Source organism: Blastopirellula marina, from assembly GCF_002967765.1.
Classification (GTDB): Bacteria; Planctomycetota; Planctomycetia; order Pirellulales; family Pirellulaceae; genus Bremerella; species Bremerella marina_A.
This window is the reverse complement of sequence record NZ_PUHY01000016.1, coordinates 230,686-288,356: the sequence shown is the minus strand read 5'-3', so window position 1 is coordinate 288,356 and position 57,671 is coordinate 230,686. Positions and strand designations below refer to the sequence as shown.

At 54.0% G+C, this 57,671-nt stretch carries 49 protein-coding genes and 1 tRNA gene (2 of these 50 only partly in view); 24 read left to right on the top strand and 26 right to left on the bottom strand.

Annotated features, from left to right (window positions below; all coding sequences use genetic code 11):
* The 6 genes from C5Y83_RS28885 to C5Y83_RS28860 form a co-directional block, all read left to right on the top strand.
* On the top strand, nucleotides 1–373 hold the 3' portion of the coding sequence (locus C5Y83_RS28885) for a class I SAM-dependent methyltransferase (RefSeq protein WP_105333285.1). 359 nt of this gene lie to the left of the window's left edge; the window shows 373 of its 732 coding nt (coding positions 360–732); the start codon falls outside the window, past its left edge; its stop codon occupies nucleotides 371–373.
* A 46-nt stretch (nucleotides 374–419) separates the two neighbouring features.
* On the top strand, nucleotides 420–1,100 hold the full coding sequence (locus tag C5Y83_RS28880) for a hypothetical protein (RefSeq protein ID WP_105333284.1): 681 nt from the start codon (nucleotides 420–422) through the stop codon (nucleotides 1,098–1,100).
* Nucleotides 1,101–1,194: 94 nt separating this feature from the next.
* The gene (locus tag C5Y83_RS28875; RefSeq protein ID WP_105333283.1) at nucleotides 1,195–1,527 is read left to right on the top strand and encodes an ArsR/SmtB family transcription factor; all 333 of its coding nucleotides are present in this window, start codon (nucleotides 1,195–1,197) and stop codon (nucleotides 1,525–1,527) included.
* 9 nt (nucleotides 1,528–1,536) lie between these two features.
* A complete protein-coding gene (locus C5Y83_RS28870; RefSeq protein WP_105333282.1) occupies nucleotides 1,537–2,064 on the top strand; it encodes an SRPBCC family protein in 528 nt (175 codons plus the stop codon).
* Nucleotides 2,065–2,092: 28 nt separating this feature from the next.
* Nucleotides 2,093–2,560 carry an SRPBCC family protein gene (locus C5Y83_RS28865; protein ID WP_199195177.1) on the top strand — a complete coding sequence of 156 codons (468 nt, stop codon included), beginning with the start codon at nucleotides 2,093–2,095 and terminating at the stop codon, nucleotides 2,558–2,560.
* Nucleotides 2,561–2,603: 43 nt separating this feature from the next.
* A complete protein-coding gene (locus tag C5Y83_RS28860) occupies nucleotides 2,604–3,047 on the top strand; it encodes a hypothetical protein (RefSeq protein ID WP_105333281.1) in 444 nt (147 codons plus the stop codon).
* 326 nt (nucleotides 3,048–3,373) lie between these two features.
* Here C5Y83_RS28860 and C5Y83_RS28850 read toward each other — a convergent pair whose 3' ends face one another.
* The 4 genes from C5Y83_RS28850 to leuS all read right to left on the bottom strand — a co-directional run bounded on the left by C5Y83_RS28850 (nucleotide 3,374) and on the right by leuS (nucleotide 10,087).
* Complete coding sequence (locus C5Y83_RS28850) at nucleotides 3,374–4,204, bottom strand: hypothetical protein (RefSeq protein ID WP_105333279.1); 831 nt, start codon at nucleotides 4,202–4,204, stop codon at nucleotides 3,374–3,376.
* 870 nt (nucleotides 4,205–5,074) lie between these two features.
* On the bottom strand, nucleotides 5,075–6,367 hold the full coding sequence (locus tag C5Y83_RS28840) for a glucose-1-phosphate adenylyltransferase (protein ID WP_105333277.1): 1,293 nt from the start codon (nucleotides 6,365–6,367) through the stop codon (nucleotides 5,075–5,077).
* 168 nt (nucleotides 6,368–6,535) lie between these two features.
* Nucleotides 6,536–7,084, bottom strand: coding sequence for an inorganic diphosphatase (locus C5Y83_RS28835; RefSeq protein ID WP_105333276.1), 549 nt, complete (start codon nucleotides 7,082–7,084; stop codon nucleotides 6,536–6,538).
* Nucleotides 7,085–7,255: 171 nt separating this feature from the next.
* Nucleotides 7,256–10,087, bottom strand: coding sequence for a leucine--tRNA ligase (leuS, locus tag C5Y83_RS28830; RefSeq protein ID WP_105333275.1), 2,832 nt, complete (start codon nucleotides 10,085–10,087; stop codon nucleotides 7,256–7,258).
* Between the two features lie 381 nt (nucleotides 10,088–10,468).
* Here leuS and map point away from each other — a divergent pair, with 381 nt between their 5' ends.
* Complete coding sequence (gene map / locus C5Y83_RS28825; RefSeq protein ID WP_105333274.1) at nucleotides 10,469–11,266, top strand: type I methionyl aminopeptidase; 798 nt, start codon at nucleotides 10,469–10,471, stop codon at nucleotides 11,264–11,266.
* Here the strand turns inward: map and C5Y83_RS28820 are convergent.
* Entirely contained in the window at nucleotides 11,263–11,697 is a 435-nt protein-coding gene (locus tag C5Y83_RS28820) for a hypothetical protein (RefSeq protein ID WP_105333273.1), read from the bottom strand. The two genes, map and C5Y83_RS28820, sit on opposite strands and share 4 nt — an antisense overlap.
* 163 nt (nucleotides 11,698–11,860) lie before the next feature.
* On the opposite strand from C5Y83_RS28820, the gene C5Y83_RS28815 reads away from it, so the two are divergent.
* The 7 genes from C5Y83_RS28815 (at nucleotide 11,861) to C5Y83_RS28785 (ending at nucleotide 20,390) form a co-directional block, all read left to right on the top strand.
* Nucleotides 11,861–13,159 carry a hypothetical protein gene (locus tag C5Y83_RS28815; protein WP_105333272.1) on the top strand — a complete coding sequence of 433 codons (1,299 nt, stop codon included), beginning with the start codon at nucleotides 11,861–11,863 and terminating at the stop codon, nucleotides 13,157–13,159.
* Between the two features lie 121 nt (nucleotides 13,160–13,280).
* Nucleotides 13,281–13,964 carry a 16S rRNA (guanine(527)-N(7))-methyltransferase RsmG gene (rsmG, locus tag C5Y83_RS28810; RefSeq protein WP_105333271.1) on the top strand — a complete coding sequence of 228 codons (684 nt, stop codon included), beginning with the start codon at nucleotides 13,281–13,283 and terminating at the stop codon, nucleotides 13,962–13,964.
* Between the two features lie 178 nt (nucleotides 13,965–14,142).
* Complete coding sequence (cysD, locus tag C5Y83_RS28805; protein WP_105331865.1) at nucleotides 14,143–15,051, top strand: sulfate adenylyltransferase subunit CysD; 909 nt, start codon at nucleotides 14,143–14,145, stop codon at nucleotides 15,049–15,051.
* Between the two features lie 124 nt (nucleotides 15,052–15,175).
* Entirely contained in the window at nucleotides 15,176–17,107 is a 1,932-nt protein-coding gene (gene cysN, locus C5Y83_RS28800) for a sulfate adenylyltransferase subunit CysN (RefSeq protein WP_105331866.1), read from the top strand.
* Between the two features lie 86 nt (nucleotides 17,108–17,193).
* Entirely contained in the window at nucleotides 17,194–18,423 is a 1,230-nt protein-coding gene (locus C5Y83_RS28795; protein WP_105333270.1) for a glycosyltransferase family 61 protein, read from the top strand.
* A 20-nt stretch (nucleotides 18,424–18,443) separates the two neighbouring features.
* Nucleotides 18,444–19,658 (top strand): glycosyltransferase family 61 protein, encoded by a 1,215-nt coding sequence (locus C5Y83_RS28790; RefSeq protein ID WP_105333269.1) that lies wholly within the window; start codon nucleotides 18,444–18,446, stop codon nucleotides 19,656–19,658.
* A gap of 69 nt (nucleotides 19,659–19,727) precedes the next feature.
* Complete coding sequence (locus tag C5Y83_RS28785) at nucleotides 19,728–20,390, top strand: metal-dependent transcriptional regulator (RefSeq protein ID WP_105333268.1); 663 nt, start codon at nucleotides 19,728–19,730, stop codon at nucleotides 20,388–20,390.
* 21 nt (nucleotides 20,391–20,411) lie between these two features.
* On the opposite strand, the gene C5Y83_RS28780 is transcribed toward C5Y83_RS28785, so the two are convergent.
* The 5 genes from C5Y83_RS28780 to C5Y83_RS28760 form a co-directional block, all read right to left on the bottom strand.
* Entirely contained in the window at nucleotides 20,412–20,936 is a 525-nt protein-coding gene (locus C5Y83_RS28780; RefSeq protein WP_105333267.1) for a DinB family protein, read from the bottom strand.
* 23 nt (nucleotides 20,937–20,959) lie between these two features.
* Entirely contained in the window at nucleotides 20,960–21,406 is a 447-nt protein-coding gene (locus C5Y83_RS28775) for a MarR family winged helix-turn-helix transcriptional regulator (protein WP_105333266.1), read from the bottom strand.
* 105 nt (nucleotides 21,407–21,511) lie between these two features.
* Complete coding sequence (locus C5Y83_RS28770) at nucleotides 21,512–23,695, bottom strand: FdhF/YdeP family oxidoreductase (RefSeq protein WP_105333265.1); 2,184 nt, start codon at nucleotides 23,693–23,695, stop codon at nucleotides 21,512–21,514.
* A gap of 266 nt (nucleotides 23,696–23,961) precedes the next feature.
* Nucleotides 23,962–25,065 carry a glucose 1-dehydrogenase gene (locus C5Y83_RS28765; protein WP_105333264.1) on the bottom strand — a complete coding sequence of 368 codons (1,104 nt, stop codon included), beginning with the start codon at nucleotides 25,063–25,065 and terminating at the stop codon, nucleotides 23,962–23,964.
* A 223-nt stretch (nucleotides 25,066–25,288) separates the two neighbouring features.
* On the bottom strand, nucleotides 25,289–25,873 hold the full coding sequence (locus C5Y83_RS28760) for a hypothetical protein (RefSeq protein ID WP_105333263.1): 585 nt from the start codon (nucleotides 25,871–25,873) through the stop codon (nucleotides 25,289–25,291).
* A 227-nt stretch (nucleotides 25,874–26,100) separates the two neighbouring features.
* Here C5Y83_RS28760 and C5Y83_RS28755 point away from each other — a divergent pair, with 227 nt between their 5' ends.
* Nucleotides 26,101–26,598: a DinB family protein gene (locus C5Y83_RS28755; protein ID WP_105333262.1), complete on the top strand. Its 498-nt coding sequence runs from the start codon at nucleotides 26,101–26,103 to the stop codon at nucleotides 26,596–26,598.
* 19 nt (nucleotides 26,599–26,617) lie between these two features.
* Here C5Y83_RS28755 and C5Y83_RS28750 read toward each other — a convergent pair whose 3' ends face one another.
* The 3 genes from C5Y83_RS28750 to C5Y83_RS28740 form a co-directional block, all read right to left on the bottom strand.
* Nucleotides 26,618–27,571, bottom strand: a complete 954-nt coding sequence (locus C5Y83_RS28750) for a hypothetical protein (protein ID WP_105333261.1) — start codon at nucleotides 27,569–27,571, stop codon at nucleotides 26,618–26,620.
* Nucleotides 27,572–27,758: 187 nt separating this feature from the next.
* The gene (locus tag C5Y83_RS28745; RefSeq protein WP_105333260.1) at nucleotides 27,759–28,124 is read right to left on the bottom strand and encodes a hypothetical protein; all 366 of its coding nucleotides are present in this window, start codon (nucleotides 28,122–28,124) and stop codon (nucleotides 27,759–27,761) included.
* Nucleotides 28,125–28,130: 6 nt separating this feature from the next.
* Nucleotides 28,131–30,725, bottom strand: a complete 2,595-nt coding sequence (locus tag C5Y83_RS28740) for an ammonia-forming cytochrome c nitrite reductase subunit c552 (protein WP_105333259.1) — start codon at nucleotides 30,723–30,725, stop codon at nucleotides 28,131–28,133.
* Nucleotides 30,726–30,981: 256 nt separating this feature from the next.
* On the opposite strand from C5Y83_RS28740, the gene C5Y83_RS28735 reads away from it, so the two are divergent.
* Nucleotides 30,982–31,055, top strand: a tRNA-Met gene (locus tag C5Y83_RS28735).
* A gap of 382 nt (nucleotides 31,056–31,437) precedes the next feature.
* Nucleotides 31,438–32,700 (top strand): MFS transporter, encoded by a 1,263-nt coding sequence (locus C5Y83_RS28730; protein WP_146117965.1) that lies wholly within the window; start codon nucleotides 31,438–31,440, stop codon nucleotides 32,698–32,700.
* 29 nt (nucleotides 32,701–32,729) lie between these two features.
* On the opposite strand, the gene C5Y83_RS28725 is transcribed toward C5Y83_RS28730, so the two are convergent.
* Together C5Y83_RS28725 and C5Y83_RS28720 are read right to left on the bottom strand one after the other, a co-directional pair.
* A complete protein-coding gene (locus C5Y83_RS28725; RefSeq protein ID WP_105333257.1) occupies nucleotides 32,730–35,417 on the bottom strand; it encodes a bifunctional acetate--CoA ligase family protein/GNAT family N-acetyltransferase in 2,688 nt (895 codons plus the stop codon).
* A gap of 241 nt (nucleotides 35,418–35,658) precedes the next feature.
* Nucleotides 35,659–35,961: a hypothetical protein gene (locus C5Y83_RS28720; RefSeq protein WP_105333256.1), complete on the bottom strand. Its 303-nt coding sequence runs from the start codon at nucleotides 35,959–35,961 to the stop codon at nucleotides 35,659–35,661.
* Between the two features lie 13 nt (nucleotides 35,962–35,974).
* On the opposite strand from C5Y83_RS28720, the gene C5Y83_RS30045 reads away from it, so the two are divergent.
* The gene (locus C5Y83_RS30045; RefSeq protein WP_261341485.1) at nucleotides 35,975–36,103 is read left to right on the top strand and encodes a hypothetical protein; all 129 of its coding nucleotides are present in this window, start codon (nucleotides 35,975–35,977) and stop codon (nucleotides 36,101–36,103) included.
* Nucleotides 36,104–36,160: 57 nt separating this feature from the next.
* Here the strand turns inward: C5Y83_RS30045 and C5Y83_RS28715 are convergent, their stop codons facing one another.
* Together C5Y83_RS28715 and C5Y83_RS28710 are read right to left on the bottom strand one after the other, a co-directional pair.
* The gene (locus C5Y83_RS28715; RefSeq protein ID WP_233207396.1) at nucleotides 36,161–36,838 is read right to left on the bottom strand and encodes a response regulator; all 678 of its coding nucleotides are present in this window, start codon (nucleotides 36,836–36,838) and stop codon (nucleotides 36,161–36,163) included.
* Complete coding sequence (locus tag C5Y83_RS28710) at nucleotides 36,825–38,705, bottom strand: PAS domain S-box protein (protein ID WP_158262582.1); 1,881 nt, start codon at nucleotides 38,703–38,705, stop codon at nucleotides 36,825–36,827. Before C5Y83_RS28710 ends, C5Y83_RS28715 begins: the two co-directional genes overlap by 14 nt.
* Nucleotides 38,706–39,121: 416 nt before the next feature.
* Between C5Y83_RS28710 and C5Y83_RS28705 the strand changes: the two genes are divergently transcribed.
* The 3 genes from C5Y83_RS28705 to C5Y83_RS28695 all read left to right on the top strand — a co-directional run bounded on the left by C5Y83_RS28705 (nucleotide 39,122) and on the right by C5Y83_RS28695 (nucleotide 40,391).
* Nucleotides 39,122–39,346, top strand: a complete 225-nt coding sequence (locus C5Y83_RS28705) for a carbon storage regulator (protein ID WP_105333254.1) — start codon at nucleotides 39,122–39,124, stop codon at nucleotides 39,344–39,346.
* A 105-nt stretch (nucleotides 39,347–39,451) separates the two neighbouring features.
* Nucleotides 39,452–39,748: a BON domain-containing protein gene (locus C5Y83_RS28700; protein ID WP_105333253.1), complete on the top strand. Its 297-nt coding sequence runs from the start codon at nucleotides 39,452–39,454 to the stop codon at nucleotides 39,746–39,748.
* Between the two features lie 172 nt (nucleotides 39,749–39,920).
* Nucleotides 39,921–40,391, top strand: a complete 471-nt coding sequence (locus C5Y83_RS28695) for an Hsp20/alpha crystallin family protein (protein ID WP_105333252.1) — start codon at nucleotides 39,921–39,923, stop codon at nucleotides 40,389–40,391.
* Between the two features lie 102 nt (nucleotides 40,392–40,493).
* On the opposite strand, the gene C5Y83_RS28690 is transcribed toward C5Y83_RS28695, so the two are convergent.
* The 5 genes from C5Y83_RS28690 to C5Y83_RS28670 all read right to left on the bottom strand — a co-directional run bounded on the left by C5Y83_RS28690 (nucleotide 40,494) and on the right by C5Y83_RS28670 (nucleotide 45,579).
* Nucleotides 40,494–41,072: a DUF2179 domain-containing protein gene (locus tag C5Y83_RS28690; RefSeq protein WP_105333251.1), complete on the bottom strand. Its 579-nt coding sequence runs from the start codon at nucleotides 41,070–41,072 to the stop codon at nucleotides 40,494–40,496.
* 216 nt (nucleotides 41,073–41,288) lie between these two features.
* Nucleotides 41,289–42,917 (bottom strand): DUF1559 domain-containing protein, encoded by a 1,629-nt coding sequence (locus tag C5Y83_RS28685; RefSeq protein ID WP_105333250.1) that lies wholly within the window; start codon nucleotides 42,915–42,917, stop codon nucleotides 41,289–41,291.
* A 14-nt stretch (nucleotides 42,918–42,931) separates the two neighbouring features.
* On the bottom strand, nucleotides 42,932–44,428 hold the full coding sequence (locus tag C5Y83_RS28680; RefSeq protein WP_146117964.1) for a hypothetical protein: 1,497 nt from the start codon (nucleotides 44,426–44,428) through the stop codon (nucleotides 42,932–42,934).
* 45 nt (nucleotides 44,429–44,473) lie between these two features.
* The gene (locus tag C5Y83_RS28675; protein ID WP_105333248.1) at nucleotides 44,474–45,073 is read right to left on the bottom strand and encodes a hypothetical protein; all 600 of its coding nucleotides are present in this window, start codon (nucleotides 45,071–45,073) and stop codon (nucleotides 44,474–44,476) included.
* Complete coding sequence (locus tag C5Y83_RS28670) at nucleotides 45,043–45,579, bottom strand: RNA polymerase sigma factor (protein WP_158262581.1); 537 nt, start codon at nucleotides 45,577–45,579, stop codon at nucleotides 45,043–45,045. Before C5Y83_RS28670 ends, C5Y83_RS28675 begins: the two co-directional genes overlap by 31 nt.
* A gap of 263 nt (nucleotides 45,580–45,842) precedes the next feature.
* Between C5Y83_RS28670 and C5Y83_RS28665 the strand changes: the two genes are divergently transcribed.
* The 3 genes from C5Y83_RS28665 to C5Y83_RS28655 all read left to right on the top strand — a co-directional run bounded on the left by C5Y83_RS28665 (nucleotide 45,843) and on the right by C5Y83_RS28655 (nucleotide 51,589).
* The gene (locus C5Y83_RS28665) at nucleotides 45,843–48,863 is read left to right on the top strand and encodes a PSD1 and planctomycete cytochrome C domain-containing protein (RefSeq protein WP_158262580.1); all 3,021 of its coding nucleotides are present in this window, start codon (nucleotides 45,843–45,845) and stop codon (nucleotides 48,861–48,863) included.
* 36 nt (nucleotides 48,864–48,899) lie between these two features.
* On the top strand, nucleotides 48,900–50,342 hold the full coding sequence (locus C5Y83_RS28660) for a DUF1501 domain-containing protein (RefSeq protein WP_105333245.1): 1,443 nt from the start codon (nucleotides 48,900–48,902) through the stop codon (nucleotides 50,340–50,342).
* Between the two features lie 209 nt (nucleotides 50,343–50,551).
* The gene (locus C5Y83_RS28655) at nucleotides 50,552–51,589 is read left to right on the top strand and encodes a galactitol-1-phosphate 5-dehydrogenase (protein WP_105333244.1); all 1,038 of its coding nucleotides are present in this window, start codon (nucleotides 50,552–50,554) and stop codon (nucleotides 51,587–51,589) included.
* Between the two features lie 70 nt (nucleotides 51,590–51,659).
* Here the strand turns inward: C5Y83_RS28655 and C5Y83_RS28650 are convergent, their stop codons facing one another.
* The 4 genes from C5Y83_RS28650 to C5Y83_RS28635 form a co-directional block, all read right to left on the bottom strand.
* Nucleotides 51,660–52,826 (bottom strand): hypothetical protein, encoded by a 1,167-nt coding sequence (locus tag C5Y83_RS28650; RefSeq protein ID WP_105333243.1) that lies wholly within the window; start codon nucleotides 52,824–52,826, stop codon nucleotides 51,660–51,662.
* A gap of 15 nt (nucleotides 52,827–52,841) precedes the next feature.
* Nucleotides 52,842–54,218: a hypothetical protein gene (locus C5Y83_RS28645; protein WP_105333242.1), complete on the bottom strand. Its 1,377-nt coding sequence runs from the start codon at nucleotides 54,216–54,218 to the stop codon at nucleotides 52,842–52,844.
* A 41-nt stretch (nucleotides 54,219–54,259) separates the two neighbouring features.
* Nucleotides 54,260–57,232, bottom strand: coding sequence for a PVC-type heme-binding CxxCH protein (locus tag C5Y83_RS28640; protein WP_105333241.1), 2,973 nt, complete (start codon nucleotides 57,230–57,232; stop codon nucleotides 54,260–54,262).
* Nucleotides 57,233–57,295: 63 nt separating this feature from the next.
* Nucleotides 57,296–57,671, bottom strand: partial view of a sialate O-acetylesterase gene (locus C5Y83_RS28635; protein ID WP_233207395.1) — the 3' portion only. The gene runs 458 nt beyond the window's last position; the window shows 376 of its 834 coding nt (coding positions 459–834); its start codon lies beyond the right edge, outside the window — the gene reads right to left on this strand; the stop codon is at nucleotides 57,296–57,298.

Below are 57,671 nucleotides of genomic sequence, written 5' to 3'. Positions count from 1 at the left end.
GCGAAAGGCCCGAGCCACGCTTGCCCCTGGTGGCCGAGTAATCGTTGTCTGTCATGCACACAACTTCGCTGATTGGGCACAGCGAAGTAAGCAGCACGCGTCCCGAATCTGGGACGATCAATTGGGACAATGGGATCTGACGATTGATTGCGTCCGCGACCTGCCACGTCAATCTTCGGTCTGTTCGATTACCTATGTCGGGGAAACCGAAACCGTACACGACGTTTACGAAGTCGCACTGCTAACCCGCAACGAACTGCTGGCTTATTACGAAGCGGCTGGGTTAACGTTGACGCAGGAGTACGGCGACTACCATTTTGGGCCGTTAACCGAAGAGAGCACGGTTTGGCTTCATGTCCTAGCGGCTCGCTAATCCGGTGGCGGAAAGCTCGCTGAGGCACTCGCCATGATCCTTCCCTATGACCCAAATTGAACTCGTTCAGCAGGCCCTGCGGAAAGAAGCCTCGGTTGAGGAAATCGGGGCTCTCCTACGCCAGCTGCCACCCAACAAAGATGCGGCTGATCTGCTTATCGCGACCTATCAGTCGAGCCTCGCTGAACCTTGGAAGGTTGCCTTTCTGCTAGGCTGTGTGCGGCACGAGGTTGGCTACGAAACCGTGAAGGCGATCTTGGTTGGCAACTACCGTGGGTCGTCCGAGTTATCTGCCGCCGAAGCGATGTATCGGATCCATGATGTAAGAGCCATCGAGGATCTACAGAACATTTTGCTCACGCATCCGCACATCCTTGTCCGTAATGCGGCAGCCAATGCACTGTCTCTTGCTCGTTCGCCAACTGTCGTTCTGGTTCTGATCGAGGCGTTCCGTCAAGGCAAACTATGGCCTCACGATGTCGCCCAGCAAATTGCCGACAGCCAGCCTACCGACAAGCAGCTTCTGGAGTTGCTCGATTCCAACGACGAACGACAGCAGAGTCTTGGGCTACACGTGATTGCCTTGCTCATTCAGGCAGGCGGGCAGGCTAGCTGGCGTACAGACGCCGTTCGAGGACAAGTGATTCGCCTGCTTCACACACCGCTGTTTCGACCCAAGTGGAAACAAATGCCAGTACTTACAAATTGGGCATTCTCACGGGGGTGAACGATCGGCGTTAAAACGTGGCGGGCCATGCTTTTCTTTCTGATTGCTTGACACGGACGCCGTTACGATAGATATTAACCCGAAAGGGTGAATAATGTCTGCGGCTTTGGAAGAACGACTCGATCGCACGTTGACGGCGCTGGCCGATCCAACACGGCGTGCCATTTTGCAGCACTTGTCGCGGGGGGAAACCCGCGTCACTGATCTCGCGAAGCCGTTTGACATCTCTCTCAATTCCGTATCGAAGCATATTCGTGTTTTGGAACGTGCCGAGTTGGTTATGCGGCGTAAAGATGGCCGAGAGCATTGGCTTTCGTTCAATCGAAAACCGCTAGACGAAGCAGCCGCGTGGATCGAGAAGCAGCGGGCGTTCTGGACCACCGCACTTGATAACTTGGAACGTGAACTCAATAAGCCTGAATCGTAGGACCTTACGATGAATGATTTCGGCAAAGCGACCAATGATGACACCGTTCGAATGGAACGGCTGTTGCCGGGACCGATCGAACGCGTATGGAACTACCTAACCGATAGCGAGAAGCGGGGGACGTGGCTGGCGAAAGGGGAAATGGAACTTCAGGTTGGGGGCAAGGTCGAACTGAACTTTCTCCACGCCAGCCTCACACCTCATGTCGAACAAACGCCGGAGCGCTTCGAGCAAATGGAATGTGGTTTCGGCTTCAGCGGTACCGTCACCGAATGTGATCCGCCGCGCCTCTTGGCATTTACCTGGGGCGGCGACACATCCGAGGTGAAGTTTGAATTGACCTCGCAAGGAGAAAAGGTCTTGCTGGTTATCACACATACGCGGCTTCGCGGGCCGAGTGAGATGACAATGGTTGCCGCCGGATGGCATACCCACTTGGGGATTCTGCAGGACAACCTAGCCGAGCAAACGCCCCGACCGTTTTGGTCCACATTCGAAGCGGTCGAGAAGGAATACAAGCAGCGTTTTGCCGAGTGAGTCTTCACATCTGGAAAGGTTGTGGCTCGTGAATGAGAAGATCGATCCGGTCGTTAAGACAAAGATGCTTTTTCGTGTGCCAGTTGACCGACTATTCGAAGCGATTGTGAACCCGGAGATCACGACCCGATTCTGGTTCACACACAGCAGCGGTCCGCTCGTTGCTGGCGAAATGGTGACCTGGGAATGGCGAATGTTTGGTGTCGCAACGCGTGTCGAAGTGCTACAAATCGAACCGAGTCAAAAAGTGGTGATGACCTGGGGAGAGTCGGGGAAGCGATCGACGGTCGAGTGGGACTTCACCAAGCATGGCGAGTCTGCTTCCGTGTTGGAAGTCACCACCTACGGCTTCTCGGGAACAGACGAAGCAATCATTAACGAGGCAATCGACGTATCGGGAGGATTTGCCCTCGTGTTGGCCAATGCCAAAGCCTGGCTAGAGCATGGTATCGAGCTTCAATTGATTGCGGATCGTTTTCCTGCCGAGCCCGCTTAACCCCGAACCCTAGCTTAACTGTTTACTTCGAGTTGAACGTGACATGATCAAGGTCCTACGTACAATCGGCGCTTTGTTCGCCAGTTTGGTGACGGTATTTGTCCTCTTAATCGCTGTCGAGGGGTTCAGTGCCGTCGTGCATCCATTTCCCGAGGGAATGGACATGCACAGCCAGGAAGAGATGTGCGCTCATGTTGCCAACTACCCGCAATGGGTGTTAGCGGTCGTGGTCCCCATGTGGGGCGCGATCGCTCTCGTTGGTACGTGGCTGGCGCAGTGGATTGGTAATTGGATTTCGTCGACGATTGTGGGCGTCCTGCTGCTGCTGGCGGTTGCCTTTAATGTTTCAATGTTGCCTTATCCAATCTGGTTCAAAGTGATTATCTTACTGGTCGTTCCTGCGGCCAGTGTGCTGGGGGGGTGGTTAGGGCGAGGGAAGGCTCGCGTGAAAAGTGAAGCCGATGTCATACCAACGGAGTCACGTTAGCGAATTCGTTGAACATACCTTAGTTCAGCCATTCCACGAGAAACTCATCGGCTAGTTCGGCAAATAGTTCTTGAGTGGTTGAGGCCTTAGTCTTAGCTAAATTCTCGATTGCCGAGCCCCACCCCCTTGCGCACGACTGCGCTGTCATCTCCTCAATCCAATTGCGAAAACAGGTGTTGAAACCGTCGGCCGTGTCAATGATCCCAAGACTTTGGAAGGCGTATTGGTGACCGGCAAGCATTGTCTCGAACTCGGTAAGTTCACGATAATACATTGAAGGGCGTTTGATGGCGTAACGAATCCATTCATCGCAGTGCCTTCGATAATCAGAAACCGAAATCGATATCATTGGCGTGTTCCCAAAGACTTTTATAGTCATTTGCAATTCGCCCCATGGGGGCTGTCACATCGTCAAAGATTTTCCCTGCAGCTAAGACGACATCGTGGTAGTAAAGATGCCGATCGCAACCATCGATTCTTCCGAGTAGTTGGCACTTAGGGTTCGGCATAATACGATAGATTTTCCCGCCAATTAGCTTCTGAATCCTCCTGGCAATAGACCTGTCGTAGTTTGCGAGGTGGCAGCCCGAGTCGACTCGCATTCTGAATCGCAGTGTTTCTGTAATCCACTTATGTGAGGCTCGCTCGATTGTTTCCTTCGCTTCAGTCCGTTTTTCGCCGTCGAGCACGCCGTGAGACCCACAGAGCTTGCCAGCCACTATGGTAAGCGTCCCGTGTGCAAAGTACCCGTTAGCTGACTGCAATATGTTCTCTTGCGGACCTGAGTAACGAATGCCGTCGACTAAGAACTCACGCGCTGAAACTTTCCAGCTACCGACGAACTCATGGAAGCAATCTCGGAAAAACGAAACAGGGGAGACGCCTAGACAGCCGGCGATTCGTTCCATGGCCCGGCTCCAACCACGACAACAAGACTCGCCGTAGACATCCATTGTCCATTGGCGGAAGGATGGATTAAGGGCTTGGTTGCCGTTGACACTATCGAGGACGCCAATCTGACAATAGGCACTATCGTGACCGGATAAAAAGTTCTCAATCTCCGATAGCGGGCGGTCGTGAGTGGCTGTTTCAGCAAGCACCCTTTGAACCATTTCGTTGCACGCCGTTTGGTAGTCGGCGTAAGAAATAAGCGGCATCTATTATCTTTCTGACAGACGCGATAGCTGGTTCTAAAAGGGTACGACACTTGAGCTTCCATTCTAACAAATCGCATGCTTGCAATCTTACAGTTTATCAATCCAGACGACGAAAAATGCCTTGAATTAAGCGCCATGACAGCCCTCGGTAATTGATGTTATTGAGGGGGCGTTTAATGCGGCGATCAGTCGTACGGTGGTCGTCCTAAATCAAGCTGATGCAGCCGACATTCACAAATCGAATTCACGGACTCATTACACGAATGCGGGATGAAATCCGCGGTTTCGTGCAGACTGAGTGATTCGAGATAGGAGTATTCGTAAGGAAAAACGTCTCCACGGACTCCTGCCAATTCTTCACAAGTTATCGGTGAAGAATGATTTCAATCGGAGCCTTAGGAGTATCCGCGACAACTACTTGAGCAAACTCATGATAGAAAGGATGGAAACTATCAGGAACTCCTACCTCAAACCCGAGAGCTTCGTGAAACCATTTAAATTCAGGCAGCGTAATTTCCGGACCGATGTAGCTTCCAGCGGAAGAACCTACCGATTGAAACCTTAGAAGCAACAAAGACGAGTCACGCGGAAGAACTCGTAGAGCCTACAAAGGTCTTCCTCGTCAGCTGCCTCCCAGTGCGAATGGGTTCGGAGCGTGAAGTTGCTTAGCCATTCACGTTTGGATGTACTGGTATCAAGCCAAGGACGAAGTAGATTCTCGTCGATGTTAGAAGTTCTATATCCGAGTATCGCTTGATGCAACTCAAAGAGAGGTAGTTGAGAGTCGTACATGCATCGCCGACTTCATCGCAGCCTTTCCCTCAGGAGTGAGGGAAAGGGAAAAGACGATCGCTTAGGTGATCACTTGACTTAATACAGCGACCAGCCATCCGGCAAACAGGCACCTTTTTCAACGACGGGGATGCCGTCGACGATGGTGACGCCTTCGGGATACTCTTTGTCCGGCAAATTGTCGCTGTTGACAACGCGGACGTTGTTGCCAATGTGGCAATTCTTGTCGACGATCGCACCCTTGATGACGCTGCCGGCGCCGATCTTCATGGTGGGGCGACCAGACGATGCGTCCTGTTCACATTCGCGCTTAGTCGAATAGTAATCGCAGCCCATCAAGACCGAGTCTTCGATCGTGACGTTCTCACCAATGACACTTCGCAGACCGATGACGCTGTTCTTGATGGTACAGCCGGCGCCGATCTGGCAACCGTCGGCAATCATGCTCGTGCTGACTTGGCTGTCCATCAGCATGCTTGGCGGCAGAAAGCGTGCGCGAGTGAAGATTGGAGCTTCTTCCTCGACGAACTCGAATGGCGGCTTGGGCGACAGTGTGGCCAGGTTCGATTCGTAGAACGCTTTGATCGTTCCGATGTCTTCCCAGTAGCTATCGAACATGTGCATCTGCACGTGCTTACTGCGGATCGCAGCTGGGAAGATTTCTTTACCAAAGTCTTGATAGTCAGTCTTCTCGAGCACTTCGACCAGGGTATCGCGATTGAACAAGTAATTGCCCATGCTGGCCAGGCAGTCGCGGCCCTTGCTCTCGATGCCGCGTGAATCGATCCAAGCTGGATCGGTGCGGACGTGAGCAAGTTCTTCCGGCGTCGTTGGCTTTTCGACGAAGCCCTTCACGCGGCCGGTCTCGTCGATCTTCATGATGCCCAGACCGCCTGCTTCCTTGGAATGAACGGGCAAGCCGGCGATGGAGACATCCGCACCGGAAGCGATATGCGATTCGAGCATCTCGCGGTAGTCCATCCGATACAGTTGGTCCCCAGAGAGAATCAGGACGTACTCGATACCATGCTGTTGGATGTAACGCAGGTTCTTACGGACCGCGTCGGCGGTTCCTTGATACCAGTCCGAACCTTCGCTGGCGGTCTGCTGAGCGGCCAGGAGTTCGACGAATCCGCCGTTGAAGTGATCGAAACGATACGTCTGGCGAATGTGTCGATGCAAACTAACCGACATGAACTGCGTGAGCACGTAGATACGGTTCATCTGGCTGTTCAAGCAGTTCGACAGAGGAATGTCGATCAGCCGATATTTGCCAGCGAGCGGAACGGCCGGCTTCGAGCGGTATTTGGTCAGGGGGTAGAGCCGGGTTCCTCGGCCTCCGCCCAGCACCAGGCAGATGACATTACGCATGGGGTCACCTTCTTTCCGTGACGTGAGTTGCGAATAGCATTGGGTATGTCGGTCGATGGCGAATCAAAACATAACGACCGATCCGCGTCGATTGCAAGCCAGCGCGCCAGGCTAAAATTGCAATTCGCCTAAATAACTGCAAGTTGTGCGCCGCAAAGGGCGTGATTGTTACTTCCGATAAAACCCGCGTCGACGCTGATTGCTGTAGCGTTCGAGAGCTTCATTGACAATCGGCAGAGCCAATTCGGCCGGCAAGATCTCATCGACTTCGACCGTCTTGCCTTCCAACATCTTGTAGTCTTGGAAGAAACGTCGCAACATGTTTCGCCGATGGATGGGCAGATCGCTGGCTTCGGTGTACGAGGAATACTCTGGGTCGGTCACCGCGACGGCAATAATCTTATGGTCGAGCTTACCGCTATCGACCATCGTCATCAAACCCACCGCACGAGCGGTGATCAGCGTCAGCGGAGCGACCGGTTCCTGGCACAGAACCAGCACGTCCAACGGGTCGTCGTCTTCGGCCAGCGTTTGCGGGACGAAGCCGTAATTGGCCGGATAATGGACGGCCGAATAGAGCATGCGATCCATTCGCAACAGTCCCGTATCCTTGTCCAACTCGTACTTGATACTGGAGCCGGTAGGAATTTCGATGACCGCACAAAATTCCCTTGGAATGTCCTCACCGGGGGTCACGTCGTGCCAAGCGTGCGTCATGGATGCGAATCTTCCGTGCTAGTCAGGCAGTGGGGGCCTAACATTTCTCTCGAATTGTCAAAACTTCAACCGAAAACTCGGCAAAGTAGGATGGTTTTGCCAGGAACATCCTGACTTCTGTAGCATCCGTCTTAAATGCCGCGGCGTCAACCGCTGCACGGCGTGCTAAGTTCATTTCACTACGAAATTTACGAGCCGTCCCGGTACGACAATCGTTTTTACGATTTGTTTCCCTTCGAGAAGTTCTTGGACGCGTGAGTCCGCCTTGGCAAGAGCTTCAAGATCGTCCTTCTTAATGTCGGCAGGAACGGTAATACGGCCGCGAACTTTTCCCATAATCTGAACCGGCACCTCGACCTCGTTGTCTTTGGTGTACGATTCAACAAACTTCGGCCAAGCCTCGTAGGCCAACGTTTCTTCGTGTCCCAAAATTTGCCAAAATTCTTCGGCCAGGTGAGGAGCCAAGGGGGACAGCATCAACGCAAACGTCTCCATCGCTTTCTTCGGGCGGGTCGACTCCTTGGTGAAGAAGTTGGTGAACTCCATCAACCGAGCGATCACCGTGTTGAAGCTGAGGTTTGCCAAGTCCTGAGTTACGCTCTTAAGGGTGCGGTGAATCGTCTTGTTCTGCTCTTCAGTTGGCTCGACATCTTGAACGGCCGCGTTGAGCGTGATCTCTTCGGTGTTGTGATCAACGATCATCCGCCAGGCTCGGTCCAGAAAGCCGCGCACACCCTTCACGCCATCCATTGCCCATGGCTTGGTCGCTTCCAACGGCCCCATGAACATCTCGTACAAGCGAAGGCTGTCCGCACCGTAGTCTCTTACGACAACATCGGGATTGACGACGTTGCCGCGACTTTTTGACATCTTGAAGGCGCGGGCATCGATTCGGATGCTTTCATCGGCTTTCAGTACGAAACCGTCACCCTTCTTCAAGATGTCAGCTTCGGTAAGCTTCGCAGCGTTTACGACATTTCCGCTGACGTCGCTGTAGGCGTCGTCTTGTCGCTTCACTTCGTTGCTGCCGATCCAACTTCCGTCGTCGCGCTGGTAGCCGGTGAACTCGATCTCGCCCAGGATCATGCCTTGGTTGATCAATTTCTGGAAAGGCTCTTTTGTCGAAACATAGCCACGATCGAAAAGCACCTTGTGCCAGAAGCGGGCATACAACAGGTGCAACACCGCATGTTCAGCCCCACCGATGTAGAGATCGACCGGCATCCAGGCTTTTTCTTTATCGGCGTCGACGAAGACGGTATCGTTTTGCGGATCGATGAATCGCAAGTAATACCAGCACGAACCAGCCCATTGCGGCATCGTGTTAGTTTCCCGCTTGTAGCGCACACCGTCGATCACGGGGTACAACCACTCTTCGTCCGCTTTCTCGAGTGGCGGTTCAGGTCGGCCAAGCGGCTTATAGTCTTCGATATGTGGCAAGTCTACCGGCAGTTGATCGACCGGCACCGCACGGATCTTCCCGTTGGGTTCGCCGTTCTCGTCCAACTCTTTGAGGATTGGGAACGGTTCGCCCCAGAATCGCTGACGACTGAACAACCAGTCACGAAGTTTGAAGTTAGTGGCTTCGCGTCCGACACCTGCTTGTTCCAAGTCGAGGGCGATCTGCGCCTTGACGTCCGACGTTTTCATTCCGTCGTACTTACCAGAATTGATCGCTATGCCATCGAACGTTGCACAAGCAGTACCGGCAAGGACCGCGTCGCGATCGACGTCGCTCTTTTCGCCTGGGTCGACCACGGCGATGATGGGAATGTCGAACTTTTGAGCGAACTCAAAGTCACGATCATCATGGGCCGGCACGGCCATGATTGCCCCGGTGCCGTAACTGGCAAGCACGTAGTCCGCAATCCAAATCGGCACTGGCTTGCCGCTAACTGGATTCACAGCGTACGAGCCGGAGAAAACGCCTGTTTTCTCCTTTGCCAATTCGGTGCGTTCCAAATCTGATTTGAAAGCGGCCGCTTCGCAGTACGTCTTGACCGTGGCGGCTTGGTCGCTGGTCATCAATTGATCGACTAACGGGTGTTCTGGAGCAATCACCATGTAGGTCGCCCCGAACAACGTATCTGGCCGCGTGGTGTAAACACGCAATACATCGTTGCCTGGCTTACGCGGATAGCCTGCCTTCTTGCGTTCGATCTCCCACGGGGTGAATTCGTCTTCGGAACCCAAGAAGAAGTCGACTTCCGCTCCGGTGCTGCGACCAATCCAATTCCGCTGAAGTTGCTTGATGCTATCGGACCAGTCGAGCGTGTCGAGGTCACTCTCCAAACGTTCCGCATACGAGGTGATTCGCAACATCCACTGACGAAGGGGCAACCGCTGGACTGGGTGACCGCCACGCTCGCTCTTACCGTCGATCACTTCTTCATTGGCCAGCACGGTGCCAAGTTCCGGGCACCAGTTGACTGGGGCTTCGCTGACGTAGGCCAAGCGATGCTCGTCCTGATAAGCACGGACGGCATCAGCACCTTCCGCTTTCACGTCTTCCGGAATCGGAAGTTCGGCGATGGGGCGCCCTTTGCCAGCATCTTGGTCGTACCAGGTATCGAAGAGGACCAAGAAGATCCATTGAGTCCAGCGGAAGTAGTCGACGTCGGTGGTGGCGATCTGACGCTCCCAATCGTAGCTGAACCCAATCATTTTCAGCTGACGGACGAATTCGCCGATGTTCTTCTCGGTGGTAATCCTTGGGTGGGTATTGGTGCGGATCGCATACTCTTCTGCGGGCAAGCCGAACGAATCGAAGCCCATCGGATGGAGGACGCTCTTGCCCTGCATTCGTGCCAAGCGACAGACGATATCGGTTGCCGTGTAACCTTCCGGGTGCCCCACGTGAAGCCCAGCACCACTAGGGTAGGGGAACATATCCAGTACGTACAGCTTTTCCCCTTGCGGAAACTCTGGACTACGGAATGTTTGGTTCTCCTCCCAATATTTTTGCCATTTCGGTTCGATCTGGGCCGGGTTGTAACGGGGCATGAGCGCTATCCAGTGAGCTGAAATACAACGGGGGCGACTGATGGTCGTTCCCGTTTGGTTCGAAGAATCGTGGGGATCGCCGCAAAATCTTATTTCATAGGGCTTTCCCTTCGTCTTAGGAAGGTAACGATTCTAATGGGCGGCGATAAAACTGACAATTCAAGGAGAGCCCCCTCTGGCGGCTAACGTTCGCGCCGTTTGTAGTGATCGGCCTAAAATCTCATGGACGAAAACACGATAAATGCATGTTGTCTGGGCATTTCCCCTGGTAAACTGCTAGGCTAACTTGCAAAGATCGATCGGGCTGGTTTTGTCTTTCGATCGAACTCGTTGAGTTGAATCTGAATCCACTTCGCAATCCTTCACCCCCAAGATTCCCCTATGCTTCACGGACGTCGTCATCTTCAACTGGTTGATTCCGAACGAGACGCCATGCGGGTTGCTTGTCAGTTCAATGCCGAACTGATGGACTACATCCGTCCGCATGTGAAGGCAGGCGTCAAAACGATCGAGCTTGATCGCCTCATTCACGCCTACACGTTGGATCACGGTCACACCCCGGCTTGTTTGAACTATCAGGGCTACCCCAAAAGCTGTTGCATCAGCGTCAATGAAGTGATTTGTCACGGGATTCCGGACAATTACGAATTGAAAGATGGCGACATCGTCAACGTCGACCTGACTTCGATCGTTGAAGGTTGGCACGGCGACCAGTCTGAAACTTTCCTGATTGGCGAAGTCAGCCCGGAAGCGAAGAAGGTCACGCAATGTGCGTTCGATTGCTTGTATCTCGCGATTGATGCGATTTACCCCGAGTGCCGTGTGTCGGAAATCGGCCGTGTTATCGTGGAAGAAGCGAAGAAGTACAACTTTGGCGTGGTCGAGGAATTTGTCGGTCACGGTCTGGGGCGTCGTTTCCACCAAGATCCTTCCATTCCACACGTTCCCACGCGAGCCGCTCACTCGGTCCGCTTGCTGCCTGGCGTTTGCTTCACGATCGAACCGATGATTAACGTCGGCGGCGCCGCCACCCAACTCGATCCAAACGACGGCTGGACCGTCCGAACTCGTGACCGCAGCTTGAGCGCCCAGTTCGAGCACACGATTCTGATGACCGAGAATGGTCCTGAAATCTTGTCGCTCACGAAGAATGGTCCGCAGAAGGGACACCAGTTCTAAGCGTCTGGAGCGTCCCCGTTCTCTTGGTCGATTATTTCGCGAAGCGATCTCAGTGTCGTTGCGTGCTCGTTCGTGTTTTCGAAACGCTCGAACGTGGATTCGATCAGTTCGTCGCAGGGCAAGTTGCTCGCTTCGAGCCAGATGCGAACGTAATTGAGAAGTTCTTCGCGGCTAAAGTCTGTGGCGCGTACGACCATGTCCGTGCCGTCAATGTGCCATTGGTCGGTGGTCAGCTTTGCTAGCAGTTCTCGCTGGAATTCAGCGCGATCTGAGCCGCTGAGCGGATTATTCACATCTCCCAAGGCGTCGATCGTAAACCAAATCGATTCCATGCCCTCCGGTGCATTTTTAGGCAACAAGTAGACGTCTTCCCAAACGTGGCGATCCTCGCTCGATTCCCAAACATGTGGAATGTAATAGAACCATTTCATCAAACGCGTCCTGCTTGGGGCTTTTCCACGAATTTATGAATCAGACACGTAAGGTCGAATGAAGTTCGTTTTCTGCCAGCACTGAAATCACTCTTGCAGGCACCAGCGATTTTCAGTATTTCCTCCGGCATTGAGCTCAAGATTTTGCCTGAGGTTATCCGAGATGTTTCGCTCTCCATTGATCTACGTGCTATCGCTTGCTGCTGCTTCGACTGGCGTCGCAACGAGTCTGGCGGTTGAACCGTACAAGGCCCGGATCACGACCGATAAGGTCTTCACCCGGAGTGGACCAGGGCAGAATTACTATCCGACCGCTTACCTCGACAAAAACTCGGTTGTCGAAGTCTATCGAGAAGACGCCGGCGGATGGCTGGCAATTCGGCCAACTGAGAACGAATTCAGTTTGATCCGGGCTCAGGATCTCTCTTATGGAGAGGACCGACGCGACGCTCAGATCGAAGGGCACGATACCGCTTCTTATGTTGGTAGTCAGATTAGCGACCAGCATCACGTGGTGCATGTGAACTTGAATCGCGGTGAGCCGGTTTCAGTGTTGGGTATCGTTGAAATGCGCGACAAGGAAAGTGGAAAGAAAGAAGCTTTCTATCGCATCTCGCCCCCATCGGGCGAGTTTCGTTGGATTAACAAGCATTTTGTCGAGCGAATCACGCCCGATGCCGCAACGATTCGAGCTCGCGAAGATGACCCAGCGGCAATAACGGAGGCGATCAAAGACGCGGAGTTCTGGCGAAAGACCGAGGATAATCTTCGAGTCGTTCGCCCAGTTTCCTACGATGAAGTTCCCGGCGACATGAAAGGCGCTAAGCTCTCGGGCGAGGCCGAGCCGATCGAGCCACTGGTTCCGCTGCCTGATATGGACCTGATGGAACTTGAACTAGCGATCAGCCAGGAATGCTTGAAGCCATACGAAGAATGGAAATTCAAGCCGTTAAGGGATCAAGCGAAACGCCTTACCGCGGAAGGAGAATCACCGCTCGACCGAGGCCGGGCCCGATTATTACTCGAAAAAATCGACGAGTTTATCCAGCTGTACGAACGGAAATTAGCCGCAAAGGAAGCCCAGGACCTGAAGGCAGCCCCTAGTGCGGTCTTGTACTTGGATGACGAGAAGTTTGGCAAGATTGGTCAGTCTGGGGATCCCGCAGCAAGCTTTGTTGGTGATGGTCTCGACCCTCGCTATGACGGGCGAGGCTGGCTGATGCCTGTAATTACGCGAGCTTCTGCCTCCCAACAAAACGGCCAATACACGCCCCCGTTCGCGCTGACCGACTCGCAAGGAAACATCTTGCAGTTTGTCAGTCCTGCCCCTGGGCTTAACCTGCGCCGGTATTCTCGGACGCAAGTTGGTATCTACGGCCAAGTTTCGCCTTTGAACCAGTTTACCAAGCCGCATTTGACGGCCCATCGCGTGATCGTTCTTGATCGGCACGAGAAGCGATAGACCGCTTCGGTTATCCCTGGGTGTGATGGCCGAAACGGCCAGTTCATGGTCAAATAGGGCAATTCGTCCAGCCAGTAGGGCGTGGACTGGTTCGTTTGCAGAAATCTATTTGAAAGCCAGTATGAGCGAAGACGTTTCGCCAGCCCCAGAATCGTCGCCAAGCGCCACGTTAGAGGAAGCTTTGAAGAAGTACGGAGCGCCGATGCCGGAACCGGTCCGTGAACAGCTTCAGCGTTATGTGGACGTGCTTTGGGACATTAATAAGACGCTAAACCTAACGCGTCACACGGATTACGACAAATTTGTCTCCCGCGATGTTATGGACAGCATGGCCTTGGCCGGCCAACTGAAGCCGAACGAGGAAATCCTTGATATGGGGAGTGGCGGGGGTGTGCCTGGGATATTGATCGCGATTATTCGACCTGACGTGCGTGTCAGTTTGTGCGATTCGGTCGGAAAAAAGGCGAAAGCGACCCAGGAAATCGTCGAGCGACTTGGTCTTGAGATCCCGGTGTATCACAATCGAGCGGAAGAAGTTCTCGAAGATCTCAGCTTCGACGCGGTAGTTTGCCGCGCTGTCGCTCCGATGCGAAAGCTACTGCTATGGCTAGAAAAGCATTGGCTTTCTGCGGGACGCCTACTCGCCGTTAAGGGGGGTAAATGGATTGATGAGGTCAAAGAGGCTCGCCATCATGGCGTTACTAAGTCGGTCGAAATTCGGAACACTTACGAATATGAGACCCCCGGAAACGACCACCCTAGCGTGATCGTGAAAGTTTGGCCGAAAGGTCGCAAAGAGCCTTGAGATGATTCAACTTACGACCCTGTTTGTGTCGTTGTTGATAATACCCCTACCCCCTATAATCAGGCGATTCGCTCCAAACGGATTGCTCGAGCAGAGCGAGTTCAACTTCGCTGGTTAGCCCACTCCCTCCGGCGAGCTGGGATCGAATTGCCTAACTTCAACTTGTAGTGATTGATTGATGTCCGGTTACCAGATTACGCATCTCAAACAGTTGGAAGCGGAAAGCATCCATATCATCCGCGAAGTTGCGGCCGAGTTTGAGAACCCGGTGATGCTGTATTCCATCGGGAAAGATTCGTCCGTCATGGTTCATTTAGCCATGAAGGCGTTTTATCCCGCCAAGCCGCCATTTCCCTTGATGCATGTCGACACGACCTGGAAGTTCAAGGAAATGATCCAGTTCCGCGAGGAATATGCCCGCAAGGAGTTGGGACTCGACTTGATTGTGCACATCAACGAGGAAGGTAAGAAGCTGGGCATCGATCCGTTCGAGGACAGCGTTCGCCATACCGACTTGATGAAGACGGTCTCGCTGAAGCAGGCCCTCGACAAGTACAAGTTCGACGCTGCATTCGGTGGTGCTCGCCGTGACGAAGAGAAGTCGCGAGCTAAGGAGCGAGTCTTCTCGTTCCGCGATAAGAATCATCGCTGGGATCCCAAGAACCAGCGGCCGGAACTTTGGAATTTGTACAACACCAAGGTTAATAAAGGGGAGAGCATCCGCGTTTTCCCTCTGTCGAACTGGACAGAACTCGACGTTTGGCAGTACATCCATCTCGAAGAGATTCCGATCGTTCCCTTGTACTACTCGGCCAAGCGACCGGTCGTGTGGCGTAACGATATGTGGATCATGGTCGATGACGACCGGATTGACCTTCAGCCAGGCGAAAAGGTCGAGGAGAAAATGGTTCGCTTCCGCACACTCGGCTGCTATCCGCTGACGGGTGCCGTGGAATCGGAAGCCGTCACGATGCCAGACATCATCCAAGAGATGTTGTTAACCACGACCTCCGAACGCCAGGGCCGCGCCATCGATAAAGATCAAGGCGCGTCGATGCAGAAGAAGAAGGAAGAAGGATACTTCTAACGCCTGCTAGGTGGGCAAGTTTCCCGTTTTCGGTGTTCAGCAAGAAGTGACTGAGTGCCAGGACTAAAACGGCAAGCCGTATCCTTTCTGATCACCGAACACTGAATATTCAAACCATAGACCTATGTCGCACAAATCTGATCTGATCGCAACGGACATCAACGCCTATCTTGCTCAGCACGAGAAGAAGGAACTCTTGCGTTTTATCACGTGCGGAAGCGTGGACGACGGTAAGAGCACGTTGTTGGGGAAGCTGCTGATCGAATCGAAAGCAGCCTACGAAGATCAGTTGGCGGCGATCGAGAAAGATTCGGCCACCCACGGCACAACCGGTGGTGAGATCGACCCTGCCTTGTTGACCGATGGTCTAAAAGAAGAACGCGAACAGGGTATCACGATCGATGTGGCTTATCGCTACTTCTCGACGGCGAAGCGGAAGTTCATCGTTGCCGATACGCCAGGTCACGAACAATACACGCGTAACATGGCCACGGGGGCTTCTACCGCTGACTTGGCGATCATTCTGATCGATGCTCGCCAAGGTGTACTAACCCAAACAAAGCGACACAGCTTTATTACATCGCTGCTTGGGATTCGCCACATTCTGGTGGCGATCAACAAGATGGACTTGGTCGATTACAGCCAGGAAATCTACGAAAAGATCAAGCAAGATTACATTGAATTTGCTGCGAAGATGTCGGCGGACGACGTCCACTTCATTCCGCTTTCTGCGCTCAAAGGTGACAACCTGGTCGAAAAGAGCGAACGCATGCCGTGGTACGAAGGTGCCACGCTGATGCACATGCTCGAGAACCTTTACATCGGTTCTGATCGGAATTTGCAAGACTTCCGCTTCCCGGTTCAGTTGGTGAATCGACCTGACTTGAACTTCCGCGGTTTCTGCGGCACTGTCTCGTCCGGTACGATTCGTCCTGGCGAAGAAGTGATGGTCATGCCGTCGAAAAAGACCAGCAAGGTTAAGCGGATTGTCACCATGGATGGCGACATGGAGGAAGCCTATCCGCCGATGTCGGTTACGCTGACGTTCGAGGACGAGATCGATTGTAGCCGTGGCGACATGATTGTCCGTCCGGGCAACCGGCCGAAGGTCGATAGCAATTTCGACGCGATGGTCGTTTGGATGTCAGAAGAGCCCTTGGTGCCTGGCAAGCAGTACTTCGTGAAGCACGCTGCCAAAATGCTAACCGGAACCGTTTCACGCGTGCGTTATAACGTCGACGTGAACACGCTGCACCGAGAAGATACCCCTGCACTGAAGCTGAATGAAATCGGTCGCTGTTCGGTTAAGTTAAGCCAGCCCGTCTGCTACGACCCATACGCTAAGAACAAGACGACCGGGGCGTTCATTCTGATCGATTACATGACCAATCGTACCGTCGGTGCCGGCATGATCATCGATCGCGATGCCAGTGACCAGGACGAACTGTGGGACATCGAAGGGGATAAGACCCTGCAGACTTCCAAGGGGAACGTTTCGGCCGACGAGCGTGCAGCTCGCTTTGGCCAGAAACCGGCAACGCTGCTGTTGACCGGTTTGACGGGTGCCGGCAAAACGACGATTGCCTATGCCTTGGAGCGTCGCCTGTTTGACGAAGGAAAGACCAGCATCGTTCTGGATGGACAAAACCTGCGTCATGGCATCAGTAAGGACTTGGGTTATACCGCTGAACAGCGAAGTGAAAACCTTCGCCGTGGTAGCGAAATTGCTCGGATGCTAAACGATTCTGGCATACTTTGTATCGCGGCGTTCCTGGCGCCCAATGCCGAGGTCCGCGGCAAGGCAGGCGAGGTCATTGGTAAGGATCGCTTCCTGACCGTTCATCTGTCAGCACCTGTTGAAGTGTGCCGCGAGCGAGACGATTCGGGCATCTACGCTAAAGCGGATAGTGGCGAAATCGCCAACTTCCCAGGCGTTAGCTACGAGTACGAACCGCCAACCAATGCCGACTTGGTACTCCCGACTCACGAGCTGCAAGTTGATGAATGTGTCGACAAAATCTATGAGCTGCTCAAAGATCGTGGCTTGATCGATTGATCTTGAGCCAATAGCGGCAATGCTGGCATAATGCCTTCCTCCAGGGTGGTTCCTGGTGACTTCTTTTGGTCCAAGGAAGGCAAAAGATGAAGCGAAAATTCAACGCTTGGCGGCGCTACATGCAGTGCCGTGCTCGTGCGCTGATGTATCGCTACACCGGGATGGCTCCGCCCGCGAAAGTCTGTGCTGCGGACGACTGGATTGTATGGCGCCCCGCCTTGGGAAGTATCAAACCGCTTGACCCGCCAGAATGGGTAACCGTCCCGGCAAGGCAAGTTCTAGGCTCGCGCGACGAGATGACCAAATACCTCGACGGACTGTCCGAGTCGCGTCGAAATGGAGTTGAACGTTTGTTCTTTGGCCACGCCGATTACACGATCGCAGAAGGCCGCATGATCCACATGAAGGATGCGTTCATCTTCGGGCGTGATGTTGCCGTTGTCACATCCGACGGCGATTATAACTTGGAAGATCTCGGCACGCTTCGATTTGCAGATCCTGGTCGTAGTGATTCAGCAGCTTACGAAGGGTATTTGCCACGACCCAAGAAACTGGCTGGCACCCTTGGGGTCCTCGCGTTTGGCGCGTGTAGCGGAAACTACTACCACTTTCTCATTGACTGCCTTCCAAAACTTCGGCATCTAGAAATGTCTGGGGCGTCGATTGATCGGTACTATGCACCGTATCGATACGAATTCAATCGCCAGCTCTTTCAATTAATGGGATTACCAGCGTCCAGAATTGTGCCCGCTCGCGAATTAAGCCATGTCACGGCGGATGATGTGTACGTTCCTCAGCCACTGGAAAATCCACGCCCGGCGGATATGCGGTATCTGTTTGAAACGATGTCGCGTCAGTCATGGAGCAAAACCGACGGTCAGCCTGAGGGGCTCGTTTACATCTCTCGCGCGAACGCGCGAGTTCGTCGGGTACTTAACGAATCGGAGGTCATCTCGGCACTTACTCGGCGCGGATTTCAATGCGTACAGTTGGAAGGCATGCCGCTTGTACAACAGATTCAACTCTTTCAGCAAGCAAAGACAATTGTCGCGCCGCATGGGGCAGGGCTTGCCAATATGGTATTTGCGCCACCAGGGGCCACCGTCGTTGAGATCGGTACGGTCCATCGACCGCTTCCCTTCTTCCAGCGATTGAGCGCGGTCTGCGGTCATCAGTTTGCTTGGTTCGTGGCCAGTTCGCAGCAGCTTTCCGCGGAGGAGGCCCATATGGTCGTCGACGTTAAGCAGCTGGAATCCGATCTAGTATCGCTGTCACAACCAATACCGAATTCTTCATCGATTCGGATCGCGGCTTAGCGGAAGACGAAGGAACTACGATGAAGAAGCCGCGCATTGAGAAATGGGGAGCCGAAATTCACGGCTGGTTGCGCGAACAATACTTCTCCGTGTTTGGTATTCCGGCTCCGCGAAGTGAAAGGCATTCTCGCGACTGGGCAGCCAACCAACCTGCAAAGGGAGGTTGGATCGAAATCTCACCACCTCGACTTGAATCGATCGCACCGCGAAAGATCGAAGGCGCGGTCGATGAAATCCAGCCCCATCTGGAAAGTCTATCGGAAGAAGTTCGGCGGCGCTATCTCGAAGAAATCTATCCCGCGGCCTCGTATCAATGTGATGCTGACTACGTCGTGCCGATGGAAGGGGGACGCGTCGTTGGCAAGATGATCGCCATGATCACGCCCGATAATTGCAACTTGACCGATTTAGGCGCGATCCGCTTCTCGAATGGTGGTCCTCATTGTCGATGGAATTACCGGGGAGGTTTACCCAGTCCAACCCGCTTGCCTGGCAGTTTGGGGGTCATGTCATTCTCGGTCTGCGGGATGAACTATTTCCACTTCCTGGTCGAGTGCCTCCCCAAGCTGCGTCTGTTTGAAGAAGCGGGCATCGATATCGATCATTACTATGTTCCATATCAACAGCGTTATACCAAACAACTGCTTAAGTTGTTCGGTGTTCGTAGCGAGCAGGTTATCCCAGAGGCAAGTAACCGCCACTTAGCTCCTGATCTCCTGGTTGGCTGTTCACCGATTGCTTTTCCACGAAGGGAAGCACGCGAGTTTCTTTACTCACGAATGGCTGCACAGCCTTGGGCGAAGATGGGTAAAGGTAAGGGAAAACGAATCTACATTTCGCGGGCCAAAGCTGGCTGGAGGAAGGTGCTCAACGAGAGCGAAGTAATGGCCATGCTGGCACGACATGGATTTCAGCGTTACGTCTTGGAAGACCTGAGTGTTCAAGAGCAGATTCAGCTCTTTCAACAGGCGGAAACAATCGTCGGGCCGCATGGAGCCGGGTTAGCAAACGTTGTGTTTACTCCCCCAGGGGCAAAGGTGATCGAGATCGGCACCGTTTATCGTCCCTTTGGCTATTTCCATCGCTTGTGCACCCAGTGCGACCATGATCTCGTCTGGTTCCTGGGCCACGCGGTGCAGGGGACTCGCAAAGAAGAGTCTCATATTGTCGTCGACGTCGCTCAATTGGAAGATTGTCTCGAACGTCAACAAACGAGCTCTCCGGTTGCAGCGTGACGTCAGATTGTGGTCCCGAGGGCAAACGTCTAAAATCGGTTTCTGACAGACCCTGCGGAGCCCACCCTAATGCCCAGTTTGACAATTCAAAACTATGTCAAAGAGATCTACCAGATTGCTATGCAAGGTCCTGAAAAGGCCGCATCGACTGGGGAGATCGCAGCCGCGCTGAAGGTCTCGCCGGGCACGGTGACCAGCATGCTAAAAACACTCAGCGAAACAGGGCTGGCATCGTATACGAAATACGAAGGGGTACGGTTGACCGAGTCTGGTCGCAAGCTCGCATTGCGCGTCCTCCGACGTCATCGATTGATCGAGTTATTCTTGGTTCATACGCTGGATTTGGCTTGGGATGAAGTTCACGAAGAAGCCGAGAATATGGAACACGCGGTAAGTGATTTTCTGGTAGACCGCATCGACCAATTCCTGGGCTATCCCTCATCGGACCCACATGGAGATCCGATTCCAACCGCAGATGGAAAAATTCGGACGGAAGAAGGGGTGAAGCTGACGCAGTGGGAGCCAGGTAAGCCTTTCCGCCTGATTCGCGTGATGGACCAAAGCCCCGACTTCCTACGTTATCTATCGGAAGAAACACTGCAACCAGGCTGCGAAGCGAAACTAATCGCCAATCGCCCTGAGGCAGGCATCTTGATGATCGAAATCAAGGAGCGTGTCACCGCCCTGGGTATCGAAGCGGCCGACAAGTTGATGGTTACGTCGATTACGTAACTGCGGATCGTTGGTAGGAAGCTATACGGAAGACTTGGCGTCTTGGTTGGGCGGTGTCATCGCCGGCAAATGCCCTAACGAGCGGCGCACCATCGTAAGTTGTCCACTGTGGAGCCCCTCGTGCCAAATGGCCGTTTCAAAGACTTGGCCGTAGTCAGCCAGGAAGTCTGGCGTCCCACTGGGAGTTTTCTTTGCTAGATCGTCATCGGTCAGGCTTGCTAAGATCTCAAGCAGCGTTGCACGTCGTTCGTCCATGTAGGCACGAACTTCTTCGATCGGTGGATAGGTCGCAAGATCAGGTGAAGGAGTCGAGCCCAGACCGAATAGTTCCTGATAATGATCGTTGTTGACAGACTTCTCGGGGGCCAAGAGCGAAATGAAGAAGTTATCCGTTGTGGCCATATGCCCGATGAACCAGAGCGCATGATTGCTTTGGTTGCAGACCTGGGCGACCCAATCTTCTGGCTTCTTAAAATCTCCCAGAATTCGATTGGTAAAGCCGCGGGCCGATTCCAATTGGTGCTGCATGCGTTCGATCATCGACATAGGCGTCTCCAAGGTGTTTGAATTTAGCTGGATCGATCGCAAGCGGCACCGGCGTTGCGAAGGATGTTCATGAAATCTTCGACCTGCTGAGCATTGCAATCCGCGAAGAACATCTCGTGGACGCGATTCTGTAGTTCTTCGACGACCGGTCGTAGCTTCTCGACGGTCTCTTGACCTTGCTCAGTCAAATAGATCCGCAAAGCGCGGCGATCTTCAGGGTCGCGCATTCGCCGAATGAGATTCGATTTCTCTGTCCGATCCAGCAAGCCGGTCATACTACTCGCATCGAGATGGACTTGTTCCGCTAACTCACTCGGCTTTTGCCCGTCGCGACACTCTAGGCAGGAAAGCATAAACAGCTGTGGCGGAGTGACCTCACAGGTTGAAAGCCCTTCGGCATAGATCCGCGAAATCTTTCGCATCGCCACACCGAGGTTGAAACAGAGCGAGTCTTCCTTTTTCCAGCTCATGCAAAGTTATTTCAGAATGCTTGGTAACGAATTATTTTGATTTTAGATAACGTACCCAACCAGGCAAATGGACCTTGGCAGAATCACGAATGAAGCGATCGAAATCTATAACGGTTTGACCGTCACGACCACTCCTTTAAACGCAGGTGTTTTCGATTTCGGATCGGCCGAACGTGAAACTAGCGTGTTGGCTTCGGGATAATACATCAGTGCGTTTCCCGCTTTGATATCCGGGAACGAGTGCACCACGAAGCCATCAATCTGCCCAATGTTCGACCCGATCGAAACCTTTTGGCCATGTTCGACCCCGAGCCGTCGACAATCTTGCGGGTTCAGCAGAATCACGTCGCGGCGTTCGACTCCGCGATAGATATCGTATTCTTCGTAAACGACGGTATTGAACTGACCCTCACTACGCACGGTCATCAACCGAAGTTCGCCTTTGCCAGTTCCTTTCAAATCAGGAATTTCACTGGAATGAAGGATTAAACGGCCACTTGGCGTCGGAAACTTTGGGGCATGGAACGTACGTCCGTCGATCTGGAATTCCTGTTTCGTCCGATCGATATCTGAAATTTTCTCGAATCCGGGAACCACTTTACCCAAGGCCGCACGGATCTTGTTGGTGTCTTGCATCGACTTCCAATCGATCGGCGTTTGGTTATCAAGTACGCCTTCGGCCATGGTCGCGATTACGTCTACCTCGCCGCGTGGTCCTTCGAGTCGCCGCGGTCCTCCTTCCGACATACGCACGTAATTGAACATCGACTCTTGCGTGGTCTTGTAGGGTTCTTCGTCACGGGCGAGCACAGGCAAGATGATTGTTTCTCGAGCCAGTCCGTGTGCGTGGCCCGTGTTGAGCGTAGTGCTCAGATAGACCATCGTATCGAGGTTCTGAATGGACTCGGCCGCGAATTTGAGATCTGGATTCGAGCCGTAAAGATTGCCACCCAAGCACAAGCCAAACTTCAGCTTCCCGCGGTGTGCATCTTCCATGCACGCGAGCGTGTCGAGTCCAGGCGTCCTGGGAAGTTGGACACCGTACTCTTGTTCGAGTCCATCGAAGATGGCCTGCTTGAGCGTCGGAGTTACGCCAACAGAACCGATTCCCTGGACGTTGGAATGACCACGGATCGGCATCAGACCGCTGCCTGGTTTACCGACCATGCCCCGCATTGCTGCCAGCCCGGCAATCGCTTGGACGTTGTTCACGCCATGAACGTGATGGGTGATCCCCATCGTCCAACTGAATATGACCCGTTCGGCTTTGATGTAGCGACGCGAGATGTCTTCGATCTGAAGTCGCCCAACGCCTGATTTGGTTTCGATCTCTTCCCAGGACAGTTGGCGAAGGAATTCCAGGTACTCCGACGTGTTCTCGCAGTGATCATCCAGGAACTTTTGATCTTGCCCGTCGAGTTCCAGAACACGCTTGGCAATACCAAAGAGCAAAGCGAGATCGCCACCGATATCGGGCTGTACATACAGGGTGGCGATCTCCGTACCGAAAAGCAGGCTCCAAGGATCACTGGGAACACGGAAATTGACCAGACCGGTTTCAATCACCGGATTGATAACAATCACCTCACCCCCGCGACGCCGTACGTGCTTCAGTGTCGACATCAAACGAGGGTGGTTGCTGGAGGGGTTGCCACCGATCAGAAAAACAAGATCGGCATGTTCGACGTCCTCCAGCACAATGGTTGCCGTACCACTACCGACCGTGCTGGAAAGTCCCACGCCACTCGCTTGGTGGCAGTAGTAGCTACAGTTGTTAACATTGTTGGTCCCGTAAATGCGGGCGAACAATTGCAGTAGAAAGCCTGCTTCCATGCTGCTTCGACCGCTGAAGTACCAGAACGTCTCATCGGCGGAGAGGGACTTCAGTTTACCAACGATTCGCCCAAACGCTTCTTCCCAAGAGATCGGGCGATAATGCTGCTGGCCCGCTTCGTACAGCATCGGCTTTGTTAGCCGCCCGGCGTGTTCCATTTGATAGGGCGTAAACTTTTGCAGTTGAGCGATGCTATAGGACTTCCAGAATTCGTCTGGAATCGCGCCTTGCATATCGGCCGTCATGGCCTGCATCGACTTCTTGCATACCTCGGGGAACTGGCCACGCTCGTTGACCATGCCTCCCTTCTGACCACCCATGCCCAGCGCGCACGTTTTACACGCGTTTTTGCTCCGCATTGCCTTCCAGAACTTCCAATACCCGCCGGCTTCGCGTGCCTTTTTAAACGTGTACCGGATCGCTTGCCAGCCGCCGCCACTGGATGGCTTTTTCATATCGGGGTGTCCTGAAAAGATGATCGTGCAGGAGAGGCGTTAGGAAGGAGGTTTGCCTGTCCATTCATTCTAGCAGATCGGGCGATCCAGAAAACGTGTCGATTTGTGCCAGCCTCAGCTATGTCCCACGAAGACTGCAACCGGAGTAGCGCCAAGCCAAGAAAAGGCAAAGCCCCGTCGGGGCGACATGGACACTCGCGTGCTATTCGATGTCGCCTCGACGAGGCTTTGCTGTGTTCAGCGGATCGTTTGTGGAACGCGAACGCCTACTCGGAAGCGACGTTTACGAACACCTTGAGGGCCGAGTTGTCTTCGACCAGCAGGCGAATCACCTCTTTGTAATTGTCCAAACCGTCGACCGGGTTGGTCAGGATCTTTTCCAAGACGCCCGGGAACATCATTTCGCCCAGAGCCATGTCACGGATACCCATTTCAAAGTGGTCTCGGTTGGCGTTCACGCTACCTAAGAGCAGCTTGTTGCCAAGCACCCATTCGAGGTTGATCTTGTCGGTTGGCAGTTCGTGACGGGTGTTGTTGCCGGTCACACTGGTCAGCACGAGCACGCCATTGAGGCCGAGGTACTTCATGCTCTCGAAAGCGATCACACTGCTACCGGTGGCATCGACGATGATGTCCGGGCGACCAGTCTTTTTGACCAGGTCGTCCAGATCGGTGTCTTTGGTGCTGACGTAGGTCGATTCCAAGCCCTCAGCGATTTCCTGCTTGAGGTGCGGGCCAGGGGCACGCGCGATGGTGCAGACCTGAAGGCCGCGTAGACGAAGTGCTAGCGTAGTGAGCAAGCCGATTTGGCCAGCACCCATCACCCAAGCGACCTTGGGACTCCAGACCTTCATCCGGCGTTGGACTTCATACGCTTGATGGACTGCCTTGGCGGCACAACTCATGGGTTCCATCAGCACATGCAGATGGGTCAAGCCTTGCGGGACGCGGATAATGTAGTCTTCTTCGTCAACGAACTTCTCAGTAAGGTAGCCATGCAGCAAGTTAATGCCACGTTCGTAGTAGGTTTCCTCACTAGTCATATCGTAGGTGCCGATCTTGTCGTAGATCGAACCACCTGGGCGACGAACCGTGGCGGTAACGTAATCGCCTGGCTTGAACCGTGTCACGTTTTCGCCCACGGCTTCGACGATACCAAACGACTCGTGCCCAAGGACCATGAAGTCGTCTCCCGGTGGGGCATTGCCGTAGAGGGCGTCGTTGATTTCCTTGTCGGTTGCATCCACGCCCACCTTCAGCACCTTGACCAAAACCCCCTTGCCGTTGGGGAATTGATCGAGGGAAGGTTCGGGAATGTCACGCAGATGGACGCTGTTGGGGGTCCCGGGAGTAACCGCAATCGCCTTCATAGGGAGCCGACTCGTCTGTGGAGGGTGGGGAATAATGAAGTTCAAGGAACTTGAGCACTAAAGGACGACAATTTACCACAACCACCCCATGAGAGGAATCGGGCGAAAGGGGCCAGTTTGCGGCTCTTTCGTGAAGTGTAGCGATGCTGATTGGGACGTCCGCGCCAGATGGCGTCCAGATAGTTTGCCTTGGAGATACACCTTGCATGCTGCATGGCCCAGCCTAACTCTGAGCGGACTCAAAAATCTGCTGGGCGATTTCATCGTCCGCTTCCAATGGCAAGATCTGCCCTTCATCTTGGCCGGTCACGACGCAAGCCATGTGCTTGCTAAACATGAATCCTTCCGGCAAATATCTCCGCCGCAGGATCATGTCGGCAATGTAAAGGACATGACCCTGGGACATTTCGCGCGGAACGCGCGTTCGACGATTCTCCTGGTAGCCGTCATCCTTGAGGCGTTCCGCGATTTGCCTTACTGCTGTCGGCAAGCTGGCGATCTTGCTTGGTTCCGCAGTGTAAAGGGAAAACAGCTCGGCTGCCGTTTCCGCCATGTCTGCGGCTAACGTTGCAGAGGGAGGATCCAACGAATAGAGGGCCAATGCCGGAGCCATGGCCATTTCTTCATCACGCACAAATTGTGGGTTCACCATGACGATGACTGCCAACACCGGTTGCCCGCTTTCGCGAATCCGTTTTTCCTTCCGTTCGATCAAAGTCCCCCAGATGTACAAGGCAGCGAAGATTACCACCAGCATCAGCACGAAGAGACCTACACAAACCAAACCACCAACAATCAGCCAAGACATCGTTGTCACCTCAAAGAAATCGCCAAGCTGGAACCCGCAGAAGTGCCCTATGGTAGTAATGTTTCGCTGCGGCTTCCAACGATTTTCAGATTGAATTGGAAATCAGATCTCTCCGGCTTATTAGCGCAGCGTTCATGATTGCTAAAGAACGTTCAGGAAGCTGGATTGTCTCACCGACTCTCGGTATGCTGCATCCGTCGAATTAACTTGTTCAGGGGAATGTGAGCATGGCTCAACCAGCACCGTTTCAGCGTTACTTGGATTTGGCTTCGGAAACCAGTTGCTACGAGGCGTTGCGAGATCAGTTTGTTCAGGAGTTTCCTAAGTTTCAGGATTTGGGGGAAGATAGAACGTCGATCGTGCATGCCCCGTATGGCTGGACCATCAAGCAAGTTGTAGGTCACGTGATCGATACGGAACGTGTCTTTAGCTACCGCGCGCTTCGCTTTGCTCGGGCGGACGCGACTCCGCTACCTGGTTTCGACCAAGATCTATTTATGGCCGAGGCGAACTTCAATGAGCGACCTTACCGCGAGTTGTTTCAAGAGTTTATGCTCGTCCGCCAAGGGACGATCGAAATGTTCCGAACTTTTCCAAAAGGTACTCTCGACCGTACCGGTATCGCGAGCGACTTTCCATGGAGTGTCCGCCAGTTAGGGCGATGCATGGTAGGGCACGTGCGGCATCACTGGGAGATTATTGAAAAGCGATTGGGAGCGTTCTAGCCGTCGAGGCCCATCCCACTTAGAAATTCTCCAGGAGTTCCTGTTTCTGCGACTGGAGTTGACGAAGTCCGCGACAAACTTCCTCAAGGCGGGTTCGACAAACCGCGAGACTTGATTCGACCTTTTCCTCGGTTGCAACCCATTTTCGTCGCGCATCAGTAATCTGGTATTGGACAAAACAGTCGACGAAGAGGCCATCGTAAAAGTAATCGGCGAATGTGGCGAACGAACCTAGCTGCATCGATCCTCGAAGCGTTTTGTTAACGTCAGCTAATTCCTTTTGATACTGTTGCAGTTGGCGATGTGCGTACTCAGCGTGACGTCTGGCAACCTTTAATCGATGATGCTTTCCCATGGTGACCATCATGCCGCCACCGAGGATGTCGTAAATTCCCCAACGAACGGCCGAATTGAGGGACGTGCCAACATCTTGAATGGCGTCCAAAGCGGCTTCTCCAGCATGAAGTGCTTGACGCAACTCAACCTCGAATGCGGACAGTTCCGAAATTTGGGTTGTAATGTCCGTTAGCTCTCCAGCCACGTGGTCGTCAAACTGCCTCAAGTAATCGATCTTGGCTTGGAGGGCTGATTCATATTCCTTTTCGGCATTTTTAAGTAAGACCATACGATCACGGAGCGCTCTTCGCTGGTGGTCGAGGTCCTCGATGGCTGTCTCAGTATGTTCTGCTTGCTGGCGAGCGAGATCGAGCCTCTGTTTTCGGTTGTTCCACTCTGATTGTTTCGTACCGAGAAACGAATGGAACATAGCCGAAGAACTCCAGCCTTCTAGTTTTGCGATAGCCGAAGCCGCTTCTTCTAACGAGTTGACTGACTTCTGATGAGCCTGAAAGACCTCGGCACGCTGGTCGCCGAGAGTGCGCAGCTTCGCCATGACATCGTTTTTCTCACGCAGCTGCGACTCGGCGATCGCGAGTTGCCCGTTTAACTTAGACAGCTTTTCCGAATCGGTCATTTTCGTTCCTTTGAACGGGAAAGGCGAACTCGGTTCACGAAAAGTTGCTAACAGAAAACTTCGGATAGAAGCGGAAGAGGAATCTAGAGACTACCTTTCAGAGTTTCTTCGTTCAACTTCGAGCGATCTTGGTTCTTAAACTCAGGAACATGAAGATCCTCGGAACTCATATCCTTCGGTAGTCTTGTTACTGAAATAATCTCCAATAGAGCTCGCGGAAAACTTCGAATAGTATGGTAACTACCCCACACAGTACGAAGCTTACCGACGCGGCCCAGGTCCAATAAAAGAACTTCCAGCGATTCAGCGAATAGATTGCCGCAGTCAAGCCAAACAACATGCCAACGAGCGTTGGCAAATCAAATTGAAGGAAGTCGTGCAGGTCGTAGCCTCGCACCCAAATCGGCGGACTGCTAAACGTAGTCGGCAGAACCAAGTAAGCAGCGCCGAATGCCGAGACGCAGCAAACCAGGAATTCAAGCTTGCGCTGCGTGAACAACGCACTGACGAGCGAAAGTGAGACGGCCGCCAGAATGGTCACGGGAGTAATCACACGGATCTACCGTTGTTGCTGTTGTTCCTGGCTCGGCGAATACTTTGCTTTCATTTGTTGCTGAAGACCGAGGAATTCCTGGTTCGTGGGATCGAGCTTCAAGAGATCCTCGACCGCTTGTTCCCCTTCCTCCCACCGCTCCAAATGTTGGCAGATCAGGGCGTACATATAGGCATACTGCACGCTGTTGGGCTGCAATTGCTTTGCTTTCTTGTAGGCCGTGAAGGCATCTGCGAACAATTCCGCAGCAATGTCCGGTGGAGCATTCCGGCCAGCGAGGAACAAGGCCGAGCCATATTGATATTGCAACGGAGCGAAGTCAGGCTGTTGGCTGACATCGCGCTCGATGTTCTTCAACTCCTCAAATCGCAAGCGAGCAATTTCGCCCGCCCTTTTTTGAAGTTGCGGGATCATCGCTTCTGCGCCGGCGCGATTGCGAGACACGGCCAACTGACGCATCTCGTTTTCTTCCTGACGTTGGCGAACGTCTAACAGGTTAATTAGGTTCGAGCGCGGCCCTGTGAAGTTGGGATCGATCCGAATCGCCGTGCGGTAAGCTTGCTCCGCTTTGGAGATGTCACCCATTCGCTCGTACAACACACCAAGTGAGAGGAACGACGACGGTTGGTCGCCATCCCGTTCGAGTTGCTCAATCCGCTCGTTAAGGGCTCGTTGAAACGCCTCGGACTTCCCTCGCAATTTGATCGCTTCCGGATCTTGATTCGCAAGTGCCCACGCCGCTTGAACACGGACCGCGCGTTCCTTGTCCGTTAGACGGTTCATGAGTGCGTCGAGCACGTTGCCTTGTAAATCGCGGGGCAACGTACGAATCTCCTGAAGTGTATCGATCGCCGCGATTCGCACCTGTGGGTTATCATCCGACAAGTAACGTAAGGCCGTCTTGACCGAGTCTTCATTCAAGTAGTTCTGCAAATACATCATCGCGCTGGCGCGAACGATATTGGCTTGATTCGGATCCTTCACCAACTTTTGCAGGCTGCTGCCAGCGTCGGGTTCATTCGCCCAGGCGTGGGCCAGGGAATAGGCGAACGATTCTTCTTTAGGAACCTTGGAAGTTGGACCATACCATTTTTCGACCGCTTCGAGTGCCCATTGATCGACCTTGGCTAGTGCGGCACGGACCTTTTCGTCACCGTTGCGTGCGAGCGTCATCCATTGGTCGTAACGTGTAATATCAGGGTGTTCTTCGCGAGGAAGTTCGGCCTTATCAAGATGGCATTTCGTGCAAGCATTCGGGGTGCCAAGATTCACGGACAGGTCGGGCCGCGGGATACGGATGCTGTGATCACGTCGCGGGTCGACTTCCATGTAGGTTGTTTCCGGCATGTGACATTCAACGCAGGAGGCACCGGTCGAACCGACCGCGTGGAAATGGTGGGCGGACGTGTCGTACTTACCGGCTGGATGTTGATGGCACGAGGTGCAAAGCAAATTGCCCTCAAACTTGATCTTGGCGGTGTGAGGATCGTGGCAATCGGTGCAGCGGATTCCTTTATGGAACATCTTGCTTTGAATGAACGATCCATAAACGTAATCTTCTTCCATGATCTGACCGTCGCAGTAATACGTGTGCGGAGCGAGCAGTTCGTTGGAGTATTGATCGTAGTAGTTATCGCCTCGCTGATAGGTCGGACAGATCACTTCCCGCCGCGAGTGACAAGCGGCACACGTTTCGACTTGATTGATCTGAGCTTCTGTCGTATCGCCCTTCAAGGTCTTCAAGCCGTAACCCAAGTTTCGATCCCAGAACAAACTGGTTGCATTGGCCAATTCGACGTGGGCGCTACCTGGGCCATGGCATGTTTCGCAACTGACGTCGATTTCTGAGAAGGTGGTGTGATAGGTATTGGTGGCCAAGTCGAAGTTTTTATGGACGTTGGTCGAGTGGCAATCAGCACAATAGTGGTTCCAGTTCTGCGTGCGACCGGTCCAGTGCAGGGGATCGTCGACGCTAAGCTTTTCGTTGACATCAGGAGGTGACAGGTAGAACCACTCCTTCTTGGTTGTGTCCCACGAGACACGCAACACCTGAACGCGACCAATCGATCCTGGTGCCGAGCCGGGCGTTGGTGGTTCCATTTCGACCATGTACTGCTGAAGCGGGCGAACGCCGAAGACATATTTGATCTCGAAGTCCTGCGGCGTGCCGTCAGGCCCCTCGGTATTGATCATGTACTTGCCGTCTTGGCGGAACATGCGCGACTTCACGCCGAAATGCTCGATTTCAGCGCCATCAAAATTCCCCAGCACGGTCTCTTCGGTTGCCAGGTCCATCGCCAAATCGTGGTCGGAACCTTCCCAGGCATGATTCTGTGTCTGGTGGCATTCAATACAGGAAGTTCGCCCGACATATTTCAGGGGCGTGTCGGTCGGCATCGCGTAATACCAGTCAGCCCCGACGAGGGACATTCCAACCAACAGCACGAGAAACCCGCCCCCGATCGCCAAGACCGAACGCGGGATACCTTGAGATTTTTGACGCGTAGCTTTTTTCGACGGAACACTTTTCGATTTGCTGTCGACGGAAGGGTCGGGAGTCGAGTCGGAGGACTGCTTGCGTTTCTGCTTGCGAGATGCCATAGATTGCGAAGAGAAGTAGCCAGGGGATAAATGTAAGGCGGATAACTCCCCATTATGACGGATGAAAGCCAGAAAGGGTAACGCTGCATCGCGGGAAACACGCTTTTCCGCTCGTTTCCAGGCGAATCCAAGCCGAAAGGCAGGCCTTTATCGCCTATATCAATCATCCCGCCACGAACGCCGCAATAAGTTTTTCGAACGAAGATCCCCCCGTTGACGAACCCAAGCGGAAAACTTAATGTCTAACATCTCACTTGGCGGCATAGCTCAGTTGGTTAGAGCAGCGGAATCATAATCCGCGTGTCGGGGGTTCGAGTCCCTCTGCCGCTACTTCTAAGTTGTTCATTAGAAATAATTTACGGCAAACCGGGCGAGTCAAAGTTCGTCCGGTTTTTTCGTGCGCGGTGTGCAGGTTTTCGCTTCGGAATTAGGGGAATGGATGCTTGCCTAACACGAGGAAGGACAATTTGCGGAACGGATTGGGATTGGCCTGGCTCATACGGGGGTTGGGTAGGGCGTGCTCATCATCAGTGAACAGAGTAAGGGGAATACCATTCGGAGTGACTTGAATCACTTGGTCACCTACTTAGGCATATGGCCAATATCGATTCTAGCCGTATCATTCTTAACACCGAGTAGCTAATTCTGCCTTGAGTCGACTTGGGCGATTGTTGATCTTGCCATTGCCCGCTTTTGGTTTTGTTTGTCTCCCGTGATTAATCGCTTTTGTCTGTATGGACTGCTGAAGAATCAACGCTACTTCGCTGCGTTCTGGATTTTGGCGTTCTTGGACAAAGGGATGTCGTTCGCGTTGATCGGCACGCTGATGGCGTTTCGTGAGATCAGTGTCATCGTGATGGAGATTCCGACGGGAGCCATTGCGGACATGCTGGGGCGGCGGTGGGCGATGATTGTTTCGCATGTTGCCTATGTCGCAGCATTCTTAACATTTGGATTTACTACTTCGACGATCGCAATTTTTGTGGCCATGTTTGCTTTTGCGATTGGCGAGGCCTTTCGTACAGGAACGCACAAAGCAATCATCTTTTCGTGGCTAAAGAGCCAAGGTCGCGAGAAGGAGAAGACACAAATCTACGGCATCACGCGGAGTTGGTCGCAGATCGGATCGGCGATCTCGGTGATCATCGCGGCAGGGATGGTTTTTGTACTGGAGGATTATTCGGTAATCTTTTGGGTCAGTGCGATTCCCGCGGCACTAAATATCATCAACTTCCTGACATATCCCCGCGAACTGGATCGGTCGGCGACGCCAGATAAAAGCCGCGGTAAAGTGATGATCCGTTTATGGGAGGCAACACTGAGTTGTTTCACCTCCGCGAAGCTCAGGCGACCTATCAGCGAGTCGATGGGTTACGAAGGGATGTACAACGCGAGTAAAGACTATCTGCAACCGCTGATTCAGCAGATGGTTTTGGCGATTCCCCTTCTCACGGCTTGGCAAACGACGCAGCGAACGGCGGTGATGATTGCGGTCGTCTATTCACTTCTTTACGTGCTGTCTAGTTTCGCATCACGCTATGCCGGGCCAATATCGGCCTTTTTGGGTGACGAAGAGCGTGCAGCGCGCTGGCTGTGGATGGCCTTTGGTGGAACGTTTGTTGTTCTGCTGCTGGGAACGGTGACCGATTGGACGGGATTGGCGATCGTATCGTTCGTGGTTCTCGCGGTGCTTCAAAATATCTGGCGGCCGATCCTCGTCGGTCGCGTCGCCAATTACGCGGACGATGCGGCGATGGCGACAGTTCTCAGTGTCGAGTCGCAAGTTAAGTCGCTGGGCTTGGCAATCATTGCCCCTGTCTTGGGTTTCGCGGTTGATCGAACGCCGGAACCGTATCAGTTCGCACCGATCGCGTTGTTCGGTATTGCAATCTCTGCCCTGGCACTGATTCCGCTAGGAAGCGATGCTTCGCCCACCTCGAAAGTTGAAGAGCCGACTGCTGCGAGCGAGGCATGACTATCACCCCGATCTTGTCGCAAGCCACCTCATTTGAGGTCCTTGCGGCATAGGACCGCGTCGGACGAGGACTTGCTATCCAGCTTGAAGCCGCGCTCTTGGAAGATTGCCAGCATCCGCTGATTGTCGGGCGACGTTTCGGCCAAGACCGTCTTGATGCCCCAATCGCAACAAATTTCGAGACAGTAATCGGTAAGGATGGACCCGAGTCCAAGGCCTTGGTGGGCATCGCCGATAATCACCGCGAATTCGGCATCGACTCGGTCCGCGTCGGCCATGATGTTGGCAACACCCACAATCTTGGGTTGCCCGTCTTGTTCGATTTCCGCTACGAACGTGAGTTCGCGATCGTAGTCGATGAAGCAGAATCGCGTTGCCATATCGTGCGTGATCTCTTTCACGAAGCTGCGAAACCGAAACCACAGTGTCTTCTGCGAGCAGCCGGCATGGAATTTACGCCACGTCGGTTCATCTTCCGGCTTGATCGGACGAATCGTGCATGGTGTGCCATCCGACATCGTGGCTGGGCGGACGAATTCTTCTGGGTAGGGACGAATTGCCAAATGAGCGAAGCGACGTGGCGGATTCAGGCGAACCGTACGATCCAGCACAACCCGCGCGTCGAGGGCAACCACTCCGTGGGGCGTGGCCAGCAGGGGATTGATATCGAGCTCTTTGATTTCTGGGAAGTCGGCCACCAAGTACGACATGCGAATCAAGATCTCGATCAATTTATCAATATCAATTCCCGGCCCGCCACGATAACCCTTCAACAGCGGCCAAATACGGAGCGATTCGAGCATGCGTCGTGCCAGGCGTTCGTTGACTGGCGGTAATTCAAGAGCCGTATCGCGAAAAAGCTCGGCAGAGGTTCCTCCCGCACCAACCATTAGTACCGGACCGAACACCGGGTCGCGTCGTGCCCCGATGATCAGTTCGACGCCAGGGGCGTGGGAAATCATTCGCTGTACCGAAATGCCATCGATTCGGATATCAGGACTAAAGCTTTTGGCGGAATGAACGATTCGCTCGAACGCTTTGCGGACCTTTTCTTCGGTCGGAACGCCCAACTCGACACCTCCCACGTCGGTCTTGTGTGTGATCTGTGGCGAAACCAATTTCATTGCTACGGGAAAGCCAATTCGCTTGGCAAGGACGACTGCTTCGTCCGCATCGCGAGCTAAGAGGGGTTTCGCGACGGGAATCTCGTAAGCATCGAGTAGTGTTTTCGATTGGATTTCACTGAGCGTATCGCTGGCCTCTCCGAGAAGCGACTCGAAGATAGTGTGCATCCGACTTCGTTCCAGGGTGAATCCAACTGGGATGTCACGCGGCGTTTCGTACAGCACATCATGCGTTCGGACGAACGAGACGAGGTACATGAACGCTTTAACTGCTTCTTCAGGGGCCCGATAAGTCGGGATCTTAGCCGCGTTAAACAGCGTGACTCCTTCGTGCGTCGCTTTGCCTCCCATCCAAGAAGTCAGAATTGGCTTGGTCGTCTTCTTGCTGACCTCGACCACCGCTTGGGCCGCGGCGGTCGGTTGGCTCATCGCTTGTGGAGAAAATACGACTAAAATAGCATCGACGTTCGGATCGGCTTGGACGATCTCCATAGTCTTCGCGAGTCGCTCCGGATCGGCGTCCCCAAGAATATCAATCGGATTGCCATGCGACCATGCCGATGGAAGGAATGCGTTAAGCTGCTCGCGGGTCGAATCTGAGATTTCGGCCAGCTCGCCGTTGCGGGCAAGCAACGAGTCGGTGGCCATCACACCTGGGCCACCGGCATTGGTCACGATTGCCAAGCGGCCACCTCGCGGAAGCTTGCGGCGGGCCAACAGGGCGGTACAGTCGAAGATGTCGGAAATCTCGTTCACTCGCACGATACCCGCGCGATCGAACGCTGCCTGGTATACGGAGTCGACACCCGCCATGGCACCGGTGTGCGAAGCAGCGGCTTGAGCTGACTTGGCGAAGCGACCTGCTTTATAAACAATGATCGGCTTATTCCGTGCGAACGATCGGCAGGCTGACATGAACTTCCGCGCTTCTTTTACCGACTCGACATACAGCAGAATTGATTCGGTCCAAGGATCGTTGGCGAAGTAGTCGATCAAGTCTCCCAGGTCGACGTCCAGCATGTTGCCGACCGACACAAAGTACGAGAAGCCAATTTGCTCTTGGAACGCCCAGTCGAGAACGGCGGTGCATAAGGCCCCTGACTGCGAAATGAACGCGACCTTACCCTTGTCGGGGGCGGCTGCGGCAAAACTGGCATTCAGTGCTGAGTGTGTCGCCATCACGCCGAGACAGTTCGGCCCCACGATCCGCAAACCGCGGAACTTTGCGGCGACCTTGGCAATGTCTTCTTCGAGCTTCTTTCCTTCCGCCCCAATTTCACGGAAGCCGGCTGAGAGGATGATAATCCCACGTACACCTGCTTCGCCGCACTGACGAATCAGATCAGGTACCGTTGCGGCCGGCGTACAAATGATCGCCAGATCGATTCTCTCGGGAATCTCGCCAATGGAGGGAAAGCAGGGATGTCCTTCCAACTCGTCGTACTTCGGATTGACCGCGAAAATGTGGCCAGGGAAGCCGTCGTTTCTCACGTTCTTCAGGACCGTATTTCCGACGCTCGCCTCTTTGCTGCTCGCACCAATAATGGCAACCGACTTGGGACGAAAAATGGCGTTGAGATTATAGACCGACATAGTTCCGACGCGCCTGCGAGGTGGGAATCGAGCCAATTTGCATTACGAACATTGTCGACGTGCAGGGTTCGATGTCGACCCGGGGGCCATAAGAACGAGAATGTCCTCGCGCAAACATTCACGCCGTATTCATCGATTCAACTAAGAAGACTGAATCAGAATCGGCGTTTGCCAAGAGGCGAGAACAGCAAAACTAGGCAGCGCTACGGTTTGCAGCGAGACGTCGGTGGAAATGAAAATTTCAGCGCGAAAGATGAGAATCAGACTGGCGCGATGTTTTCTCGTCCAAGCTCGATTCAAGTGCCGAGTTGAACGTGTGCCCTCGTTGGTTGTCGGCAATCGCTAGCAACAATTCGACCCGCTGCATGAATTCCGATGAGGCATCCATATGGGGATGATTGGGATGCGAAGGATCGTGGGCAGTGAACGTTGCGCCACAATGCTCGCAATTTACGTGCTGACCAAGAAGGCTGACCGGAATCTCCAGCCGTCGCCCGCAGACTTCGCATGATCGAACGAAGAACGTTGGTATTTTCCTGTTCATGACAGCCTCTTGAATGAACAGTTCAGCTGACTATCGGGACGAAGTGTTCGCCCCTCATCAGATGATGTGGCTCGATTACTTCTCTTCAGGCTATCGCAAACCGTTCGATTCGTGCATGGTGGATTCCGCCATCCGCGAATAAATCTAACAAATAGAAAATACTTGTTATTGCAATTGGAGATCTGGCATTAATAGTTGCTCAGCCATTCTCCAGAACCCATTGAACGGCCAGCTTCATCAGTTCCGCTCCGTTCTTCACACCGAGTTTGTGACGGAGCTTCTCACGATGCGTGTCGATAGTGTGCACGCTCAAATGAAGCTGATGGGCAATTGCGGCAGTTGTCATGCCGTTGCCAATCATCTGGAAGACTTCCAACTCGCGATCACTTAGCCGTTCGACCGGATCAGCCGCAGGGCTCCCCTTCTGATTCACGGCCTGACTCAAAAGGTGCTGCGTCATCTTGCCGCTCAAATAGCGTTCGCCATTGAGCACGGTTCGGATTGCTTCGAGAACTTTGTCTTGGAGTTCACGCTTATTGATGTATCCGAGAGCTCCGGCCCGCAGGGCTCGTTCGGCGTATAAAGTTTCGTCGAAGGCCGAAACTACCAGCATCCGCGCATGAGGAGCGCGGCAGTGGATGTCTTTAATCAGGTCGATTCCGTTGCCATCTTCCAACTGGATATCGACGATGGTCAAGTCGGGAAGCGATTCTTGGAATGCGGCCAGGGCTCCTTGAATCGTGCCCACCTCGCCACACACTTCCAAGTCGGGCTGCGCCTCGATTCGTGCAGCCAGCCCTTCTCGGACCAGGGGATGGTCGTCGACGAGCAAAATTCGCATGGGGACCACAGAGGTACCGAAATTACTGCTCGGCATGGTCGATGTTTCCTCGCGAAATGATGGAACGAACAAGCGTACCGCCAGACTCACCGTTTGAAACCTGGACACTTGCTCCGATTAACCCGGCACGGTATGCCATGATTCGCAAGCCCAAGCCTGCCCCGGATGGTTGCTTCGCGGAAATGCCGCTTCCATTGTCCAGCACTTCCAACAGTATTGATTTCTCGCGGCCTATCATTGAGATATTGATTTGATTTGCGCCTCCATGTTTGATGGCATTATTCACGGCCTCTTGGACAATGCGAAAGAGGTGAGTGGCCGCGAAGTTGTTCGTCAAATCGATATCCCCCCGCGAGATAAAACGACATGCGATATTGTATCTTTCCTCGACGGTAGCCGCCAATTCCGTTAGCGCCGAACGAAGCCCTTCGGCATCGATCTCGACGGGCACCAAGCCTCTAGAAAGTTGATGGACTTTTCGGCCTGTTTCCGCTATGCCTTTTGCCACACGATCGATCATTTTGCGGATTTTGGCTATTCGCGGCTCACATGCTGCGGCCCAGGGCATATCATCCGACATCATCTCCGAAACCGTTTGCGCCAGCAGGCCGAGTCCTGTCAATTCCTGCTGCACACTGTCGTGCAGTTCCTGCCCGATACGACGATCTTCTTCCGCGGCAATCTCCAGCACTTGGGTTTGCAACTCTTTCAGGGCCGAGATGTCTCGCAAGATTCCGGTAAAGAGAGGCGGTCGATCGATCTTGCTGATGGCGAGACTCAGCGGGAACGTCGAACCATCTTTGCGTTTGCCAACGACCTCGCGGCCAACGCCGATAATCTTAGCCTGACCAGTCTGCAGGTAGCGTTCCAAGTTGGAATCGTGCTCGGAATGATAAGGTTCCGGCATAAGCAACTTCACATTCTGACCGATAAGTTCGTCCGCTCGATAGCCGAACATGCGGTGTGTTGCCGGATTGGCGGCGACGATAGTCCCGCGATAATCGATCGTGATGATGGCATCGATTGCCGTGTTGAGGATTGCCCGCAGTTGTTCTTCCCCTTCACTTAAGGCCTTAAGCGTTTCCTTTCGCTCGGTAATGTCGCGATGAACAGAGACAAAATGAGTGCAGCGCGTCTCTTCGTCAACGACCGGCGTGATGAAGAGTTCGGCATCGTAGGTCGATCCATCTTTCCGATAGTTCGCCAATTGACAGCGAAACGAACGACCAGCGGTTAGGTCGTCCCGCAGTTGTGTCATTAATTCTCGATCGGTCTTCTCGCCTTGGAGAATGCGCGGTGACTGTCCCACTAATTCTTCCCGCGAATAGCCGGTCGTTTGGCAAACGGCGTCGTTGACGTAAACGATTCGCGGACCAGGATGATCGAGGTAACAGTCGGTGACAATGACACAGTCACCCATCTGCGAAACGGCATCGGCCAGCAAATGGTTTTGGGCTTCCGCCCGATGACGAGCGTGCGCCTCTGCCATCAGCGATCGCTGAGTCGCCGTCAGCTGAGCAATTCGCTGAATACAGGCCCGCAGGCGATTGGGATCGATCGGCTTACGAAGATAGTCGAAAGGTTCCCGGTTGGATGATGGCAGGTTGTCAGGCACGCCTTCGTGGCTAATCAGTAAAACGAGAAAGACTTGAGGAGCCAATTCTTGAAGTTTGTCGAGTATTTCGCAACCAGTTTGCGCTGAGGGGGCAAAAAGAACGGCAGAAACCAGAGTCCAGTCGATGCGTGTCAGATTCTCTGGTTCCGGATCGAGAAACAGCCATTCGTACCTATCGGAGACGAATGTTTCTCTAATTCTCGCTTGTGCAGCAGCGTCCTCGTCGATGACGACGACCGTCAAAGGTTGCTCACTCGGGGAGCGCTCGAATTCCGATGATCGAAACATCGTGGCGTTTGCTTCTCCAGGCCTAGCGCTGGCAGAAATTGATCGTGGCAATGTCTTTCGATTTATGTCCATGATACGACGAAGTAAAGCAAGCGTTCAACGGATCTTACGCCGGCTCTGGGAGACTTGCCGATTCACTACAGACTATGAAGAACGGGTTTTCTAAGGAAGGCAAATTACTTGTAAGTGAACATCGATATCGGTCGCCATAATCCACGATCGATCTCCGGATTGTAGGCCGTCCGAAATCAGATCGATATGGCGGAAACCACCATGTCTAGACGGTGGTAATTTCTATTCGTCAACATCGGCAAAGTCGTCATATTTCATGGGTCGCGGCGTCGGTTTTGTGACGCTCGTCATCTGCCCATGGTACAAACAACCAGCAACCAAATCACACGCCAGGAGGAGCGAATATGTTGGTACTCAGCCGCAAGCCGGGACAGAAGATTCAGATCGGAAACGATGTGACTCTTGTCGTTCTCGGTATCTCCGGAAAAACGATTCGATTTGGCTTTGAAGGCCCACCGGAAATCCCAATTCACCGTTCGGAAGTTGCCGAACGCCTGGCTGGCGTGTCGGCGGAAGCCGCCCCAATGCTTCAACAGCACGAGTCGACCGCATTCGTTCCAGTTGGCTAGACGACGACCTCAAACCATACCCCTGAGGAATTCTGCGTATCGCCCCCGATGGAAGCAGATTTCCCGCCAAGATCCCCCCTTCATGCTCAAGTCAGGAGAATCATCATGGTCAACAATCTGAAACAGATTCCTTCACCAAAGCGGATGCGTCGGGAAGACGTAATACGCACCGTACGACGTCGGATCGACAACTGCCGACATGGTTTTATGTTTCGCAAGGTGACTGCCGAATTCGAGCAAGGGAAACTCATCTTGAGTGGATGCGTTCCGACCTTCTACTTGAAGCAGAACCTCCAAGAACTACTACGAGATGTTCCCCATGTTAATCGTCTGGTTAACGAAGTCGATGTTATCAATTCGACCGGGCTAAGTAGCGTCCGTTCGAGCGAGAGCCGCTGCTAAGAGTGGCTGGTGGTTCCCACCATGCGGTATTCGTGCCATTGTCGATGTTTTCATTTTTCGGAATTTGCAAAATGAAGGTAGTGGTAAGGCAAAGCTCCTCGTGACGGCCTTCCAGGTGAGGGTCGCGCGAGGAGAAAACTCGTGTTCACCCTGCTTAGGAAAGGAGAAAGTGATGAACGAATCATTGACAAATTCGTCGCCTCGGGGGCTGTTTCCGTGGACGCAAAGGGGAGGAGTTCCGAACCGGCAGGACGAGATGGAACAGCTGATTCAGAGATTCTGGAACGAAAATGGTGATGGCTGGAATTACTTCGCGATGGCACCCCCGGTCGATATCAAGGAAACGGCCGACATGGTTACCGTTCGAGTCGATCTTCCTGGCGTGGCGGCCAATGAAGTCGATATTCAGCTCAATGGCAATCAACTGACAATCAGCGGCGAAAAGAAGGAAGAGAAAGAGGATAAGGGAGAAACGTACCATCGTGTGGAACGACGTAGCGGCAGATTCTCGCGCACGATCACGATGCCATGTGCCGTCCAGCAAGAGCAGATCGAAGCAACGATGAAGGACGGAACATTGAATGTCGTGCTGCCCAAGTCGCCTCAAGCGATGTCGCGTCATATCGAGGTGAAGAGCAACTAGCGCGACAAGTGGCCAACCCTCGATGTCTCACGCCGCCGACCACGCAACCGTCGGCGGCGTGGTTTTTTTTAAAGGAAGCGGATAGCGTTCCTTTCATCCAATTCATTTCATCTTAAATGCGGATCGCCACCCGGTGCTGTGGGGAAGCGCTTCTGCCATGCGTTCGCTTTGCTCCTGGACTGGTTCCACGGTGTAGAAGATCTTCGGACGAAGCTTCTTCACAATCTTGAGCAAGGAAGAAAGTTGGCGGCGTTGGCAACGGACATAAATCAAATTGACCGGGCCATCATGACCTTCTCCCTCGAATGTGGTGACCCGGAAGCCTGCATGACGCAGTGCATGCACGACATCTGTATCTTCGTCGGTCAGCGAGGTAATCAGGCGCACGACGACGGCTCCCAACGCAAGTGCCCGTTCCAGGCGAATGCCAACCGCGTTACCAACAGCGAAACCAACAGCGTAGGCGACCATTAAGATTGGGTTATCGGAGACACCGACCATGACCTGCGACAGAGCGGCAATCCAGATCAGCACCTCAAAGAAACCGAGGCAGACCGAGAGAGCCATCCGCCCTTGAACGACCGAAATCGTCCGCAGTGTGCCGATCGAAACATCGACGATTCGGACTGAAAAAACTAACAAAAAGACAACCCAAATTGGGAGCTGTGCAATCCACTCCATCTGGTTAACCCTTGGCCGACTTCGCAAGAAACTGTAGGCATGCCCCTGGATCGAATCGAGAGGCACGCCGCCTACAGTCTTCGTGCTATCAGCATGGTGGAACCAGACCGTGATTCGAACGGGAATCGAACAATTATCCCGCTACGAATGATTGGCACAATATGGGGACGGAAAGCCGATGAATGCTCAGCATCCGCTACCCAATAACTACACTAGCTAATAGTTATCGACCTCGCCTCCTTGGTGGGTTAAAAGGGCCTTCAAGATGACCTCTGTGAGGTCTTTTTTCGACATATACTGGACGCTTCCATCGTACCTGGCCGCGTTGAAACCTGCGGCGTCACCAGGAAGAAACGACTCGAGAGGTGCATTCACATTCACATGGAAGTCGTCCGGCCGTGTCCAAATGACCGCGTCGCTGGCGGGGACTTCCGCCACGGCAATCGTGTTCGAGGTTCCGTCCGTGATATCTTGGAAACGCAAACGCTTTCCGGTGCTGGCCGGATAACCTTCCCCGAGCGGAAGCTGATAACGCGTCTTGCCTTGGGCAACGAGTTCCTGTCTATCCGACGGAGTCACATACTGCAGCGGAATTGTGGCTGCCAACTTCCGGTTGTGCTCGCTGTCCCACGGTTCATCCAGATGAAACTGGTTGTAAAGGGCCTGTTGTTCAAGGAACGGTAAGATATGAACCCGCCAGGAAAGCAGCGGTTTGCCATTTTCGTCGACGCTGTTGGCGGGCATTTTGCCGAATGTATCGTAATAGTTATGAAACGCGAGCAGGATTTGCTTCATATTATTGACCGAGCCGGATCGAAATGCGGACGCCCGAGCCGCCGCGATGGCTGGCATCAGAACAGCGGTTCCGCTGGCAAAGATCACCTGAGGAGAGGTTCCTGGCTTGCCGACCGTGGTTAGCGTCACTTGTTTGCCCTCCAGCTTCGGTTCCAAAGCGGCACGCAGCGTCTTGCTGACCCGTTCCACGTATTGTCGATACGCGGTCTCTTCTGCATCATTCGTTTTGGGAGGCTCAGCCATCTGGATTGCCAGCTTGACCGCGTTATCCAGCAACTTGCTTACGGTCTCCTGTAGTTCCGCAGCTTCGTCCGGGTTCTTCGCGGTCAGCTTCAAGGTAAAGCCTCCCTGCTCCATATCCAGGTTACCGATCAGTTGGGCGTGTTCTAATTGTTGAGGCAAGTCTCGCAGGCTGGAAAAAGCGTTCAGTTTCGGATCGGATAGTAGAAACTGCGCCAGGTCGCGGACGGGTTCCATAACCATGAAGGCCTGGGCTTCGACGGGTTGGCTATCACTCTCGATCAATTTGGCGAGAACGCTTGGTTGAGGCTTTTCTCTTTGAGCCAGCATCGCCTTCAGGGCCTCTGGCATCGCCAAAATGTATGTATTGTCGTCGACAGGAAACACATCGAACATCACTTGAGGCGATCCCTTCAAATACGTCTTTTGTGTCCCTGGCCATATTGCGGCGGTCAATTCACCTGCTTCACGAATCGGAACGAGCACCTTGTCGAGAGGTGTCGGCTGATTCAGCTTCACAATAACACCCACCTCTGGTCGTCCTGTTGCGCCAGGCGGCGAGGCCACAACTAGCATTGAGTCGATGTCACCAATCGGTACGCCAGCGAGTTCTTGCGACTTTACATTCAAGACTTCCCACGGGACCATTTGGAGCAGTGGGCTACCGTAGATCGCCTTGGGTTTAGCGAGGACTGCGACGGTAGCTCGCGGCGAGAGAAACTCGGTTCCCACGTTCTCTTGGGCCGTCGCTACGTTGGCGATGAGCAGTGTGCCAAGGATTAGCGTGAGTGATAGGGTACGGACAAGCATGACTTAGTTCCTGATTAGTTGGATTTGGGCTGGCGAAGCGTAATTTCAAATCGGTGGGGCAAATGGGATTGCGTCTCTTCAAGGGTCGCTTGGGAAGGATCGTTCTCATCGCGGGTATAGATGAACGGTTCGTTCGTGTAAGGATTCATAGGAATCGGTAGTCCATCGACTTGATCGAGGGTTTCTGGCAGACTGCCATGCTTGGCCGCGTGATCACGAATTGCTTCCGTGGCTCGCAGCATGTCCACCCAGCTCTGATCGCGTACCGATGCTCTTTGAACTTGGACACTGGAAGGAAGCAGTAAGCTGGCCAGCGCAATCGGGTCGCCTGAGGTTATGTTGGAGGAGAGTCGGTTGTCATCGGGGTAGAAATTGACGGCCTGGTAAAAGGGCAAGCCGAGGGGAGCAAGGAATTCGTCTCGAAGCCGCTTATAGTTATTCAGTGAATAAAGAAGGATGGCACGGCTACCCGGCATCGCATTGACCTCTTCCTGGTCAAATCCCATCTTCTCAACCAGTTCTTGCTTCACCCGTGGGACTTGGCTGAACACCGCGGTACGATACGCCAATGCTTCCCACTCTTTCACCCCTTGAGGGTCACCGATGTTGGAGGCGGACACCAATTGCCGGGTACGGGTAATGACCTCGGTCAGTTTTTGGTCCCAGTAGACCTGGTCGCCGATAGCTTGCTCCGCCTCGAGTAACTCCGGGAACATGATCAGAAACCCATCCCGTTCAACATCAACCGCATTTCCAATGTCGATTACTGGACTAGGGAAGTTGACGAGCGACCAATAAAGATTCGGTGTTGATTCTTGCGAGATTGCCTCAAGCAACTGCTCGTGCATGATCCCGGCGATGGCAATTCCGACCAAAGCATTCACGAGAAAATCGCGATTGCCCACGTGCCGCGCCATTGCATAGCCCGTTTGCAAATCTTCGAAGGCTTCGTCCAAACGACCTTGGGCAATTCGCAGACGAATTCGTAGCGACAGCAGTCGTGCCAATGTCCGCATCTCTTGAATCTCAGGCAAGAGGACGCCAAAGATATCGGTGCCATGCTCACGAGTTGGGAGTTCCCAGTCGCAGTAACTTCGTCGCGCGGCGTACGATGCTTCGCGTAACGCACCATTGTGCGTGTTGAGTAAAGTCTCGACTTCGTCGATCGGGAAACTCTCAAGCGGAGTTGAACGCCACTGGTCGACTTTTTGCCAATACTCCATCGGGTTTTCCATATTCGCCGTGTGTTGGCTGGTGAGGAGAATGGCTCGATGGTATAGCTGAGAAGCGTTGCCCGGGGTGAGTTCATAATGTGACGGCAATAGCCGATACTTCATGATCGGCGGCTGCGGCGCCTTCGGACTGATATCGAACGTGTGCGTTATCGTGTTGGGAGACGGCGAGCTGTCCGTATACAGCATTTGGGCCTGAGCGACTGGTGCTAGAATGCCCAATGCCATTACTAACGCTGGTAGCGACCAGCTAAGCCTGAGGTAATTGCGCAGGATCATCGTAAATCATCCTTGTGAGTTTGAGACGAGTGAGCGATGCAAGCGTTACGGATGGTCGTTGGCGAGATTATCCAGCGACCAATCGCGATGCATTGTTTTTAGGGAGGAATCTAATTGCGAAGGGAGGCTGCCGGCACGCGGGGGTAAGGTTGGCATCGGCAACGTACCTTTTCGTGACGAGCCGACGGACAACTGTCGCTGCATAGCGAGCGAAGCGTTCTCGGTGCCAAAGTAGCGGCCCCAGAGCGATGGTTGATTGGTCGAAGGGATGCTTGGTTCGTCTGCCACTTGCTGTGGTCGCTTGGCTTCCGCCACGGCAGGGCGATTCTGAGATGACGCGGGTTGTTCAAGATCGGTAGGAGATTCGGGAATTGGCGGCGTTTCCGTCGCTTGGTTGGCGACGGGGGTCGTTTGCCCAGCTGGCTGAGTGCTGGGAAGCCACATCCATTGACCGACGACCAGACATACCAATACTCCGCTCAGCCCGTGCCACTTCCGCATTGACCGTCTGTGGTCGTGGTTGGCAGACTGCCGGCCTGCCTCGAAGAGGACCTCGTCCCGGTCAACTTCCGTTGAGCGTGGCAGCAGTTCTGCCAGACGGGCTTCAAAGGGACCTAGGTCGGCTGGTTGGTTGAATTCGGACATGGTTCGTTCAATGCTTTTTGTAAGTTCTCGATGGCCTGCTGATAGGCTCGGTGGGCCGACGATTGCGACATGTCCAATAATTGGGCGATCTCGCGAAAGGCCAGTCCTCCCCAAATTCGCGCGACGACGATTTCGCGCTGCGATTGCGGAAGACGTTTCAGTGCCTCGGCAGCGGCGGCGCCGTCTAAACTGGCAGGCGACTCCGGCTCAAACCACAGGGATCTTGTTTCGGCGAAAACCTGTTCGCGGTCTCGACGACGCCGATCACCCCGGCTTTGCATTAACGCCTCGTTCCGAACAACACGGTATAACCAAGCGGCGCGATCTTTAGGGATCGGCTGCTGGCCGGCCAGTTTGACAAAAGCAATCTGTACCGCGTCTTCGGGATCGGAGCAAAGCTGTCGGGCATAAAGCACCAAAGGTCCGGAATACCGATCGAGCAACTGCGCAAGCTCGCGGGCGATTCCCGCAGGCCTTCCTGGTTGCTGTCTTGGTGAATCCGACAAGTTGCTGCTCCGATGAGGTTTATGAAGAAGATGCCACCCTGGAAACATTTTCCCAGATTTCTTCCAGAAAATCTCGCAAAGAGGAAATTACCTAGTGCAGTCGGGCGTCGGAAAAGGAAAGCCTGTTTGCGATTGCCTGTCTCGGTTGGTATCGTAATAGAGTCCTCCTGCCCGATGTGCCAATGCGTTAACTGCGTGTGGCCCATCAATCCTCTGCTCGCTCTATCTCCTATCCTTAGATTCAGGCCGGTATGATCCAGCGCATGCTTCGTTCAATCCTTTTGCTCGTGCTGATTTGCGGAACGTCGTCTGTCAGCAAGGGAGCGGAAGTCGACTACTCTCGAGACATCAAACCACTGTTATCGAACAGCTGCTATACCTGCCACGGCCCGGACGAACATACCCGTAAGGCTGACCTGCGGCTTGATGTCCGAAAGTCTGCGGTTCGCGCGGCGATCGCACCAGGTAAGCCCGCAGAAAGCGAGCTGCTTGCCCGAATTGCCAGCACCGATCCGGATAGGATGATGCCTCCACCCAAGTCGCATCGTCCACCGCTTACCGAGGAAGAGATCGATCTCGTGCGACAATGGATCGCCGAAGGGGCTCAGTTTAACGAGCACTGGGCGTACCAGCCTCCTTCGCGACCTGATGTCCCTGCCGACTCGCCACTACAGCCGATCGACCACTTCGTTGAAGAACAGCTCGAAGAGGTTGGGATGACGCCAGCCCCTAAGGCCGAGCCACGAACGTTGATTCGCCGGCTTTATTTCGATTTAACTGGCTTGCCACCGACACCAGAAGAAGTCGCGACGTTCGAGGCCGATGCTTCGGAAGTAGCTTACCAGCAGAACGTTGATCGCTTGTTGGCGTCGCCTCATTTCGGTGAACGGATGGCGATTCACTGGCTCGATCTGGTTCGTTATGCCGATTCGGTCGGCATCCATGGCGACCAGGAATGGAGCATGTCTCCCTATCGCGACTACGTGATCAAGTCGTTCAACGAAAACAAGCCGTTTGACGAGTTTACGAAGGAGCAGCTGGCCGGTGATCTAATACCGGATGCCACCTTGGAGCAGCAAGTCGCCTCAGGCTACAACCGCTTGAACATGATCACCGCGGAAGGTGGCGCCCAGGCGAAAGAGTACCTGGCGAAATACGCGGCCGACCGAGTTCGAACAACCAGTACCGTTTGGCTCGGTGCGACGATGGGGTGCTGCGAATGCCACGACCACAAGTTCGATCCGTTCACGACTAAAGAGTTCTACCAGTTCGCGGCCTACTTCGCTGATTTGGAAGAACGTGGCGTCTACAACGGAAGTAGCCGAACTGGTAACTGGGGCCCGGAAGTTCGGGTCCCCACCGCCGAGCAAGCGGCCCGTCAGAACGAACTTGATCAAGAGATCGCAGAATATGAGTCGGTGCTTTCGACACCAACTCTGGAACTAGCGGAAGATCAACAGCAGTGGGAAGCGACCTTGCCCGATGCGCCCACCTGGCAGGTATTGTCTCCTTTAGAAACGAAGAGTTCGCCCGAGGTAGTTTGGAAAACCTTAGAAGATGGCTCGCTGCTGGTCGGCGGTAGCAATCCGGACAAAGTAACCTACGAGCTAACCTTTGCCGGCCGAGATCAGAAAGTTACTGCGGTACGTTTGGAAGTCTTACCAGATGATTCGCTGCCGGCGAAAGGCCCCGGTCGGGCTGGCAATGGAAACTTTGTCGTCAACCGATTCTCTCTGACAATCGACAACAAAGATGTCAAGTTTTCTAGCGTCACGGCCACACATGAACAGGGTGGCTGGGCCATCGCCAACTTGTTGGGGAACGATGCTAATAAAGGTTGGGCAGTTCTCCCTGAAATCGGGAAAGCGAATGAAGCGGTCTTTGAGTTATCGGAAGATTTGACGATCACAACCGACAGCAAGCTGAAGATCACGATGCCCCAGAATCATGGTAGCGGGCATGCCATCGGAAGGTTCCGAATTGCCGTGATCGAAGCCCCTAGACCCGTCAAAGCAGGACAATCGCCAGGCGTGCCGGCAGAAATACGCCAAATCGTCGAGCTACCTGCAGAAAAACGAAGTGAAGCTCAGAAGGAGCAACTCGCCAGATATTATCGATCCATCGCTCCGCGACTAGCTCAACCTCGCCAGCAATTGGCCTCGCGGCAGAAGGAGCGAGAGAACCTCGTCAACTCGATGACGACTTCCCTGGTTTCCCACTCGGTCGAGCCACGAACGATGCGAGTCTTGCCGCGCGGTAATTGGCTAGACGAGAGTGGCGAAGTGGTCGATCCGCATGTCCCTGGATTCTTCGGCTACGAGCCTGAGGTCGAAGGGCGGCAATCACGTGTCGATCTTGCCAATTGGCTGATCGATCCTCGCAACCCACTCACGGCTCGCGTTTTTGTCAATCGATTATGGCAATTGACCTTCGGCAAAGGATTGGTATCGACATCAGACGATTTCGGATCGCAAGGGGCGCTTCCCTCGCACCGCAAGCTACTCGACTGGCTAGCTGTGGAGTTCGTGGAAAGTGGTTGGGATGTCAAGCACATCATGAGGCTGATCGTGTCGTCAGACGCCTATCAGCGTTCCTCTGTTCGCACGTTGCAGCAGCGCGAGAGCGACCCGCAAAACCAGTGGTTAGCCGCCCAATCCCATTTTCGTCTATCCGCGGAAATGATTCGGGACAATGCCTTATCCGCCAGCGGACTCCTGGTCGATAAGCTCGGCGGTGAGAGTGCCCGCCCCTATCAGCCGGCCGGCTATTGGTCGCATCTTAATTTCCCTCGTCGTGAGTATCAGGCCGATCAAGGAGAAGGGCTGTATCGCCGCGGTTTGTATACGCACTGGCAGCGAACCTATCTACACCCGAGCTTGGGGGCGTTCGACGCGCCAACACGCGAAGAATGCACAGCCCGCCGCACCGTCTCCAATACACCTCTGCAAGCCCTCGTCCTGATGAACGACCCGACGTACGTCGAGGCGGCAAGAGCGTTGGCAGTTCGCACATTGACCGAAGGAGGAAAAACGTGGGAACAACAAGTCAATTTTGCCACACAGGCGGTTTTGCAACGAACGGCAACTGCAGAGGAACAGAACATCTTGCGCAGTCTCTACGAGAAGCACCAGCAACAGTATTCAAGCGAGGCCAGCGCAAGTGCCGCACTGGCAGGCGTGGGAGCTTATAAGGTTCCTGATGGCGTCGATGCGGTTGAGCTGGCCGCGTGGACTTCGGTCTGCCGAACGCTGTTGAACCTGCACGAAACGATCAATCGATACTAATCCTCGAACCGACATTCGAGATCAGAGGCGAACAATATGTTTAACAATTCGCAGGCCGCTTTACAGCAGACGCGTCGCACGTTCCTCGGGCAAGGACTCGCGGGGCTTGGTTCGGCTGCGCTCGCTTCGATGTTCGCGGCGAGTCAGGCACATGCCGCGAAAAACTCCGCGAGTTCTGCCGCGGCGGAAACAACGGTGGTGCGACCTCCTCACTTCGCGCCGAAGGCCAAACGGGTCATTGTGCTGTGCCAAGCAGGTGGTCCTTCGCATCTCGAAACCTTCGACGAAAAACCACAACTGAAACAACTGGACGGGCAGGCGATGCCTGAATCGTTCACCAAGGGACAACCGATCGCACAGTTGCAAGGACAGCAATTGAAGTGCTATGCGCCGCGGTTCGAATTCAATCGCTATGGCGACTCAGGGCAATCGATCGTGTCGCTGTTTCCAAAAATGGGGGAAATCGCGGACGATTTGTGCATCATCAACTCGATGGTCACCGAGCAAATCAATCATGATCCGGCGCACACGTTCATGAACACCGGTACGTCCATTTCGGGACGCCCCTCAATGGGGTCTTGGGTGCAGTACGGACTTGGCTGCGAGGCCGATAATCTGCCGGGATTTGTGGTGCTTACTTCCATTGGAAAAGGTGGCCAGGCCCAGCCGATTGCTGCCCGGCAGTGGCATAGCGGTTTTCTCCCAAGCCGCTATCAAGGTGTTGAGTTCCGTTCGACGGGCGATCCTGTCTTATACGTGAACAGCCCGCCCGGGGTAACTAAGGCCCGGCAACGAGATGTTTACGATGCCGTCAATCAAATGAATCAGCTTCGTAGCGGTGTGCTCGCTGATCCTGAAATAGCAACGCGGATTGCCCAGTACGAACTAGCTTTCAAGATGCAATCGAGCGTCCCGGGGTTGATGGACGTATCGGACGAACCGCAGCACGTGCTCGACATGTACGGTACACAAGGTGGAGACGGTACGTTCGCGGCCAACTGTTTGCTGGCGCGCCGCTTGGCGGAGCGGGGTGTCCGGTTCATACAGCTTTATCATCGCGGTTGGGACCATCATGGTGGCATCGATCGAGGGATGAAGATTTGTGCATCCGAGGTCGATCAGGCATCGGCTGCCTTGGTGAAAGATCTTAAGAACCGAGGCATGTTGGAGGATACGCTGGTTGTTTGGGGCGGCGAATTTGGTCGCACGCCGATGGCCCAAGGAAGTGGTCGTGATCACCACATTAAAGGCTTTTCCATCTGGATGGCCGGTGGCGGCATTAAGGGGGGCATCGCCCACGGAAAAACGGACGAACTAGGCTACAACTCGGTCGAGGATGTCGTTCATGTCCATGATTTCCACGCCACGATGCTCCACCTCTTGGGCCTAGATCACGAGCGGCTGACGTTCCGGGCTCAGGGACGCGACTTTCGCTTGACCGATGTCAGTGGCAACGTCGTCCACAATATCATTGCCTAGGGCAGACCAAACGACGCAAATTAGGCTAGTTCCGGTACTAGCTGCAAAATATCTCATTCGGGCGGCGCTGCATCTCATCGCCACCCCAGCCGTGCTTGCGGTATGATCGGCGGTTTACGGATCGTCCTCTGGTCTCGTAAAATGAACGCATCTCTCAAAATTTCCAAGTCGTTGCCCCACGACTGCACCCCTTTGCCAGAAATAGAACGATGAAAGCACTGCTGCTAAGCAAGTACAAAGAACTGAGCGTCACCGATTTCGACAAGCCTGAGATCGGCCCTAACGATGTTCTAGTCCAAGTTCGGGCCTGCGGGATTTGCGGTAGCGATATCCATGGCTATGACGGCAGCACAGGACGCCGCATTCCGCCGCTCGTCATGGGGCACGAAGCCGCTGGTGTGGTTTCGGAGGTGGGCAGTAACGTGAAGGATCTGCAAGCAGGCGATCATGTTACGTTTGACTCAACCGTTTCCTGTGGCGAGTGCTTCTATTGCCGCAAAGGTAAGATCAACCTGTGCGATAATCGCATGGTATTGGGGGTTTCGTGTGGCGAATATCGCCGGCACGGAGCGTTCGCTGAATATGTCTCGGTGCCACAGCATATATGCTACAAGCTGCCAAAGGATCTGCCCTTCGAGCGTGCGGCCATGATCGAAGCGGTCTCGGTTGCGGTTCACGCCGCAAACCGAACACCCGTCGAACTGGGCGATACGGCTGTGGTTGTGGGAAGTGGCATGATTGGTTTGCTGGCGATCCAAGCGATTAAGCTGGCCGGTTGTGCCCACGTGATTGCGGTCGACCTGGACGCAGGCCGATTGGAGAAAGCGAAAGCCTTGGGGGCTGACTACACGCTGAAAGCGGACGAAGTCGACGTGCCAGCTGAAGTCAAAAAGCTGACTGGTGGCCGAGGGGCTGACGTCGCGCTGGAAGTGGTTGGAGCGACCGCGACCATCAAGACGGCGATCGAAAGTGTTCGCAAGGGTGGTTCGATCACTTTGGTGGGCAACCTGGCCCCCAACGTCGAGATGCCGCTGCAAGCCATCGTCACTCGCGAACTGTCAGTCTACGGTACCTGCGCGTCGAGTGGTGAATATCCAGCTTGTATCGACCTGTTGGCCAGCGAATCGATAAAGGTCGACGACATGATCACCGCAACCGCGTCGTTGGAAGAAGGCGTTGAATGGTTCGCCCGCTTATACGGCGGCGAACCAGGTGCGATGAAAGTGATCATCGACCCTACCCGTTAAGCGCGGAACAAATATCCAGAGGCAATCTGCGGATTGCTTCCGGATGTTCCATTCACGAGACTCGCGCGACTCAATCTGGAGTCGTGCGAAATGGCTGATGCCAATCGCTCCAGGCTGTCCACTTGCCGGAGTTCTCTAGCTGGCGTGCGCGACAGAAATAGATCTCATCTGCCCCCAATTCTTTCTTTCCGACGAGCTTGCCGACGAATTGTCCCGTGTCACTGCTGACGATCATTCGTTCTGGATTGTCTGTGGCAGATGATTGCCACACGACGTTGTCTCCTGACTCGTCTGAGGCTAACTCGACCTGCCAAGTTTTTGAGGCATTAACATCTTGTGCGCGAATCAGTTCGGGATTTCGCGGACAAACGACCGGTCCGATCGGCTGGGTGGAAACCACGAAGTTATCGATCCAACGTGCTTGGTCGACCGGCGAACCTTCGTTCCAGTAAGCCTCCAGAAAAACGGCATTAATGCCGCGCTCGGTAAACGTGCCTCGCCAGTCGAGGTTGTGCCGTTCGGCCTCGAGCCGCCCGTCGATCCAAAGTTGGTTCTCGCCGTCTTTCTGGCCAGGGGTGTTCAATTTGACTCGGGCCTCGACAGATACCCAGCGGCCTAGGCCATCGCTGCCATGGAGCTTGAAATTGGAAGCGGGCCGATTGCCTAGCCATTTGAGATTGGGAAAGTCGTTGTAACGCTGGGTGACAACTTCGCCATTTCGTACTCCGGTCGCTGGGTCGAGGGTTAATGCTTCCCCTTGACTCCAGACGTGCGAGATCATTGCTTGCCGCCAGCCCGGCGGGACGAGACTAGTGGCCCGCGATAGCTTGGCGGGACCGCCACCCTGCCAATCGGCCGGATGCTTCACGTAAATCCGCCAGTAGATCTCGTCGAACGATTCATTCCCCCGAACAACTTTCCCTCGGCTAGTCGGGGAATCGCCAAAGAAAATTTTACGGCCACCGACGCCGCGACTACCCTTCGGGTAGCCCATTTCCAGCGACCGACCAGCAGCACCGAAGTGTTCGGTTTCAGTCAGTTTGCCCGATTGTTCCCCGTATTGTTTCTGATTCGATGGGTCGTCGAAGTTGTCGTACCAGATGACCGCTGAATCGGTGGTATGCGGCTGCACGTCCGCCATCACTACGCTTTCGATTCGTGGTGCCGGGTCAGGCGAAGCCGCTTGGACTTGCAAAACACTAGCGCCGACGAGAAACAGTACGAAGAACGCCCTCATGAACATACCCTCTTACTATTTGGGATCGAGTAGTTGCTGCAGGCCAGACATCAAAACCTGTTCGACTCGGCTGGAAACACGTGACGCGATCTGACTTGTTTCGTAACCACCTTGGGAGTACGCGATTTCTGTCCCGATGTAGCCGGGAGCGTAGTCTCCGTAGGCCGCCATAGCGACAAACAAATCGGGGCGCATCTTTTGAGCTGCCAACTGGTATTCGACGAACAACTCGCCCGGCATGTGAATGATGCGGGCCTTGCCGAGCCTCAAGCAGGAAAGAGCAATCGTGCCGCCCGCTTCGCACCGACGCAGCCAAACCAATTCACGGGCAGCTTGCCAGCGTGCTTGTTCGGTTGACTTATCGTCCTTCAAGATCGAAAGCAGACTGTCCTTGTCAAGATGCGGAGCAGGGGGCAGCTTCACGTCGACGGCGGTCATTTCCAGGTCGTCGCTGTCGATGGGGAATTTCTCCGTTGCCTTGAAGGCCAGAGTCATGCCGCTGGCCACGCGATCGGCCAGCACCTGGCGATTTTCATGGGCACCATCGTTCCACTTGCCAGCACCAATGTTGCCACCCGCTCCATTGAAATGAACATGAAACACACCCGTCTTCTCTTGGCGACTATTGCGTGCCATACCGGGAAAGTCGGGGTTGGCCATGCCGGTACGGTAATAGCTTTGCGGATGGGTCGCATAGTACGTCATCACGGCGAGCGTTTTGTCTTCGTCATAGAAGCTGATCGATTTACACATCGGGTCGATGGTGCCGGTCGGCTGGGCTCGAATCACAGGATCTTTGGTGGCGGTATACCGGGTATACTTCACCTTCCCATCTTCTCCTAAGATGCGGCGATTCGAGGCAACCTTTTCGATCACTCCTTCGCCCAGCCCGATGTGGGTTACGGTTTGCCACGATGTGGTCGATTCTTTGGCTGCTTCGGCTGTTCGAGCGACCAGCTCTTTGACGAATTCCCGATCGAACCGCATCTCGGCTGGTAGATTGAATTCTTCCAAAACTTTGTGCGTGGTCTCGTCTGCTTCAGGCGCATCGTGCTGATGCAACGTATGCAGCATCACCAATTCTGGCTTGGTCCCAACAGCCTTGGCGATGGCTTCCTTGAACTTGTCCTGGGAACCGTTGGCCACGCCAATCCAATCAAGCGCACAAAGCACAACGGTTTGATTTCCTTTGAGAACCACGCCTTTCAAAGTCAGAGGTTCTTGAATGCCTTTCGTCGGATCATAAGCCAAAGGGCTGCCGATTGGAGGGGAGGCATCGACTTCGAATGTGGTCAGCTTGAGTGGCTCGGCCTGTAAGGAGGATATCGAAAACAGAGAAACGATAACGACCGCCAGGGCCATCAGACAACGGAAGCGATTTACAAGATTCATCGTGATTCCCAGGTAGGTAGGAGTTAGCAAGGGAAGGTAGGTTAGTTGCGATCCTGCATCAGGTACGAGAGCAAGTCGGCCATGGCCTGTTGATCGATAGTCTTCTCAAGACCTTCTGGCATCAGAGAAACGCCCGTACTACGCATTTGATCGACGTCGATTCGCAGGACGGTTTCCGTTTTGTTATCACCCTTAATGAAAGTGATGCTGTTGGAAGTCTCGCTGGCGATCATGCCGGAAACAACGCGGCCGTCCGCCGTCTGGCAGATGTAATTCATGAACTGAGGGTTCACTTCCGCGTTAGGGTTGAGCACATTCGTCAAAATCGCGTCGGGACCTCGATTTTTCATCGCGGCCAGATTGGGACCGATTGCGTGCCCCATGCCGTCTAATTGATGGCACGATGCACAGTTCTTCTCGAACACGACCTTTCCCTTAGTTGCATCTCCCGTGAGTGCGAGCGACTTCTGGTAGTCCTTGACCAGGGCGTCACGCTCGGTATTAGTCGACTTCTGAAAGAGATCAGCGAACTTCTTCGCTTGATCTTCGGTCATTAGCGAAGCGAGCTGAGCGGTTTGGTTGGCACTGAGATCAGCCGTGGGAATCGATTTGTCATGGATTGCTTCAAGCAGCTTGGTGCGCCAGGCATCCCGTGAGGCCAAGCTATCGAGGGCCGTGGGACGAAGCTGTGGACTCATCTCTGGCCATTTCGCAATCAAAAGTTCGGCCACTTTCGGAGCGTCGAAACTGCCGAGAACGACGATCGCCTGGCTTTGAACTTCAAGCGGCGAAGAAGGAGCTAAAAGGTCCTCGAACAATGAGCGATCGAAATTGCCGTAACGCAACGCGTTTACCGCTTCCACTTTAGCTCTTAAGCTTGACTCGTCCTTCTTGAGTACAGCTTGAGCATTGCTGACGATTCTATCGAATACTTTCGTCGATTTGCCTTCGGTCGCTTTTGCCAATTGTTGGGCCACCAAGTCTCCCGATGGTAGGTTCAACGATCGAACAATCTTTTCAAACATCGCTGGATCAGAATCCGCAAGTGCCGGCAGCATTCCCAAAAGCACGGCGATATCCGCCTTGTTTTGCTGCTTGCCAATTTGCGTGGCCAATGCAGTGATCAGCGGCTGGACTTTCACCGACTTCGCTTCCGGCGAATTAACCAGCGCGGCGAGCAGTCGGCCAGCACCCTCGCCTACGGAACTTTGGATTGCAGCTTGGAAATAGGGGTCGTTGCCGTCGGTCGCCGTCAACTTGGCCAAAGTCGCCGTACGATGCTCTGCGGGCAGGTAACCAGCCGTGAAAGCTAACTGGAAACGAACCTTGGGACTTTCGTCTTTCGCTAAAGAAATCACTTTTTCACGCAACTCGGGAGATCGTGCCAAAAGCGGTTCCGAAAGGGCTGTGGCATGCCGACGCACATGGGGGGTCACGTCGGCCAATGCGGGAAGTAAATGTTGTGCTTTCAGTTGTTTGAGACCAGCTAGTGCATGGAGCGCGGCAATCGTTCCTTGCGGCGATTGGGTCTGCGTGAGAAACGCTTCCAATTCCGGAACAGCGGCCTGGTCTTGGCGTTCGTAAATCAAGCGTGCTGCCGTTTCTCGTTGCCAGGCGTTAGGATGATCGAGCATTGCCACCAGGTTCTTGGTCTGAAACCCAGAGAGCTTGGGAAGAGGTGTCCGCTCGAACTCGTCAGCAACGATGCGGTAGATTCGTCCCCGATCGCGGCCGCTCGTCAGATCGAGATGCTTCTTGATCATCTCAGGCAGCGACTTGGGATGCTCGATGACCTCGCGATACATATCGGCAACGTACAGCGAACCGTCTGGGGCATTGGCATATTGAACCGGGCGAAACCAAATATCACTGGATGAGAGAAATTCGCTTTTCTCGTCAACACGCACACCACGGTAGAGAATGCCGTCGTCTACCAGTTTCTTGCGGTGAACCAAGTTGCTGCCAACGTCACCGATAATTGCGTAACCATCGTACTTCTTAGGCCAAGCGTCGCCGCGGAAAATGGTAACGCCTGTGGCTCCTGTGAAGTATCCGGCCGGGCGTCCGCCCCCTTCGACAATGCCAGGAACAATTTTTGCGGCGCGAAGCTTGGTGCGAATGACTCGCCAAGCTTCGACAGGGCTAGTGCGGTAGACCTCGGCTTGAGGACCGTCTTCTGCGATGCTACGACGCGGGCTGGGGGCCGACACGTAAGGATTTCGGGCCAGGTAAGCGTCTTCGTAAATGACTTGTTGCAGGTGATCGCTATTGCTGCAAGTAAACTTCTCGCCCCAGTCGTTGAAGCTCATCCCATGTTGTCCGCCTCCGCTAATCGGTTGCAGGTCCATTGTGAGCGGATCGATCGAGAAGTCACGGCCACGCAAGGAAAGGGGATCGCCGGTCGGTTCCCCCTCGACAACCTTCTGAACATTGGCTCCGCTGGAACTAGTCACACCGTGAATGCGATTATCGAGGCCCCACTTAAAGGTGTTCATTAAGCCTTGGACGTTTGACTTGCCGAAGCCAGTGAACACCACGCGCTTCTCATCGGCCTGACCGTCACCGTCGGTATCTTGCAGAAAGAAGATATCAGGCGCGGCCCCGACTAATACGCCGCCACGCGTGCAGGTGATCGCAGTCGGCCATGAGAAACCTTCGGCAAAGACGGTGCTCTTTTCGTAAATGCCGTCGTTGTCAGCGTCTTCCAGTAAACGAACGCGACCCAAGGAAAGTCCGTCGTCTTCGGAATAACCTCGCATCTCGATGATAAACATCCGCCCGTCCGCATCAAACGCCATTGCGACGGGATCCACGACGTTTGGTTCCGAGGCAGCCATTTCCATTCGAAAACCGGGCGCGAGCTTGAAGGTTTCCAATGCTTTGGTCGCCGAGACACCAGGAACGGGCTTCAATTGCTCGGCATAGTCATGCTCTTCGGCGGTTGCGTGGGCAGCCACCAAGGTAGATCCGAGTAAACAAACAAGTGATAACAGATGGAAACGAAACGCAATCACGAACGACACTCCATGCGCACAGGCGAGATCTATGAGGGAGGGAGAATAAGGGGAGGCGATGGCCTAAGGTTTAGCGTTCGCTTTTTGCAGTTCTCGATAGGCTTTAGCGTAGCGACGACCTAGTTCTCGGTACGACTCGGCATCGAAATGAACGTTGTCGCCTTTGTGTTTCAATCCATCGGAAGAGACGAATGCCGTATTAGGCACATCCTTCGGGAGGTCTTGGTGGACTTGATCGACCTTCTTCTTCGCATCGTTCCAAGGTCGTTCTTGGAACTGCCCCATTTGCCCCGCGATGAAGGGGACTTCTGGAGCGTCTAATTCCTTGCGAAAACGAGCAATTAGCTCATGCAGTTTTTCTTCGTATAACTCCGACTTTTCCGGGGAAGAATCTGATTCCCCTTGGTGCCACAGGATGCCTTTCAATTCACCGGCGGGA

What these genes read in the sequence shown, in the direction of transcription:
- C5Y83_RS28880 (WP_105333284.1), top strand. Translation starts at nt 420, where the DNA reads ATGACCCAAATTGAACTCGTTCAGCAGGCCCTGCGGAAAGAAGCCTCG.
- C5Y83_RS28875 (WP_105333283.1), top strand. Translation starts at nt 1,195, where the DNA reads ATGTCTGCGGCTTTGGAAGAACGACTCGATCGCACGTTGACGGCGCTG.
- C5Y83_RS28870 (WP_105333282.1), top strand. Translation starts at nt 1,537, where the DNA reads ATGAATGATTTCGGCAAAGCGACCAATGATGACACCGTTCGAATGGAA.
- C5Y83_RS28860 (WP_105333281.1), top strand. Translation starts at nt 2,604, where the DNA reads ATGATCAAGGTCCTACGTACAATCGGCGCTTTGTTCGCCAGTTTGGTG.
- C5Y83_RS28850 (WP_105333279.1), bottom strand. Translation starts at nt 4,204, where the DNA reads ATGCCGCTTATTTCTTACGCCGACTACCAAACGGCGTGCAACGAAATG.
- C5Y83_RS28840 (WP_105333277.1), bottom strand. Translation starts at nt 6,367, where the DNA reads ATGCGTAATGTCATCTGCCTGGTGCTGGGCGGAGGCCGAGGAACCCGG.
- C5Y83_RS28835 (WP_105333276.1), bottom strand. Translation starts at nt 7,084, where the DNA reads ATGACGCACGCTTGGCACGACGTGACCCCCGGTGAGGACATTCCAAGG.
- leuS (WP_105333275.1), bottom strand. Translation starts at nt 10,087, where the DNA reads ATGCCCCGTTACAACCCGGCCCAGATCGAACCGAAATGGCAAAAATAT.
- map (WP_105333274.1), top strand. Translation starts at nt 10,469, where the DNA reads ATGCTTCACGGACGTCGTCATCTTCAACTGGTTGATTCCGAACGAGAC.
- C5Y83_RS28820 (WP_105333273.1), bottom strand. Translation starts at nt 11,697, where the DNA reads ATGAAATGGTTCTATTACATTCCACATGTTTGGGAATCGAGCGAGGAT.
- C5Y83_RS28815 (WP_105333272.1), top strand. Translation starts at nt 11,861, where the DNA reads ATGTTTCGCTCTCCATTGATCTACGTGCTATCGCTTGCTGCTGCTTCG.
- rsmG (WP_105333271.1), top strand. Translation starts at nt 13,281, where the DNA reads ATGAGCGAAGACGTTTCGCCAGCCCCAGAATCGTCGCCAAGCGCCACG.
- cysD (WP_105331865.1), top strand. Translation starts at nt 14,143, where the DNA reads ATGTCCGGTTACCAGATTACGCATCTCAAACAGTTGGAAGCGGAAAGC.
- cysN (WP_105331866.1), top strand. Translation starts at nt 15,176, where the DNA reads ATGTCGCACAAATCTGATCTGATCGCAACGGACATCAACGCCTATCTT.
- C5Y83_RS28795 (WP_105333270.1), top strand. Translation starts at nt 17,194, where the DNA reads ATGAAGCGAAAATTCAACGCTTGGCGGCGCTACATGCAGTGCCGTGCT.
- C5Y83_RS28790 (WP_105333269.1), top strand. Translation starts at nt 18,444, where the DNA reads ATGAAGAAGCCGCGCATTGAGAAATGGGGAGCCGAAATTCACGGCTGG.
- C5Y83_RS28785 (WP_105333268.1), top strand. Translation starts at nt 19,728, where the DNA reads ATGCCCAGTTTGACAATTCAAAACTATGTCAAAGAGATCTACCAGATT.
- C5Y83_RS28780 (WP_105333267.1), bottom strand. Translation starts at nt 20,936, where the DNA reads ATGTCGATGATCGAACGCATGCAGCACCAATTGGAATCGGCCCGCGGC.
- C5Y83_RS28775 (WP_105333266.1), bottom strand. Translation starts at nt 21,406, where the DNA reads ATGAGCTGGAAAAAGGAAGACTCGCTCTGTTTCAACCTCGGTGTGGCG.
- C5Y83_RS28770 (WP_105333265.1), bottom strand. Translation starts at nt 23,695, where the DNA reads ATGAAAAAGCCATCCAGTGGCGGCGGCTGGCAAGCGATCCGGTACACG.
- C5Y83_RS28765 (WP_105333264.1), bottom strand. Translation starts at nt 25,065, where the DNA reads ATGAAGGCGATTGCGGTTACTCCCGGGACCCCCAACAGCGTCCATCTG.
- C5Y83_RS28760 (WP_105333263.1), bottom strand. Translation starts at nt 25,873, where the DNA reads ATGTCTTGGCTGATTGTTGGTGGTTTGGTTTGTGTAGGTCTCTTCGTG.
- C5Y83_RS28755 (WP_105333262.1), top strand. Translation starts at nt 26,101, where the DNA reads ATGGCTCAACCAGCACCGTTTCAGCGTTACTTGGATTTGGCTTCGGAA.
- C5Y83_RS28750 (WP_105333261.1), bottom strand. Translation starts at nt 27,571, where the DNA reads ATGACCGATTCGGAAAAGCTGTCTAAGTTAAACGGGCAACTCGCGATC.
- C5Y83_RS28740 (WP_105333259.1), bottom strand. Translation starts at nt 30,725, where the DNA reads ATGGCATCTCGCAAGCAGAAACGCAAGCAGTCCTCCGACTCGACTCCC.
- C5Y83_RS28725 (WP_105333257.1), bottom strand. Translation starts at nt 35,417, where the DNA reads ATGTCGGTCTATAATCTCAACGCCATTTTTCGTCCCAAGTCGGTTGCC.
- C5Y83_RS28720 (WP_105333256.1), bottom strand. Translation starts at nt 35,961, where the DNA reads ATGAACAGGAAAATACCAACGTTCTTCGTTCGATCATGCGAAGTCTGC.
- C5Y83_RS30045 (WP_261341485.1), top strand. Translation starts at nt 35,975, where the DNA reads ATGAACAGTTCAGCTGACTATCGGGACGAAGTGTTCGCCCCTCATCAG.
- C5Y83_RS28715 (WP_233207396.1), bottom strand. Translation starts at nt 36,838, where the DNA reads ATGCCGAGCAGTAATTTCGGTACCTCTGTGGTCCCCATGCGAATTTTG.
- C5Y83_RS28710 (WP_158262582.1), bottom strand. Translation starts at nt 38,705, where the DNA reads ATGTTTCGATCATCGGAATTCGAGCGCTCCCCGAGTGAGCAACCTTTG.
- C5Y83_RS28705 (WP_105333254.1), top strand. Translation starts at nt 39,122, where the DNA reads ATGTTGGTACTCAGCCGCAAGCCGGGACAGAAGATTCAGATCGGAAAC.
- C5Y83_RS28700 (WP_105333253.1), top strand. Translation starts at nt 39,452, where the DNA reads ATGGTCAACAATCTGAAACAGATTCCTTCACCAAAGCGGATGCGTCGG.
- C5Y83_RS28695 (WP_105333252.1), top strand. Translation starts at nt 39,921, where the DNA reads ATGAACGAATCATTGACAAATTCGTCGCCTCGGGGGCTGTTTCCGTGG.
- C5Y83_RS28690 (WP_105333251.1), bottom strand. Translation starts at nt 41,072, where the DNA reads ATGGAGTGGATTGCACAGCTCCCAATTTGGGTTGTCTTTTTGTTAGTT.
- C5Y83_RS28685 (WP_105333250.1), bottom strand. Translation starts at nt 42,917, where the DNA reads ATGCTTGTCCGTACCCTATCACTCACGCTAATCCTTGGCACACTGCTC.
- C5Y83_RS28680 (WP_146117964.1), bottom strand. Translation starts at nt 44,428, where the DNA reads ATGATCCTGCGCAATTACCTCAGGCTTAGCTGGTCGCTACCAGCGTTA.
- C5Y83_RS28675 (WP_105333248.1), bottom strand. Translation starts at nt 45,073, where the DNA reads ATGTCCGAATTCAACCAACCAGCCGACCTAGGTCCCTTTGAAGCCCGT.
- C5Y83_RS28665 (WP_158262580.1), top strand. Translation starts at nt 45,843, where the DNA reads ATGCTTCGTTCAATCCTTTTGCTCGTGCTGATTTGCGGAACGTCGTCT.
- C5Y83_RS28660 (WP_105333245.1), top strand. Translation starts at nt 48,900, where the DNA reads ATGTTTAACAATTCGCAGGCCGCTTTACAGCAGACGCGTCGCACGTTC.
- C5Y83_RS28655 (WP_105333244.1), top strand. Translation starts at nt 50,552, where the DNA reads ATGAAAGCACTGCTGCTAAGCAAGTACAAAGAACTGAGCGTCACCGAT.
- C5Y83_RS28650 (WP_105333243.1), bottom strand. Translation starts at nt 52,826, where the DNA reads ATGAGGGCGTTCTTCGTACTGTTTCTCGTCGGCGCTAGTGTTTTGCAA.
- C5Y83_RS28645 (WP_105333242.1), bottom strand. Translation starts at nt 54,218, where the DNA reads ATGAATCTTGTAAATCGCTTCCGTTGTCTGATGGCCCTGGCGGTCGTT.